Source organism: Sphingobium sp. S6 (genome assembly GCF_905120495.1).
In the GTDB taxonomy this organism is placed as follows: domain Bacteria; phylum Pseudomonadota; class Alphaproteobacteria; order Sphingomonadales; family Sphingomonadaceae; genus Sphingobium; species Sphingobium agri.
The window spans coordinates 56,962-114,632 of sequence record NZ_CAJHOG010000006.1 but is presented as its reverse complement, the minus strand read 5'-3'; the positions used below and the strand labels follow the sequence as shown (position 1 = coordinate 114,632).

The following is a 57,671-nucleotide window of genomic DNA, read 5'->3' as shown; positions in this document are numbered from 1 at the left end:
TCGGACGGCTTGCTGCAATTTGGCGAGATATTCGACCTGCGTTTGAATGCGGACATGGTCATCCTGTCGGCCTGCGACACGGCGGGTGCAGCGGGCGCCGAAACGACGCGTGCAGCGGGTCTTTCCGGCGGTGGCGGCGCGCTGGATGGATTGGTTCGCGCCTTTATCGGTGCGGGTAGCCGGTCCGTCATCGCCAGCCACTGGCCTGCTCCCGAAGAATATCGCGCGACCGAAAGGCTGATGGCCGGGCTGTTCGCCGCAGCCCCCGACGAACCGGTGGGCGAAGCGCTGCGCCACGCCCAGCTTCGCCTGATGGACGATGCCGAAACCTCCCACCCCTTCTACTGGTCGGGCTTTGCCATCATCGGGGATGGCGCGCGCCCCCTGATCGCCCGGCGCTGATCAGCATGGCGGCGCACGGCCTGTTGCACCGGGGTGCGCGCGTGATGAGGGATGCGGGGCGGGGGCGGCTTGCCGGAACCGCGCTGCTGCTGTTGCTCGCATTGTTCATCGCCGGGTGGGACTGGGACAAGCCGCTGGGTGGAGCCGGATCGCAGCGCGAAATCCCGACCGCCGATGCCGAACGCGGCCTGTACGACTGGCGCGCGGCTGCCTTCGCCCCCCGGGTCGAGCAGGACAAGCGCGTGCTGATGGTCGTCTATGACGACCAGACATTGATTGCGACGCGGAAACGATCGCCTTTGGATCGCGGCCTCCTCGCACGGGCACTTCGCAACCTGGACAGCATGGGCGCGAAATCGATCGGGATCGATATCCTGTTTGATCAGCCGCAGGATGAGGATGGACAGCTGCTTTCCGCCCTGCATGCCATGCGCACGCCGGTCTGGCTTGGTTACGCCAATTTCGGCGACAATCGCGAACAGATCATCTTCGAACAGCAACAATATCTCGACCGGTTCCTCGCTCAAGCGCGGACAGATCGGGTCAGGCCAGCCAGCATTCGCCTGGAAACGGACAGCGACAATGTCGCGCGCAGCTGGCCGGTCCCGGTGGCGGGACAGCCTCCTTTGCTGTCGCTGGCGATGCAGCCGTCCCGGGCCTTCGCCCGATATCGGGGCGCCATTCAATACCGGATGCCACGCGGCCAGGCGGACGGATCGGAAGAGCCGGTGATCCCCAGCCTTCAGATCGACCTCATCGCTGACCCCTCAATGGCGGCTGCGCTGGCGCCGATGGTGCGCGGTCGTCATGTGCTGATCGGCGGCGACATCGTCGATATTGACCAGTTTGAAACGCCGCTGTCCGGGCGGCAGGCGAAATCGACGATGATCGGCCTGGAAGTGCATGCAACCATGCTGGCGCAGTTGCTGGATGGCGCGCTGTTGCCCGCCGTGCCCGGCTGGGCCTTATGGCTTGCGGCGGCGCTGATCGTGCTGGCCGCAGCGCTGACCAGCCTTGCCGATCTGCGATGGTTCTGGCTGGTGCCCGCGCTTGGCTTTCAGGCTGGCGCGATAGCTGGCTTGCCGCTTTGGCTGCAGGCCAGCGGCTGGGATACCAAGGGTCTGCCCGCGGCGGGCTGGGCGCTCGGCTGGGTCATCGCGTTCGCGGCGGTGAGCGCCGCCGCAAGAGCGGTGAATTCGCAACAGCGCCGCTTCGCACAGGCGGCGCTTGGCAAATATCTTCCCCGCGACATTGCCGCGCAAATCCTGGCCGAGCCTGAAAAGCTGGCGCTGCATGGTGAAAAGCGGCCGATCTTCACCCTCTTCACGGACCTTGAGGGCTTTACCAAGCTCAGCCATGCGATCGCGCCGGAAATGGTCGCCCAGTTGCTCAACCGCTATCTTGATATGTTAAGCGACGTGGTGCTGGCCCATGGGGGTACGATCGACAAGTTCGTGGGCGATGCGGTCGTCGCCTTTTGGGGCGCGCCGATCGCGCGAGAAGATGACGGGCGCAATGCCGCGCTTGCGGCTTATGCCATGTGGCAGGCGGGGGAGCGGTTCCGGCAGGATTTGCCGCCCGGCGTTCCCCCGATCGGGCGAACCCGGGTGGGGCTGCATCATGGCGATGCGATCGTCGGCAATTTCGGCGGCGAAGGCCGCATCCAATATACGGCGCTGGGTGACAGCATGAACACGGCCGCACGGCTGGAAGCGGCGAACAAGCCGCTGGAAACGTCCGTACTGGTCTCGCGCGAGGCGGTGGAGCGATCGATCCTTGATTGGTGGCGTCCGATGGGCCGAGTCCGGCTGCGCGGGCGCGCGACGCCGGTCGACCTGTTCGAGCCGGTGCCGGACTTTCCGGTGGAAGATCGCGATCTGCTAAGGGTGGCGCTGGCCGCTTTCGATGACGAAGATGCGGACAAACGGGCGGAGGCGCTGGCGGGTCTGAAAGCGGTTGCGCAGAAATATCCGGATGATGCGGGACTCGCCAATCTCGTGTATCGCTATGAATATATTGGGGATGGAGGAATTTATGGTCTGGGCTAAGGGGGCGGTCGCGCTCGGCATGGCGGCGGCTCTGGGGGCGGCCCCCGCATGGGCCGACAGCCTGGTGGTACGGTCGTCTGGACCCTCTGCCAGAAGCTATGCGCCAGGTAAGAAGTTGCCCGATGGGGGATCGCTGCTGCTGAAGGCGGGGGACGTGGTGACCTTGCTCGACACGAAAGGTACGCGGACGTTGCGCGGGCCGGGCCGCTTCAGCGTGACAGCGGTGGCGGCGACTCCTGCCACCGATGTGACCATGGCCGCGCTGCTCGATACCAAACGCGTGCGGCGGGCGAGGACAGGGGCCGTGAGAGGCGCCGTAGGTGAAGCCCCGGCGGCGACGAAGCGGCCCAATTTGTGGCTGGTCGATGTCGCGCAGCCTGGCGCGCTGTGCGTCACTGATCCAGCAGCCGTGCGCTTGTGGCGGGCCGATGCTGCAAAGCCCGTGACCGTCCGCATCAGCGGCGGCGGAGCGCAGGCGTCCGCCGATTTCGCGGCCAATGAAGCGATTGCCGCCTGGCCCGCAGCGCTGCCCGTCAAGGATGGCGCGGCCTATCGCATCGATGCTGGCGGACGTTCGACGGATATTCGCTTGGCGCTGCTGGGGGCGGCCGATGCGGGGATCGAGGGCATGGCGTCGGCGCTGATCGCGAAAGGCTGCCAGGCGCAGCTCGACCTGCTGATCGACACGGCGGCGCGCTAAGGACTTGATAAGCGGGCGGGCGGCGGGCACAGCGTCTGCGCCCGGACGGTCGCAGCGGCAGGGATGACAGGCGATAAGGCCGCTTCCCTCCTACTTTGGGGGTTGATACGTCGATGGGGTTTCAGGGGGCAATATCCCGCACGAATGGGCGGGCGCAGTGGGGGCTTGCGCTGGCATTGACAGCGATGGTGCCGACCGCCGCGCTGGCCCAGGCGGCGCCGCGCGCGCCGACTCGCGAGGAGCTGTCTCCGGGGCAACAGGCTGCCGACGTGGCGGGCGAGGGAAGCCGCCTCCGCGTCGAGGGAGGGGTCGAGCGTGCGCCGTGCCCTTTGGCCGATCCCCGTTTCGCCAACGTCACCGTGAACTTCGCCGATGTGCAGTTCGACGGCCTGCGCGGCGTCGATGCGAGCATATTGAAGGATAGCTGGCGCGATCTGGCCGGGCGCGACATTCCGATCGCGAGCCTGTGCGAAGTGCGCGACCGGGCAGCGACGGCGCTCCGCCAACTGGGCTATCTTGCGGCCGTGCAGGTTCCGCCGCAGCGGATCGAAAAGGGCGGCACTGTCCGCTTCGACATATTGATGGCCCGGCTGGTCGCCATCGAAGTGCGGGGCGACGCCGGCAGGAGCGAGAAGCTGATCGCCGCGCATATGGAGGCGCTGAAGGGTCAGCCGCTGTTCAATGTGCATCAGGCGGAGCGGCACCTGCTGCTGGCGCGCGACTTGCCCGGCTATGATGTCCGCCTGGCATTGCGGCCAGCCGGGACAGCGCCGGGCGAGGTGGTCGGCGAGGTGCAGGTGATACGCCGCCGGGTCGAGCTGGACGTCAATGTCCAGAACCTTGGCAGCAATGCCGTCGGCCGCTTCGGCGGTCTGGCGCGGGTGCGCTTCAACGACCTGACCGGCATGGGCGATAGCACGGTACTCAGCATCTTCAACACCGTGCAGCCCGACGAGCAGACGGTATTGCAGGCGGGGCACAGCATGGCGCTGGGCAGCGACGGGCTGCGGCTGTCGGGCGACCTGACCTTTGCCTGGAGCAAGCCGGATATCGAGGGGCTCGACCTCAAGTCCGAAACCATGATCGCGACGGCGGCGCTGTCTTACCCGCTGGTGCGGCGGCAGGTGCATACCCTGCTGGCGAGCGGCGGGCTTGATGTCGTCAATCAGGATTTACGCGTCGGTTCCTTGCCCTTGTCCCGCGATCGGCTGCGGGTGGTATTCCTGCGGCTGGAAGGCGAAGCGATCGATGCTGACAGTCTGGTTAGCACGGCCGGCTATTCGGGCGTCGAACCCAAATGGCGGATCGGCGGAAATCTGGAGGTGCGTCAGGGCCTCGCCGGTCTGGGCGCGAGCGAGCCTTGTGGCGCGGCAGGGGCTTGTATCCCCACTGGCCAGCTGGACGGCGATGCTTCGGCCTTTCTGGTCAGGGCAGGCATGCAGGCGGAATATCGCCCCGCGCCCAAGCTGGCCTTCGCCCTCTCGCCCCGCGCCCAATATAGCCCAGACGCCCTGCTCTCCTACGAGCAGATGAGCGCGGGCAATTATACGGTCGGCCGCGGCTATGATCCAGGCACCCTGACGGGGGACAGCGGCATCGGCTTCGGCGCGGAAATCCGCTATGGACACATCCTGCCGCGCAGCCCGCGCGGCATCGCGCTTCAGCCCTTCCTGTTCTTCGACGGGGCCTGGATGTGGCGTCACAGCAGCGCCTTGGCCGGAAGTAATCCGCAGAAGCTCTTTTCGGCAGGTGGCGGCGTAAGGGCGACCTGGTCCAACCGTGCGCGGATCGACCTCACCTTGGCGACCCCCTTGCGCCGGGCAGGCGTTCAGACCGAGCGCGGCGACACCCGCCTGCTTCTATCTTTCACCACGCAAATCCTGCCGTGGAGGCGTTGATGTCCATGAAGCATAGCACATACTGGCTCTGGACCCTGCTGGGCCGCTCCAGCGCCGTTGCATTGGCGGTCGGTTGCGGGGCTGGCATCGCGCAGGTCAACAAGGCGTTTCAAGGCAGCTATACGGTGCGATCGGGCGATGCCTTCGTCTCGCAGGGCTCATCGCCGGATACAGATGTAATTTCGCTCAACTCCTCCGAAGCGATCATCGACTGGGCGCCTGACGATACCGGCGGAACGGGGGCGATCGACTTCCTGCCTCAAAACAGCACCGTCGAGTTCAGGGGCTTCAGCGACTTTACCGTTCTCAACCGCATCTTGCCGGTGAACGGCAGCGGCATGTCCGTTTCGCGGATCGTGGAACTGAACGGCACGGTGCAAAGCCAGGTTGGCAGCGGTACAGGTGGCAAAGTGTGGTTCTACGCCCCCGGCGGCATCGTCGCCGGTCCGGGAGCCGTGTTCAACGTCGGCTCTCTCGTGCTGACCAGCAACGATATCGATACGACAGGCGGGCTTTACGGAAGCAATGGCGAAATCCGCTTCCGGGGGCCGAGCAACGTCCTATCCTCGGTCGAGCTGAAGCCTGGCGCGCAGATCAACGCCTTGACCAGCGGCAGCTATGTTGCGCTCGTAGCGCCGCGCGTGGTGCAGGGCGGAACGGTCAGGGTCGATGGCGCCGCAGCCTATGTAGGCGCGGAAGCGGCGGACATCCGGATCAACGGCGGCTTGTTCGACATCAGCATCAGCGCTGGCACCACCGACGCCAATGGCGTGGTACACACGGGTAGCACCGAACGTCCGGACTCCACGGCAAGCACTGCCGCGCAAAAAGTCTTCATGGTTGCGGTTCCGAAAAACAACGCGCTTACCATGCTGCTGTCGGGCAATGTCGGCTACGAGGCGGCGGCAAGCGCGGTCCAGAGCGACAGCGGCGTTATCCTGTCGGCAGGTTCCGACGTCACAAGCGGTGCAATCGGCCCGCGCAATGTCACCGGCACGGGCGAGGCGAGCATCAGCATCGGCGGCGGGACCTGGCAGCCCGATGTAGCGGCGCAAGCGTCGGGCAACATCATCGTCCAGCCAAGCGCAGATGCGAACTTCGCAAACGTCAACCTGACGGCGGATCGGGCGATCACGCTGCAATCCGGTGCTGCGGGAGGTATAACGGCAAGCGGGGCCATCGATCTGAAAGCTGGCGAGGCGATCACCGTGCGCGCTGACCAGGGCGGCAGCGTCAGCGCGGACAGCATGAACCTCACTGCCGGGATCGGCGGCGTCGGCGGGGTGATCGACGTTCTGACCTATGGCGGCAGTGCGTCACCGGCTTCCAATGGTCAGATTGTCGTCACTGGCACGATGCGGCTGGACGCAGGCGCGGTTGGTCTTGGCGATTACAACCTTCCCGTGCTTAACGGCGGTGACGCGACGGGCGGCGACATCAATGTCATCGCTGCGGGCGGATCGATCCGCGCGGGCGATCTGTTCGCTTATGCCGACGCCAGGGCGGGGATGGGCAGCGAAAGCTCAGGCACCGCAACCGGCGGCACCATCACCGTCTCGGCGCAAACTGCCGCTGGGCCGAGTGGCTCCCTGGCAGGCGAGATCGATTTCGGCGGCATGATGCTGAGTACATCGGCGGGGACGGCAAGCTATTCTTCGCAACCTGTAACCGGCGGCAACGCAACCGGCGGGACGATCGATGTGTCGGCCAAGGGCGGCAACATCACCACCGCCTATCTGGACATATATGCCAATGCGTCGGGCGGCGATGCGAGCGGCGTCGCGGGAACAGGGCGCGGTGGCAGCATCACCCTGTCGGCCAGTGCGACAAGTGGCCTGCGTGGCAGCTTCACCGCTGACTGTAGTTTCTATTGCACGATCAGTGCGGATGGCCGTGGTGGCTATGGCGCGAATGGAGCGAACGGCACCGGTGGGTCGGTGCTCGTTCACGCCACTGACGCTGACTTCACAATGGGTAACAACCTGTATCTGCAAGCGAACGGCATTGGTGGCGGCACAGAATATAGCGACGGCGTCGCAGGTCGAGGCGGAGACGGCCTGGGCGGCAGCATAACGGTTGAGAGCCGCGCAGGCGCCGCCGGAAGCGCCGTGATGCGCTTTGGCAATGTCTCCGCTTCCGCCGACGGCGCGGCCACGGAAATGTCGGAAGTCTTCTTGGCAGCGTCGAGCCTTGGCGGATCGGACTTCAATCAGGGCGACGGCGGCAACGGCACCGGCGGAACAGTGAACTTCCTAGTCGCAGGCGGCAGCTTTGAAGCCACCACGCTCTCCGGCGGCGCCTATGGGCGTGGCGGATCGTCCTACGTCAATTGCCCGCAATGTGGTGATGGGGTCACGCAATTCCGGGCGGGGATTGGGCAAGGCGGTTCCGTTCAGTTCCTGATGACCGGCGGCAATGCAACCATCGCCACGCTGGAATTGGGAGCGGGCGGCACCGGCGGCGAAGCGATGGCGGCCAGTGCGGCGGACGAAGTGTCGAGCCTTGCAGGCGCAGGCATGGGCGGCACCGCTGTGCTGGAGTCGCGAGGCGGCGCGCTGAATGCGGACAGCATCATAGTCGAGGCCAACGGGGCGGGTGGCGGCGGCGACCCCTATTCCTACTATAATTATAACGGTCCTAACGGCGCGGATGGCGGCGCCGGCGTCGGCGGCACCGCCCGTCTGCTGATGGGAGCAGGCGGCACTGGCCAGATCATCGTGAGCGAAGACCTTAGCGTCATGGCGCAGGGCCATGGCGGTGCTGGCGGCGGCGCTGGGTCTGACGGGTCGGGCGGCTTTTACACAGCTGGCAAAGGCGGTAACGGAACGGGGGGCACGGCGGAACTGACGCTTGCAAGCGGCGCTCTAACTGCACCCTCATTGCTGGTGTCCGCGGCAGGCACAGGCGGCGCTGGCGGCAATAACAGTAGCGATGCAGCAGGCGGTGCGGCTGGTAACGGCACTGGCGGCACCGCGCGCGTCGCTTATCTGAACGAAGGCCATGCCATCGGCGCATTGACAGTCGCGGCCGCTGGCGAAGGCGGACAGGCGGGTATCAACGGTTACATCGACAGTTTCGACGAAGGCACCGGTGAGCCCATCTACGTCTACGGCGCGGGACAGGGCGGCGCGGGTGGATCGGGCCAGGGTGGCACGGCAGACATGCTGATCGACGTCGATCCCAGCTTCGCCAGCCTGATCGTCAGTGCGGACGGCATCGGCAGCACGGGCGCGACCAGCGGTAGCAGCGGAGCGGGCGGCAATGGCGCAGGCGGCATCGCGACACTCAATATCGGCTTCGGCGCCACCAGCGTCAGCGGTAAGTTGCGCGTGTCGGCATCGGGCTTTGGCGGTGCTGGGGGAACAGCATCGAACGGCGCGGCAGGCCGGGGCGGCGACGCCTTTGGCGGCACTGCGACGCTTGGCCTGACCGGCGCGTCGACGTCTCTTGATGCAGGCGACATCGGCCTGCTGGCGCAAGCCTTTGGCGGATCAGGCGGCGCTGGCGCTTCCCAGAGCGGCCTTGGCATTGCGGGCGCAAGTGGCGGCAACGCGGTTGGGGGGACGGCGCTGCTTGCCGTCGATGCGGGGGCCAGCCTGCTCACCGGCGCGCAATTGATGCTCGGCGGCGATGCGACGGGCGGCGCAGGATCGGCAGGGCTAAACGGCCCCGCAGGCGGCGCTGGTGGAGCGGGTGGCAACGCGGTGGCGGGCGCCGCCACATTGCGGATCAATGGCGGAAAATGGCGAGTAAACAGCAGTTTCTCGTTGCTGCCCGCCTACAGCATCACGGCTGTCGGCCAGGGCGGCGCAGGAGCCGATGGCGGCACGGCGAGCGATCCGGCTCTGACTAACGGCGCAGGCGGCAACGGGGGGACCGGTGCTGGCGGCGTTGCTTCATTCGAGGCGAGCGACGCGGATTTCCTGATTGGTCCCCTGTCCATCGTAGCGGATGGCGTCGCAGGGCTGGGCGGCGCGGGTGCGCTGGCCGGACTGACCAGCGGCGGCACGGCGCGTCTTACCAATGGCGGCGGTGCAGCGCTGGGCACGGGGGTGCAGCGGCAACTCGCATCGCTGATCATGACAGCCAATGGCGACACCGGCGGCCAGATCAGCTTCGCCGACAGCAGCACGGCAGCAGCGGGCGGTCTGGTCGTCAACGGACCCATGACGCTGCACGCTGCGGGAGCGGTGGTGCCGAGCTTTACCGGCATCAGCTTCGCAGCATCGGGCAATATCGTGCGGGTCGGCGGGGCAACCGATTTCCTGACACAGGGTCCGCTCTCCTTCGCCTTCACCGGCGGCGGTGGGCTGGCGACGGCGGGCGCGCTGACCGGCTATTCCGGAACAGGCATCGCGTTCAGCCATGGAGCGCGGGCACAGGGCGCCGACAGCCTTTCGGCGGCAAGCATCTACTTCAACACGGCCGGCGCCATCAGCGCGGCTGGAGCATCGCTGCGCTCAGTGGGGCTGCTGACGCTGCTGGCGCGCGGCGGCGACATCGCCCTGACCGGCGGCAGCGCTTTGACGGCGGGCGGCGATCTGCGCCTGTTCGCGCAGGGCAGCGTCGACGGCGCGGGCGGCGATGTCTTTTCCAGCGGGCGGGTAGCGATCGGCCTAGGCAGCAGCACGGGCAGCATCCGCCTCGGCAATTTGTCGTCGGCGGGGCTGCTCGACATGGCAGACGCGAGCGGTAGTGCGCTGGGCGGCTCGGGCATGGCAATCGGCGGCGACTTTGCAGTCGGCGGCACGTTGGCGATCGGCGCGGGAAGCGGCACCTTATCAGCTGCGCGCATCAACATCGGGACGCTCGCGGCTGGCAGCCAGACACTCAGTGCGGCAAGCGGCGTCCAGATCGGCAATGCGGTGACCAGCGGCGACCTGATCGTCAATGGCAGCCTTCAACTTGGTGGCAGCGACATCGGCGGCTTGCTGCAGCAACGCGGCGCAGTCGCCCAATTTGGCGGTCAGCTACTCGCCGGTGCGATCGACATCGACGCGGGCAGCATCAGCGCCAATGCCATGACCGCGCGAAATGGCGGCCTGTTGCTGCGATCAGCGGGTGCTTTGAACATCGCCGATGCGCAAGCGGCGGATGGCATTGTTATGACTGCTGCCGGTGCACTCATCCTCGGCAATGTCGCAGGTAACAGCCTGGCGCTAACCGGAGTGGGCATCAGCGCGCAATCGCTGGCTTCGGGTGGCGCGGCGTCGCTGGACGCTGGCACTGGTGACCTTGTGGTGAACGACCTGTTGGCGCAGGGCTCCATCGCCGCGCTGGGCCGGAACATCAGCCTTGGGTCGAGCGGGGGCATGACGATCGCCAATGCGGTCGCCAGTGGCGACCTGATGTTGAACGCCGCCGGATTGATAGCGGTCAACGGCCAGGCAAGCGGGCAGGCTGTAACGATCGGCTCTAGCGACATCGTCATTTCGGCGAACGGGCGGGTAAGCGCCACGGGGCTGTTGCGCTTCAACGCCCTGGGCGCTCAAGCAGCCATTGGCGGCGGTGACACCACGGCAGGTTACAGCCTGTCGGCGGCGGAACTGGCGCGTGTCGCGGCAGCCGACATCGCGATATTCGGCGCAGGCGATCTGGTTGTGCGCGATGTGACCATCGGCACCAACATCCTTCCGGGCAGCGGCCTTTTGAGCATCGGCGCGGCAGGCCTGCTGCGCGTGCAGGGAGCGGTCGCGATGACCGGGCGCACCGGCACGGGCGGGCTGACCCTGACGGCAGGAGACGCGCTTGAGGTCATAGCCGGGCTCGGGTCGATTGCGGTCAGCGATGGCAATGGCGGGCTAGGGGGCGTGCTGACGCTTGAGGCGCCGTCCATCTACGCTGCCACCGCAGAGGCGATTGCCGACGTGCGCGCGGCGGATTCGCTCGCGGCGCGTGAATTGCGGCTGGCGCAGAATGACGGCCTGGCACTGGAAGCGGGCATGTTGCAGGCCGGGACCATCCGGCTCGCGGCGGCCGACGGCATCTTCATTCAGAATAGCGGGCTTTCGACGAGCTTTGCGGACCGGCGCGGCTTCACCGTCAATAGCTTGATCATCAGCGGCGGAACTGGACGGCCGCAGATCGCGATCAACGGCCGACTGGCGATGAGCGACGGAACCTTTGCCACCGGCTTGGACGTCATCCCTCTGGTGACGGTGAACGGGCGCTTCGCCGTCGGATCGAAGATCAACGGCTGCTTCATCTTCGGCGCGTGCGCAACCGTGAACGTGGATGGCCGTGAGACATTCGAGGGCTTGCTTGACCCCACAGTGGCGGTGTCGCGCACCTTCCCGACCGCGTTGATCGAATTGCGCGACGTGGTGACGGAGGGCTATCCGCCGCTCATTGACGAACCGGTGACGGGCGCGGGCAATGAGGACTTGTGGGATCGTCCCTGCGGCGGCCCAGGGGAACCGGCCTGCGATGCGCAATAAGCGGAAAGAGCAAGCAAAACGGGATTGAAAGGGCGGGGCGGACGCGGCAAGAGCGATCGCGCGCAAGGGGGCGTGTAATGGGGGGCTTCATGGGCCATGGATGGAGCAGGCGCGCGGCCGGCATGATGCTGGGCGCGGTGATGCTGCTCGTCCTGCTGCTGTGCGTGTTGCCCGGTGGCGATCGTGGCGCGGCTGACGCTGCTCCGGCGGCGCGCAGCTTCACCGGCGTTGCGTCCTGTGCGGGCTCCATCTGCCATGGGCGGATGGAAGGCGACGGCAAGATCGTGCGTCAGGATGAACTGATGCGCTGGCAGGAGCCTTCAAGCCCAGGCGGGGCGCACGCCCGCGCCTTTGCCGTGCTGTCCGGCACGCGCGGGCGGCAAATCGCATCGACCTTGGGTCTGGGCGATCCTACAGCGGCGCCCGCTTGTCTCGGCTGCCATTCGACCCCGGCGGCGGCAACGGGCGCGCGGTTCCTGGCGAGCGATGGCGTCGGGTGCGAGGCGTGCCACGGCGCGGCAGGCGGTTGGATCGCGAGCCATTATGCCGTGGGCGCGACCCATGCGTCCAACGTCGCGGCGGGAATGATGCCGCTCGACCGGCCTCAGGCGCGGGCCGCCGTTTGTCTCGACTGCCATTTCGGCAGCGATCGGCCGGGCCAGTTTGTCGACCATCGCATGATGGCGGCGGGGCATCCGCGCGTATCGTTCGAGCTTGACCTTTTTTCCTCGATGCAGGCCCATCATGACGAGGATGCCGACTATGTCCGGCGCAAGGGGCGGACGGACAGCCTGAAGCTTTGGGCCGTAGGACAGGCGATGGCGGTGGAGCGGGCGCTCACCCTCTATGCCTCTGCCAAGGGAAGCGAAGGCGCGTTCCCCGAATTTTACTTCTTCGACTGCCAGAGCTGCCACCGCCGCATCTATGACCAGGCGGAGCGGAGCAAGACCTGGGAAGCGAACCCGGGACGGCCGATCCCCGCAGGCATGCCGCCCTTCAATGACGAGAATATGATCATGCTGTCAGCGGCGGCAAAGGTGATCGCGCCGGGAGCGGCGGGCCGGTTCGACGCGGACAGCAAGGCTTTTCATGCCGCAATCGCGCGGGATCGGGGAGCAGCTGTCGCCGCAGCGGGCAAGCTGGCCGCGAGCGCTGGGGCGCTTGCGAACGGATTTGCGGGCGCAAGGACGAGCGGCGACATGGCGTTCGCCATTGTCAGCGAGATCGCAGGCGGGGCGATCAGCCCGCGCTTCACCGATTATGAAGGGTCGGTGCAGGCGGTAATGGCCATCGACACGCTGCTCAACTCCATGGTGAAATCTGGGCGCGTGACGGTGGGCGCGGCCGCGGGCATCCGGGCGGACGTCAATCGCGCTTATGCAGCTGTCAAGGAGCCTAACAGCTATCAACCCGCCGCCTTCCGCAGCGCATTGGGCAGCGCGGCGCGCAGTATTGGAGCATTGCGGTGAGAGGCTTGCGGCACAGGTTGAGCGCGTTCGCGGCGCTGTCCGCATTGATGCTGGCATCTTGCGGCGGCGGCGGAAATGATGGCGCGAGCGGCGGGGGTAGCCCGACGCCGACGCCTACACCCACCGCCACACGCCTTTATGCCGATCCGGCACAGGAGGCGCTGACGGTCGCCGATGTAGAGACTGTCGTCGCCCACGCCGCAGCTGAGGCGCAGGCGCGCAGCCTGCCCGCGGTCATCGCGGTGACGGACCGGGTGGGCAATGTGCTGGCCGTGTTCCGCATGAATGGCGCGCGGGCGACCGCCACCACCAGCGCCGCGCCCAATGGGCAGAATATCGATGCGCAAAATCTGACGGTTCCGGCCGAGGCGGGCGCGATCAGCAAGGCTATCACCGGGGCCTATCTGTCGAGCGGCGGCAATGCCTTTTCGACCCGCACGGCGAGCATGATCGTGCAGGAGCATTTTCCGTCCGCGCCGGGCACGGTGGGCCTCGAAAGCGGACCGCTATTCGGCGTGCAGTTCAGCCAGCTCCCCTGTTCGGACCTTTCGGCGCGCTACATCTCGTCGGGCGCCATGGCGATGATCGGGCCCAAGCGGTCGCCGCTCGGGTTGGCGGCTGATCCGGGCGGCTTCCCGCTCTATAAGAATGGCGTCGTGGTCGGCGGCATCGGCGTCATGGCCGATGGGGTCTATGGCTCCGATCCCGATGTCACCGACACGGACAATGATCCGGAAGAATATATCGCATTGGCCGGAACGCTGGGCTTTGAAGCGCCCGACAGCATCCGCGCAAACCGCATCTTTGTCGACGGCACGTCGCTGCGCTATTCGGACGCGGCCTATGCGGGCCTGCTGCGGACGGGCGCGGTAAGCTTCGCCGCTATTAACGGCAGCGCGGGAAGCTTGCTAGCGGTGCGCGGCTATTATGGCGATCCCGCGCCGATGGTGCTGGCGGGCGTCGCCTATGGCAGCGAGCTTTCAGGCGTGCGGGCTTCGCGCGTGGCGGAGTTTTCCAATCGCGACGCCTTCGTGCTGACCGATGGGTCGGGGAATAACCGTTTCCCGATCCGAGCCGCGACCGACGCGGGGGATGTGACGCAGCCTCTGACCGCCGCCGAGGTGACGGCGGTGCTGGAGGAAGCCTTCACAATCATGAGCCGGGCGCGGGCGCAGATCAGGCAGCCGCTCGACAGCCGGGCGCAGGTGACGATCAGCGTGGTGGATACACGGGGCGCGGCTTTGGGCATCGTGCGATCGCCCGACGCGCCGATCTTCGGCACCGACGTCAGTTTGCAGAAGGCACGGACGGCGGCTTTCTTCTCCAGCAGCCACGCCGCGCCGGACCTGCTGGCGAGCAGCAGCGCTGACGTGGCGGCGTTTGTGGGCAAGGCGCAGGCCTTCCTCAACGATCCGGCGGCCTTGACCGGCACCCATGCCTTCACCGATCGTGCGAACGGCAATCTGTCACGCCCCTATTTTCCTGACGGCGAGGTGGGGCGGCCCAACGGGCCTTTCTCCCGCCCCATCGCGCAGTTCAATCCTTTCTCCACAGGCTTGCAATCCGCGCTGGTCGTGGGTGATCTGGCCGCCCATCTTGCCTATGTGACGGGCGCGAGTGCGACCGACACGCCGCAGCGCTGCTCTGCGGTGACCGGCGTCGGCGCCGGCAACCGCATCCAAAATGGCATCCAGATCTTCCCCGGTTCCGTCCCCATCTATCGCGGCAATGTGCTGGTTGGTGCGATCGGCGTTTCGGGTGACGGCATCGATCAGGATGACATGATCAGTTTCCTGGGCGCCCATAATGGCGGGCAACGCGGCGGCGGCATCGGCAATGCCCTTGCTGCCATCCGCGCGGACCGGATCGTTGTCGACCTGGGCAACGCGTCCGTGCGGCTGCGCTATGTAAGCTGTCCCTTTGCGCCCTTCCTCGACAGTTCGTCGCAAAATGTGTGTCAGGGCCTGTAGCGATGGGGCTTGCCGCCTTCCTGCCGCTCTTCGCGCTGGCGCAGCCGGGCGAGCCCGTGCCCCCGCCGCCGCCCGACAATTGGGAAGAGATATTGAATGCGCCGGAAGTTGGCGCGGACGATCAGTCGATAGAAGGCCGCCGCAGGCCGGGCTATGAAGCCCCGCTGCCCGAGGCGGTGACGCAGGACAATCCGGGCGCAGTGCGCGCGCCGCCACCCGAGGCTTTCCCCGTCGATCAGGTGCCGATCCCTGATCGCTGGCGGCTGATCGAATCTCTCGGCGTGGTCAAGGAACGCTGGTTCGATCCCTACGGACAGAATACGTTGAAGGGCGACCGGCCGATCAACCGTGAAAAGGTGAAGTGGCTGCCGATCAAGGGCGATGACTGGTTCTTCGTCGCCAATGCGGTGAGCGACACGGTGGTAGAGCCGCGTACCTTCCCCATTCCCGTCGGCGTGCAGACGACCGAGCGGCCCGGCAGCATCGATGTGTTCGGCAAGGACTCAAGCTATGTGTTGAGCCAGACCTTCATCGGCGGCGTCGCGCTGATCAAGGGCTCGACCGCCTTCAAGCCGCCGGAGATCGAATATCGGCTGACGCTGGCCTACAACATCAACCATGTGAATGTGCCCGAACGGCGGGTGTTGTTCGTCGAGCCGTCCAGGCCGTCGCACCGCACCGACCATTTCCTGGGCGTGCAGGAGCTGTTCGTCGATTATCACCTGGCGAACACATCGGATCGTTACGACTTCCGCTCGATCCGAGTGGGCATCCAGCCCTTTCAGTCGGACTTTCGCGGCTTCCTGTTCAACGACCAGCAGCTTGGCATCCGGCTGTTCGGCAATCGCGACAATAACCGCTTCCAGTTCAACGTCGCTGCCTTCTGGCGGTTGGAAAAGGACACGAACAGCGGCCTCAACAGCGTGGTGCAGTCCCCACGGCGCGATTGGGTGTTCCTGGCGAACCTCTATCGACAGGATTTCCTGATCCCCGGCCTCACCAGCCAGATCACCGCCGTTTACAATATGAACCGCGAGGCGGGGCGGATCGAGGTTGATGACAATGGCTTTCCGGTGCGGCCCGCCCTGCTGGGCGATCTACGCGGCCGGGATTATGATGTCGTCTATCTGGGTTACAACGCTGACGGGCGGATCGGGCGGATCAACCTGACGGCTTCGGTGTACGGGGCCTTGGGAGAGGATCGAAACAGCTTCTTCACGTCTGAGCCTGCGCAGATCAGGGCCTTTTTCGCCGCTGCCGAGGCGAGCATCGACAAGGACTGGATGCGCTTCCGTCTGTCGGGGCTCTATGCCAGCGGAGATGGCGATCCTTATGACGATCGCGAAAACGGCTTCGACGCGATTTTCGAGAACCCCATCTTTGCTGGCGCGGACACCAGCTATTGGATCAGGCAGACAATCCCTTTCGCCGGTGGCGGGCGGGCCATCGGCATCAACGGGCGCAACGGCATATTGAATTCGCTGCGATCCTCGAAGGAGCAGGGCCAGTCGAACTTCAACAATCCCGGCACGATGCTGCTGGGCGCGGGCGCGGATTTTGATGTTCTGCCTGAACTGCGGCTGTCAGCCAACGCCAACCATCTGTGGTTCCAGAATACGGCGACTCTACGGGCATTGCGCAACGAAGGGAGCATTCCCAAGTCGATCGGCTGGGACCTGTCCACCGCCGCGATTTGGCGACCGCACGCGACGCAGAACATCGTATTCCGCCTGTCGGGCGCGACCCTGCTGCCGGGCGCGGGCTTTCGCGACCTTTTCACCAATAGCGAGCGCAACCGGAACTATTATTCGGTGCTCGGCAACCTGATCCTGAGTTATTGATGGGCGGGTTGGTTTCTCTCCTTTTGGCGCCTCGTGTTCCTGCGAAGGCAGGAACCCAGCTCCAGCGTTTCAGCTGGGCTCCTGCCTTCGCAGGAGCACGGTGGAACATGGCATCGATAGGGCTCTTGTTGCTGGCTGCCCTACTTATTCCCGTGGCAATCCTCCACGCGTCCGACGCGGAAAAGCCGGTCGAACGGGTCTATCCCAGGACGCCCCCCGCGCCGATAAGCCAGACAGCCGATCAGGTCGCGGCCAAATCGGAAGGCTGCTACAGCTGCCATACCAAGACGGACGAACCCTCGATGCATGCCACCCCAGCGGTGATGCTGGGCTGCGTCGATTGCCATGGCGGCGATGCGACGGTGCGCGGCGATCCTGCCCATGGCTTCGACGATCCCGCCTATGTCGCGGCGCGGGACAAGGCGCATGTTCTGCCGCGCTATCCGGGCAGCTGGCACTATCCATCCTCGGCGAATCCCAAGCGGACTTACACGCTGCTGAACCGGGAAGCGCCGGAGTTCGTGCGCTTCGTCAATCCCAGCGACTATCGCGTGGCGCGCGAGGCTTGCGGGTCGTGCCACATGCAGACGATCGAGGCGGCAGAGCGTTCGCTGATGGCATCCGGCGCGATGCTGTGGGGCGGCGCGGCCTATAACAATGGCATCGTGCCGTACAAGAATTACATCTTCGGCGAGGCTTATACCAAGGATGGAAAGCCCGCGAAGATCATATCGCCGGGCTCCCCTCCTGGCACGCTGACGGCCGAGCAGAAAGCGCGCGGCGCACTGGCCGAACTCTATCCGCTGCCCAACTGGCAAGTGACGCCGCCTGGCGACGTGTTCCGCGTGTTCGAGCGCGGCGGGCGTAACATTGCGACGCAATTCCCTGAAATCGGCCTGCCCAACCCGACCGGCTCCATCCAGCGGCTGGAGGAGCCGGGGCGGCCGGACCTCAAGCAGTCGAGCCGTGGGCCGGGCACCGGCCTGCGAGTGGCGATCCCCGTGCTCAACCTGCACAAGACGCGCCTCAACGACCCCTATATGTGGTTCATGGGGACCAATGATCAGCCCGGCGACTATCGCCATTCGGGCTGCTCGGGATGCCATGTCGTCTATGCCAACGACCGGGAACCGCGTCACAGCCTGATCTACGCGCAATATGGCCGCGACGGGCAGACGGCGACCATCGATCCGACGATCGCGAACAAAATAGCGCATGCCGAGGACGCCGGGCATCAAAAGGGCGGACACGGTGCACTAAAAGGCGCGCACGGCGAAGAGGCGCCCGACCACCCCGTCGCGGCGGTCAAGGAAAGCGGACACCCGATCCGCCACACCTTCACCCGCGCCATCCCGACCGCGCAGTGCATGAACTGCCACATGCACCAGCCCAATATCTTCCTGAATAGCTATCTCGGCTACACCATGTGGGACTATGAGTCCGACGCAGGCCTGATGTGGCCGGAACAGCAGAAATACCCGACGGCTGCCGAAACGCACCAGACGCTGGAGCGCAATCCCGAAGGCGCGGGCCCGCGCGGCAAATGGTCGGACCTCGACTTCCTGCGCAACGTCTATGACCTCAATGACAAGGCGAAGGATACGCAGTTCGCCGATTATCACGGCCATGGCTGGAACTTCCGTGGCGTCTTCAAGCGCGATCGGGAGGGTAATCTGCTCGACGCCGACGGAAAGATCGTGCCGAACGACGATCCGGAAAAGTGGCGGAAGAAAGGCGAGGGCAAGTTCGTCCAGCCCGGCGTCAATCCGGGCAAGTCGGTCCACCTCATGGACATCCATGCCGAAAAGGGCCTGCAATGCGCCGACTGCCATTTCGCGCAGGACAGCCATGGCAATGGCTTCATCTATGGCGAGGTTGCGAACGCGATCGAGATCGGCTGCAAGGATTGCCACGGCACCGCCGACGCCTATCCGACGCTGCTGACATCCGGACCGGCCGCGCCGCCCAAGGGCACCAACCTGGCGCTGCTGCGCAATCCGGACGGCAAGCGCCGGTTCGAATGGTATTATGACGCGAGCGGGCGGCGCAAGTTGATCCAGCGGTCGATCGTCGATCCTGCCCTGGAATGGGAAGTGTCGCTGGTGAAGGACAGCGTCGATTCCACCAATCCGCATTTCAATGCCAAGGCGGCGCGCGCCAAGCTGATGAGCCGATCGGGCGCGGAAGATGGCAGCTTCGCCTTCGGCCCGGGCGTGGCGAAGGCGGACCGGGCGCATGGCGATGACTCCATGGCCTGCTTCACCTGTCACTTGAGCTGGACCACCAGTTGCGGCGGCTGCCACTTGCCGATCGAGGCGAACTGGAAGACCTCGCTCCACCATTATGATGGGGAGGAGACGCGCAACTTCGCCACCTATAATCCCCAAGTGGCGCGCGACGAGATGTTCCAGCTTGGCAAGCATATGACGACCAAGGGGAATGCGACCGCGCCGGTGCGTTCGACATCCGCGCTGGTGCTGTCATCGACCAACATCAACCGCGAACGCATCTATATCCAGCAGCCGCCCGTGTCCGGCATCGGCTTTTCAAGCCAGGCCTTCGCCCCGCATTTCCCCCACACGGTGCGCAAGACGGAGACGAAGACCTGTTCCGACTGCCACCTGTCGGCGAAGGACGACAACAACGCGATCATGTCGCAGCTGTTGTTGCTGGGCACGAACTTCGTGAACTTCGTTGGCCTCAATGCCTGGACGGGTCTGGAAGGCGGGTTCGAAGCGATCCGCGTCACCGAATGGGATGAGCCGCAGGCGGTGATCGGCAGTTATCTTCAGAAATATGCCTATCCCGATTATTGGAAGCTGCATGTCGAGCAGAATGGGCGCGAGCTGAAGAACTGGGTTCGCGGCAAGTTCTTCGACAAGAAGGCTTCCGGCGAGAGCCAAGCCGTCGAGGAATTCCGCAATGTCGTGAAGGGCACGCGCGATCGCGTCGGGTGCCTGCAATTGCGCGGCGAATATATGTATGTTGCGGAGGGCAAGGGCGGCTTCCGCGTCTATGACGTCGCATCGATCGCCAACAAGGGCTTTTCCGAACCGATCCTCAGCGGCCCCTTCTCGAAGCTCGGCCATAATACAGGCGTGGCGTCGAAGAACGCGACCTGCATGGCACTGCCCACGAACCAACCCATAAACCCGCTGCGCAGCACCAAGGAATTGCGCGAGATCAATCAGGAACAGCCGTTCCTTCCGATCTACAGCTATGCGGCCGTGACCGACAGCATCGAAGGGCTCATCATGGTCAATATCGAGACCATGGCCGACGGCGAATTCCGCAACAATTTCCTGAAACGCGCCGTCACCTGGAACCCCGATGGCGTGCTGAACGGGGCGCGGCATATCCAGCTGGCGGGGCAGATCGCCTATATCACGGCGGATGCGGGGCTGGTGGTGGTGGACCTTGCCGATCCGCTGCATCCGCGCCTTGCTGCCGTCCGGCCGATGAAGGATGCGCGCGCGAGCGCCATTCAGTTCCGCTACCTGTGGGTGACGGATGCCGATGGACTGAAGCTGTTCGACGTGACGAAGCTGACGGACCCCGTGGCGGTGCCATCTGCCACCGTGCCGCTGAAGGACGCGCGCCGCATCTATCTGGCGCGCACCTATGCCTATGTCGCGGCGAAGGCCGAAGGGCTGGCCATCGTCAACATCACCAATCCGCTCCGGCCGAGCGTCTATGCCAAGGAGACCTTCGGCGGGCAGATGACGGACGTGGAGGATGTGATCGTCGCCACCACCAATGCCTCCCTCTTCGCCTATGTCGCGGACGGGCGGAACGGCATGAAGGTGATCCAGCTGACCAGCCCGGCAAGCCAGCCCAATTTCTACGGATTCTCCCCCGCGCCCAAGCCCGAACTGATCGCCTGGGCACGGACACCAACGCCCGCCGTCGCGCTATCCAAGGGCCTTGACCGCGACCGTGCGGTAGACGAAACCGGCGGACAGATCGCGGTGTTCGGGCGGCTGGGCTCGCGGCCTTTCACCCGCAGCGAAATGGAACGGCTGTTCCTGACCTCGAAGGGCATACCCTACAAGGTCAGCGACGATGTCGATATGAAGGCGTGGCGGCCGCCATTGTTGCGGTGAGGGACGTTTTCCGCTGATCTTGGTGGGACGGTTGCACGGAGCATTTCATGACCGAGGCCATTTTCCACGGCACTGTGCATGAAGCAGGTGAAGATTTGCAGGCGGCGTTACGGGCGGAGCCGGAGGTGCTGGCATTGTGGCAGGCGCTGACGCCGCTGGGCCGCAACGAGTTCATCTGCTGGATCGAAGACGCCAAACAGGCAAAGACGCGCGCGCGGCGTATTGATCGGACGCGCGAGGAATTGCTGGAAGGAAAGAAGCGGCCCTGTTGCTGGGCGGGCTGCGTCCATCGGACCGACAAGGCGCCCGGTAAATGGCAGCAGGCGGTACTTATCGACAAGAAGAAGGGATAAGCCCGCCTTAAGCGGGCCGCTCATCCATCAGGATCCGCACTAGCGGCTGCATCTTTTCATCAAACTTCGCCAGCGTCGCGCGTTCGCCAGCCGTTTCGAAATGGGTGACGATGCCAGCGCCCGTCCATAGGTGGAGGGCATAGGCGGGAGCATCGGCGACGATCATGGGGCGATCGTCAGGCTGCCCGGTGTCCATGGGGCGCAGGTCCAGCGCGAGTTGCGGCGCGGTCGAGGAGCAGATGGCGACGGTCGTGCCCTGCCATGGCGCGGCGATGGTGCGGTGGAGATGCCCGCAGAGGATGGCGGCGATGTTGGGGCGGCCCGCGATGGTTGCGGCGAAGCGCTGCACCCATGGCTCGTCGGGATGGGTGTTCATCCAATCGATGCCTGCCTCAATCGGCGGGTGGTGCATGACGATCAGGGTGGGGGTGTGTGCGTCTTCGTCGAGCCGGGCGGCCAGCCAGGTAGCGCGGACTTCGCAGAAAGCGCCACCATGGCGGCCGGGTTCGAGCGTGTCGAGAATGATGATGCGGCGGCCCTCGCTTGCCACCACATAATGGACGAAGCCTTCTTCTTGCGGGACATTCGGGAAATGCCGGGCGAAATTGGCGCGGTCGTCATGATTGCCCATCGCCGGCCACACGGGGAAGGGGCACTGACTGAACGCTTCCGCCAGGCGGCGATAGCTGTCGGCATCGCCATATTCGGTAAGGTCGCCGGTGGCGAGCAGCAGGTCGGGGCGGTTGGGGCCGTCGATGAGCGCACGAAGCACCTGGTCAAGCCGCTGGCGATTGAATTCGCCCGGATTGTCGCGGTCGAAACCCAGATGGATGTCGGTAACCTGCGCGATCAGCATGGCTAGTCCTTCTCCCTCTTGGCCCGATCTTCCTTGATTGTGGCCCGGACAGGCGTCCATGGCGCGCCATCGCCGACATGATAGCTGTGGCACATGGCGCAACTCGATGGCACGGGCGCTTGCGACTTCTCCCCGCCATGGCAGGTGCGGCAACTGTCGATGCCTGGCAGAAGCAGCTGGCGCGCGTCGTTGCTCTTCGCCGCGGCGTGGCAGCTTTCGCAGGTCTCGGTGCTGTGGGCTTTATGATCGAACCAGCCGTTCATCATATAGCGCATCGGCTGATTGACCGGCGTGACGCTCCAGCTGGTACTGCCGTTCGCGCCGGGCGGGGTGACGATATGGCAGTCATAGCAGGCGCCGCCCTTTGAAAAGACGGCGCGGATCGCAGCGTCCGCGCGGGAGGGGCGCGCCGCCTGAGCGCCGAAATAGGCATGATACACACGGCCCTGTGCATAGTCGCCGGGACGGCGGCGAGCCACGCCGCTCAAGCCGATCGGCTGGGTGGGCGCGGTCGAGCGGTAATAGGCGCGCAGATCCGCGATCACCTGATCGGGCTGCCCGTGGCGCAGAGTCCGCACCGTGCCCCCGATCTTTTCGAAGGCCAGGCTGTGGCAGGATTGGCAATCGCGCTCCATGTCCACGGGCAGGAAGCGGACGCCGTCTGCGGTGGGGCGATGGCAATCCTTGCAGGCGAGCGCATCGCCATAGCCGCCCAGCGTGCGCGCCATGCGAGCGACGCCGCCGGTCTGCGACAGGTGAATGTCGTGCGGGAATTTGAGGCCGCTATCGTCCATCGGTTTGGCGTCGAGTGAGGCGCGGGTGAAGCTCGGCTGCTTGCCGGGATTATATTGGACCAGCGCCGTGAATTGCGGATGTGCGGTCCCGAAATCCCCTGCATCGGCGAGCTTCGTGTCCTTCAGCCGATCCTTCAGACTGCCATGGCAATCCGTGCAGAAAGCCTGGGGCGTCGGCTGCATGGGGCCAGCGCCTTCATGCTCGCGGTGACAATCGACGCAGGCACCCTCCGGGGGTTTGCCGAAGGTCGAGGCGACGAGGTTCAGGAACTTGCCGCCGATGCCGGGTTCCGTGCGCGCCATGGCGATGCGGGCGGCCGGAGCATGGTCATGCACAGATGTGTGGCATGTCTGACAGGCGGAATCGCGGACGGAAACGAACGCCTTTTGATGGCAGGTCTCGCATTTGCCTTCCAGCGCGTGGTGCGCCTGGCTCAACGGGCCGGAGGACCAGGCCCCATCCCCCTTAATATTGTCGCCCCTCACGCTGTAGATGTTGCGCGTGTCGTCGGCGGGCCGGGTGGCATAGCTGTAGATCGGAACGGCGAGGAAGCCGATCAGGATGGCGAGGACGAGGCCCCATGCGGTCAGCCGCTTCGGCGGGGCAAGCCGCGCGAGGGAGAAGACGCGAGCCTCCTCCTTTTCCTCTGAGGCTTCCGAAACGGCATCGACGCGGCGGATGGTGAGGACGGTTGCGCCATCTTCCTGTGACACAGTGATGCGATGCCCGCCGAAGCGCAATTCCGCGCCTTTGCCGATGTCGATGTCGGTGCTTCGGGTAGTGCGGCCCTCTACCTCGAAGCCGAGCGTGCCGGTCGCGCGCACTCGGATCGTGCGGGCGTCCAACTGTTCGATGCGCGCGTGATCGGGCTCCAGCGCGAGGTCGGGGAGGTGGATGTCGCTCGTCGATGCGCGGCCGAGCACGAGCTGCGGCTTGTCGAGCGTTGCGCTGCGGACGATCTCGCGCCCGTCTGCGGTCAGGCTGATCTGGCGGACTGTGAAGCTCATCTGCGCGCTCACCAGTAGAAGAAGACGCTGACGATATGCGCGGTCAGCGCGGCGAGCAGGGCGAAGGTCGCCGGGACATGGACATAGAGCCAGACCTCCAGCAACGCCTTCAGCCGTAGGTGTCGGCGGAGACGCGCGAGCATCGCCTGCTTGCGTTCGAGCAGTGCGTCGATCCTTTCCAAAGGCTCCTCGCCGGTATCCGGATGATCGCCGGTCCAATGGCGCAATGCCGCCTGCGCGGCGGCAGTAGCGCAGCGCGGGTAGCGGCCGGAAAGCCGCGCGATCAGGCTGCCGCCGAACGGATCGTCATCCAGCGACAGGCGGACCAGACTGGCATGGGCCTGGGGCAGCGGTTGCGCGGCATCGTGCAGCTGCCGGTCGATGGCGCGGATCGCTTCGAGCATCTGCACCTGCGTCATTTCCGCGCGGTTGTTGCTGAGGGCGGTGGGGAGCGTCGCATAGACGATGATGCCGAACAGGCCTGACAGGATCACCAGCATCATCAGGGCATAGGCCAGCGTATGGACGTTCCAGCCCAGCTGAAAGCCGGTGTGCAGCGTGCCGATGACGATGAGGCTGAGGCCGAGATAAACATGAGCGCTGGTCCATGCCTTCAGCGACCAGCGGCCGCGCGTCATGGCCCTCTTGCGCAGGCCGAGCAGCGTCAGCCACAGGATCAGGCCGACGCCAATCGTCCCCAGCATGTAGCCGTACCAGCTCCCGCCATTATGGCGCGGCGTGATGTCGATCATCAGATAGCTGGCGATGACGAGCAGGCAGAGAAGGCCAGCGATCTTCAGCCAGCGGAAATTGGCGTGGCGCAGGAAGCCGTCATGCAGGACTTCGCCCTTGGCGCGGCGCGGTTGGGAGGAAGCGCGGGTGGCCATCAGTTCGCTTGCCCATCAAGGCGGGCGACAGTGAGAAAATCCTCTGGCGACACGCGAATGGCGGCGCCAGTGGGGCAGGCGCGGACGCAGGCGGGACCGCCGTCAATGCCGGAGCACATGTCGCACTTGATCGCTTTCTTGGGCTTTTCGACACCGGGCTTGGCATGTTTGTAGCGCCATTTCTTCGACGGCTCGCCGGGCCCGGGCCCGGCGCCGAAGAACATCCAGCTGAGCAAGCCTGGCTTCTTGGGCGGCACGCTGTCCATGCGGATCACGCCATAGGGGCAGTTGCGCTGGCAATTGCCGCAGCCGATGCAGGTCTCGTCGATGAAGACTTCGCCGTCCGGGCCGCGATGGATGGCGTTGGGCGGGCAATCGGCCATGCAATGCGGATGCTCGCAATGGCGGCAGCTCGTCGGCACATGGAGATGGGCGTAGGTGCGCCCGGCTTCCCGGTCGAGGCGGGACAGGCCCTCATGGCTGTCGGCGCACGCCTTTTCGCAATTGTCGCAGCCCACGCACAGATGCTCGTCGAGCAACAGCACGTCGGTCGCTTCGCCAATGCCGTTATCGACCAGGAATTTGGCCGTCTCCGAATACATGTCGACGACAGTGGAGAAGCTGTCCTTACGGCTTTCGATGAAGGCGTTGACGTCCTGCCGCGCAGCCATGTCCTTGCGGGCGCGCTCCAGCAGTGCGGGCTTGGCGGCCATCAGCCGGGCGAAGGCGTCGCCGTTCAGCTTGATGACTTCGGACTTGACCGTGGCCTTGACCGTGGCGGTGCGGGGCCCGCCCGCGATCAGTGCCATTTCGCCGACATAGGACCCAGCGGGAAGGTAGGAGAGGAAGACTTGTCTGCCGCCGATCTTCTTCTCCACGATCATGGAGCCGACGCGGATCACATAGATGTCGTTGCCCAGGTCGCCTTCGGTCAGGATCGCCTCGCCCGCCTTCACCGTCTGGATTTCGGCCGTGTCGAGCACTTCGGCGAGATCAGCGGGTGTCAGGCCAGCACCGAACATCTGGAGCAGCTGCCGCTCGGTCGAGATGCGGGTGATGGCGCGCTTGGCGGGCGGGTTGGAGGACATGAGCTTCAGCGCTGCCGTCCGTGACACCTCCACCATGATCGAATCCGTGCCCGCGCGCACGGTGGAACCGCGGCGGCGGCCGGAAATCAGGCCGACTTCGCCGAAGATTGATCCCGCCTCGATCGGCACGTTGGTGCCGGGAGCGACCTCCACCAGCGCCTGACCCCCCGCGATGCCGAAAAGCGATGAGCCGGGGTCATGCTTTTCGAAGATCACTTCGCCTGCGCGGTAGGCGCGGACTTCGCTGTCCAGCATGAACTCGCGCATCTGGAGCGGCGACAAGCCTTCGAGGATGGACACGTTGGTGCGCAGAAACTCCAGCCATTCCGCGACCGAGCGCTTTTCCGGCAACCCGGCGAATTTCGCGGCGAGAATGGGTTCGTCGGCAGGCTTCAGGTCACGATTGCCGTTGATATATTCGACAACGTCATAGCCCTGGTTCATGCAGTGCTTGATCAGCGGATAGCCCGCCAGAGCGCCGATGACGAAGATGCCGGGCGCGGTGCTTTCGAACACCGGCGAGAGTTTGGGAAAAGCCAAGCGGTCGCTGCTGGCAAATTCGACGCCGCAGCTTTCCACGAACGCGCGCGGCGGGGCGGAGCCCATGCGGGCGATGATGCGGTCGCATGGCACCTTCACTTCGCCGTCGCGGCTGTCGAGCGTGATGAAGCCGGGCTCGATCTTCGCCGTGGTCGATTCCGTCATGATCGAAAGGCGTCCGGCTTCGGCGGCCGCCATCAGCGCCTTGACGTTGGCGGGCTTCGCGCTGGCGAACTCCGTTCCCCTGTTGAGGATGGTGACGACATTCCCCTGCGCTTCGTCGGCGGCGAGGCCCATGGCGTTTTCGATGCCCGCGTCCCCGGTGCCGACGACGAAAATATGTTCGTCATTATAATCGGCGGGATCGTCCAGCTGATATTGCACATGCGGCAGGTCGGCGCCCGGAACCCGCATCAAATTGGGATTGCCCTGGGTGCCGATCGCCATGATCACCGCATCGGCGATGATTTCGCGCCCGTCCGTCAGCGTCAGCCGGTAGGGTGGGGCGAGGCGCTGGATTTCCTTCGTGTCGGTCGTGCCGTCGCGCTTGCGCTCCACGATCTTCTGCACGCTGCCCGGGATCAGATCGCCGGTGCCGGTGATCGCCTTCACCTCGGCATTATAGGCGACGTTGATACCCTGCGCGGCGGCCTGCTCGTTCCAGCGACCCAGTATCGCCTCGCGCTTGCCAGCGTCGAAATCGAAATCGGAACGCAGCACGAGCTGGCTGGGCGTCGCCATCACATGCTTGCCCTTCTGATATTTGAAGATCGTGTCGGACAGATGGTCCGTCTTTTCGATCAGAAGATGCGGGATACCCAGCTGCGCCGCGCGCGCGGCCGCGCTCATCCCCGCCGGTCCCGACCCGACGATCGCGATACGCACGCGGTCAGTCACTTATGTCCCCCCTCTTGCGAGATCACCCGCAGCCCCGGCCATGCCCCTGCCGGTTTATGATGCGCGGATCAAGTCTTTGGGCACTCTATCAATTCCGCTGCGTCACGCTAGAGAGCAGTTGGTGATTATCGGGGGTGGTTGAGTGGCGAAGCTGAGCGTGGGGCGAGTGGCTCTGATCGGGGCGGCCGGGCTGGCGATCGTGTCGGTCGGCTATAATGTCTGGCGCGACAGGCCGGAAAAGGCGGAGACGGCCTCCGCAGCCGCACCTTTCGCGTCGGCCGGGCAGCAGCCCTCCGATCCGGAAAGCGTCATCCGTGGTCTTCAGGAGCGCGTTGGCGCCAATCCCAACGATGCGGAAGGCTGGCAGATGCTCGGCTGGGCCTATTTCGAGAGCAGCCGCCATGCCGACGCGGCGCGGGCTTATCGCCGTGCGGTGAAGCTGGCCCCGGACAATGCGACATTCTGGTCATCGCTCGGTGAAGCGCTGGTGATGGCGAGCGAACATGACCCGATGCCACGGGAAGCAGCGGACGCCTTCGGCAAGGCGGTGAAGCTCGATCCCAAGGAGCCGCGCGCCCGCTATTTCCTCGCTGTCCGCAAGGACCTTGCCAAGGATCATGAAGGCGCAATCCGCGACTGGCTGGCACTGCTTGCCGACACCCCGCCCGGCGCGCCGTGGGAAGCGGACTTGCGGCGGACGATCGAGCAGGTCGGCAAGATCAATGGCATCGACGTCAAGGACCGTCTGGCAGCGGTAAAGCCCACTGCGCCGCATCCGCCCATCGGATCAGTCGCCACGGCCGCGATCCCCGGGCCAAGCCGCGAGCAGATGCAGGCCGCCGCGCAACTCCCCAAGGGGCAACAGGACGCGATGGTCGAAAACATGGTGTCGGGGCTGGAAGCCAAGCTCAAGGCCAATCCCGCCAATGTCGATGGCTGGATCATGCTGATGCGCAGCCGCATGACGCTGGGCGAAACGGCAAAGGCACAGGCGGCCTATCAGGCCGCGCGGAAGGCCAATCCCACGCAGGCCGGAAGGCTGCGCGACGAGGCGCGGCTGCTGGCGGTGCCGGGGGTTTGAGGAGGGATAACTCCCTCTCCCGCAAGCGGGAGGGGGCCGGGGGGTGGGCTAGCGCTAGGCCGCTTTTAAAGGCTTAGGCAGGAGTTCGCTTGGCTCACACCCACCCCTGACCCCTTCCGCCTGCGGGAGGGGAACTGTTTCAAATGCTAACCGGGATCATCCCGCCTCCTGTCGCGGAACACTCGCCCCCTTCGCCCGTTGCCTTCCTGAAATGACAGCAGACCCAGCGATCTTCGATCCCCCGCCCGATTCAGTGGCCTTCTACACCGAAAGCCTCCAGCATCTGGTGGAATCCGGCATCCCCTTCATGCTTTCGGGCACCTATGCCTTGGGCTGCCACACCGGAATCGTGCGGCCGACAAAGGATCTCGACGTCTTTTGCAAGGCAGGCGACGCTCCGCGCATCCTCTCCTATTTCAAGCACCTGGGACATGAAGTCGAGTTCGAGGATGAGCGCTGGATCGGCAAAGTCTGGCGCGGCAACAACTTCTTCGACGTAATCTACAATATCTCTTCCGCCAGTGTTCCGGTGACGGAGGAATGGTTTCGCGCCGAAGATCATGCCGAAGTTTATGGCACCACCGTCCGCATCACCCCGCCGACCGAGTTCATCCTGTCGAAAATCTTCATTCAGGACCGCTATCGCTATGACGGCGCCGATGTCGTCCATGTCATCCTGCGCCAGCATGAGCGGATCAACTGGCAATGGCTGCTCGACACGATGGAGCTGCACTGGGAATTGCTGCTGATCCATCTGCTCAACTTCCGCTTCATCTATCCTACTGAGCGGCATTGCATCCCGCTATGGCTGTTCGAGGAACTGTTGGGCCGCTTGCAGACGCGGGCGGAATTGCCGGTGCCCAATATCCGCGTATGCCGCGGGCGGCTTCTGTCCCCGCGCGACTATCTGATCGACATCACCGAATGGGGCTTCGCCGATGTGGTCGGCAAAGGCCTTGAGGAGAGCCATGACCGCAACAAATGAACCCGCCCGTCATGAAGGACTGACACTCGCCGCGATCGGCGACCTGCATGTCACCGACACGTCAGAGCATCGCTACCGCGCGATGTTCGAGGAGATTTCGGAAAAGGCCGACATATTGGCGCTCTGCGGCGACCTCACCAATTTCGGCAAGACGCGCGAGGCGGAAATATTGGCCGAGGATCTGCGCGCCTGCACCATCCCTACCGTCGCCGTTCTCGGCAATCACGATTATGAATGCGGCCAGCCCGAAGAAGTCGCGCGCATCCTGCACGGCGCGGGCGTCACCGTGCTCGATGACCAGGCGGTGGAGATAAAGGGCGTCGGCTTTGCCGGGGTGAAAGGCTTTGTCGGCGGCTTTGGCCGTGGCGAACTGGGCGCGTTCGGGGAAAAGGGCATCAAGACCTTTGTCGAGGAAGCGATCAACGAAGCGCGCAAGCTCGAAAATGCCCTGCGCTCGCTGCGGACCGACCGCTGCGTGGCGGTTCTCCACTATGCGCCGGTCGTCGATACGGTGGAGGGAGAGCCCCCCGAAATCTTCCCTTTCCTCGGCTCTTCGCGGCTGGCGGAGGCGATCGACCGTTTCGACAATGTCCGTTTCGCCGTGCACGGCCACGCGCATCGCGGCGCGTTCGAAGGGCGCACCCCACGCGGCGTCCCGGTTTACAATTGCGCGCAATTTGTCGTGTCGGAGCGTTTCGACCGCCCCTACGCCCTGATCGCCCTCTGAACGCCGCCATGATCGCGCCGATCCGGTCGCAATTGACGCTTGCACCGGTCTGGAATGGGCAAGAATGCACCAAATCGGTCATGGTTTGGGAGCAATTCGCAACGACATTGCCCTAGGCCTGACGCCTGACAAGTGCCGTCATCCACGGCGCAGGGCGGCGTGGGGCGAATGGATTTCAAAGGGGCTTTGGCTGGGCTGAAGGCGATCGCGGCGGCGGCAACGCTGCTCACGGCCTGCTTTCCCGCCGCCGCGCAGATGGCCGGCGTGGGGGACGGCGCGTCCGCTCCGCTGATCGACCGGGATCGGCAGGATCGCGTTCAGCCCAGCATCGCGCCCGCGCCTCCGGTCACGCTCGCCCCACCTGCCCCTGCCGCTGCGCCCGCCGCCAGCCCGGCCAGCAGCATCAAGCTGACACGCGTCCATTATATGGGCGCATCGCTCCCCGTGCCGCATCTCGACAAGGCAGTCGCTCCCCTGATCGGGCGGCCGCTGACCCGGGAAACGCTTCAGGCCGTGGCGAAGGCGGTGGGTGACGCCTATGCGCGCAGCGGCATCGCCTTTTATTCCGTGTCCATCCCGGCACAGGTGCCCGCGGGCGGCCAACTGATCGTGAAGATCGTCGAGGGGCGGGTAAAGGAATATCGGCTGGCGGGCATGTCCCCCAGCATGCCGGTCCGCTTGATCGAAGCCCAGATGCGGCGGGTGAAGCGCGACGCGCCGCTGCGCAAAGCCACCTTGGAACGCGCCCTGGGACTGCTGCGCGACATTCCCGGCCAGACCGTCGAAGCACGCGTCCGCCAGGGTGCGGGCGAGGGCGACCTGATCCTCGACCTCATCATCAAGCGCAAGCAGCTCGAAATCGGCGTCCTGATCGACAACAGCGCGGTCAACAATGTCATCGAGGGCGTTCAGGCGCAGTTGACCCTGACCGCCAACGGCATTCTGCGCGAAGGGGACAGCACGCGCATCTCGGGCTACATGCCCTTCTATCCCGAACGCTATCAATTTTATTCGCTGAGCCACGTAACCCCGATCGGCAGCAACGGCACCACCCTGTCGGCCAATATCGCCCATATGAAAAGCCGCGTCCGCGACCGGCCGATCGAAGGCGAAGCGACGCTGGCAGGCGTCACGATCAGCCATGCGCTGGTCCGCTCCAACAAGACGAATCTCACCATCAATGCCTCGATCGACGGGATCGACAGCAGCAATTATTTCCTCGACGTCCGCTTTGGCGATTACCGTTCCCGCTCGGTGCGGCTCGGCGCATCCTGGTCGCATTCCGATCAGACGCAGGGGCAGGCGCTGTCCGCCGTCGCCAGCCGTGGCATCGGCCTGTTGGGCGCACGCGCCTTCACTGGCTTTTCGGAAAAAATCTTCACCAAGGTCAATGTGCAGGCCGTCGCCGTGCGCAGTCTGTCCAAGCGCGTTGCCGTCAAACTCAACGCGAGGGCGCAATATTCCCGCGACCAGCTGCCCTCGACCGAACGCTTTTCTTTGGGCGGCACCGGCGCGGGCATGGCCTTCCCGATCGGCATCCGCGCGGCTGAAAAGGCGGTGGCGGGTTCCGCCGAGCTAAGCTGGATGCCCGTGCGCGCGGGGATTTTGCAGAAGACGGCGCTTTTCGCCTATGCCGATGGCGCGGTGGCGCACGCGGTCGCGCGGCCCTTTTACCGTCTTCCTGCCGAAAATTTCTCGCTCGCATCCGCTGGCGGCGGAGTTCGGATCGGCATCGGCAATCAATGGCGGGCGAGCGTGGAAATGGCTGTGCCGGTAAAGCGCATCGACAGCGCGGATTCCCGCCGCGCGCGCGTCTTCTTCGGGATCGGCCGCGCCTTCTGATCCCTTTTTGCGTGTACGCAAAGGAAAGATGAAAACATGAACAATGTGTGGGAAGTGTGGCCGTCCGCGCTGACGGCCGCGGAGTGCGACGCCATCGTCAAACGGGCGGACTTCTATGCCGACCAATCCGCCACTGTGGGTTTCGAGGACAGCAGCCGCAGCGATCACGCCTATCGCTCCTCCATCATCCGCTGGTTCGATCCATTGCGGGAAAAGGACATTGTCGATCGGCTGATGCAATTTGTCGGCGCATCCAACCGCACCAATTTCGGTGTCGACATCGTCGCTCCCTATGAAGTGCAGTTCACCGAATATCACGCCACCCAGCAGGGCAAATATGACTGGCATCAGGATGTGTGGCTGGAATCTTCCCGCCCCTTCGACCGCAAATTGTCGGTGGTGGTGCAGCTGTCCGATCCAGAAGATTATGAAGGTGGAGCGTTCGAATTCTTCTGCGTGGCGCAACCCGCCGCCACCTTCGCCCCGCGCGGCAGCATGCTGATCTTTCCATCCTTCCTGCAACATCGCGTGCTGCCCGTGACGGCAGGGCTGCGCCGGAGCCTCGTGACTTGGGTAGAGGGTCCGCGCTGGCGTTAGTGCCGATTGGTATCGCCACGCACCCCGGTCGACGGAAAATCCCCTCTCCCCTTCAGGGGTCGGCCAGAGGCACGTGACTCTGGCCAAGGTGCCGAGCGCAGCGAAGGCGGGAGAGGGGACCGTAACAAGCCGCCGTCGCTCCCCTCTCCCCAACCCTCTCCCCTAAAGGGGAGAGGGAGAAGGTCCCCTAAAAGCCCATTATTTCTAGCCCCAAGTCCGAACACAAATCGAACCATAATGGACAAACCCCAAAAACACCCCGACCTCGCCATCTTGCGTATCAGAACACAGCCCAACCCCAATTTCCCCAACCTAATCAGCCGATCCCGACGCACAGACCGCAATCGCAAGCCCTTTGCGTATTCCTTCCCATGCTTCCCTGGCCGCTCCTTCGCACCTCCCCCCACCCAAAGCCCGATGTCACCAGATCGGTGATTTTAGAAGAAGCCGTAAGGGAATGCCGTGCTTAGCCTTGTGGCCTTGCGATGATGTTCGCATTGAACAGGGAGGTTCTAGCATGTCTTTGGTTGGGCCAGCGCGGTCAGGGCGGCGTTTGCTGCTTTGCGCCACGGCGATTCCGCTTTTCCTACTCGGCGCCTGCTCCGATGGCGTGGGCTTCAGCGTCCGTACGGCAGGAGGCAAGACGCCCTCCGGCCCGTCGGGTCCGACCAGCCCCAGCGGGCCCACTGGTCCAAGCGGCCCAGGTGGTCCGAGTGGTCCAAGTGGCCCTGATGGTCCTATCGGTCCTGGTGGCCCGAGCGGACCAGGCGGTCCCGCTGGCCCGAATGGCCCCACTGGCCCGGGCGGCCCCGGCGGTCCAGATGGACCATCCGGCCCGAACGGACCCACCGGACCGGGCGGCCCTACCGGCCCGACAGGCCCCAACGGCCCTAACGGCCCCACAGGTCCCGGCGGTCCTTCAGGGCCCGGAGGCCCAACCGGCCCAACTGGCCCCACTGGCCCCGGCGGCCCGACCGGAACCAGCGATGGCGCACTGATCGGCGTCAATCTGGGCGGCCAGCTGGTCGCCGGTCCCACCGGCCCCGGATCTCTCGTCGGCGTGAATGTGCTGACCGATCAGCCGAACGCCACCGGCAACCTCGCGACGGTCGGCCTGCTGAATGGCGATGGTACGGTCGTGGACGTGGCCCTGCCCACCACGGTCGGCGGCGTTCAGCAGGGGCTGGCGCCCGTCGGCACGCTTGCCGGAACGCTGCTTGGTGATCAGGTGGGCGGCACCGTCACTCAAGTGACCGACGGTCTTGCTCCGGTGGTGGCGACGGTCACGTCCGCCGCTACTCAGGTGACGGCGCCGTTGCTCGACACGGTGAACGGCGCGCTGGCGCCGGTCACGGGGGCGCTCGTCGGCGATGGCGGTGCGCTCGCTCCCGTAACCGGCCTGGTCGAAACGGTCGCAGGCGGGCTGACGGGCGTGTTGGGGGGAGCAGGCGGAACGCCGGGCGGCCTGCTCGGCGGACCCCTGCTCGGGGCAAATGTCGGGGGTCAGGCGGTGCCCGGCCCGACCACCAGTGACACGCTGGTCGGCGTCAATCTGCTGCCGTCCGCGACCGCTCCGGCGCAGGGGCAGCTGCTGACCGCCGAAGTCCTGACGCAGGGGACGATCGTCGATGTGGCAGTGCCGACCACCGCCGCAGGGGTGGAGGCCGGACTTGCGCCGGTCGGCAATCTCGTCGGCGGCGTGCTGGGCGCTGAAGCGGGCGCCACGGTCGATCAGGTCGTGACCGCTGCCGCGCCGGTCGTCGCCACCGTCACCTCGACCGTCGACAGCGTCGTCTCGCCAGTGCTCGACGCCGTCAACGGCCTTGCCCCGGCACTCCCCACCGGCAGCGGCAGCACGGGCGGCGGATCACTGCTTGCGCCAGTGACAGGCCTGCTCGGCGGCGTGGCCGCGCCGTCCACGGGCGGTCAGGGCCCCGCCGCTCCGGTAACGGGCCTGCTCGGCGGTCTGCTCGGCCGCTGACCGTTTGCCTCCCCCGCGCACCCACCGGCACGGGGGAGGGGGGTGAGGAGGCGGCAGGCCCGCCGCCTCCTCATCTTATCCTGTCTGGCACTTTGCAAGCTGGTCCCGCGAAAGGATTCGCCCTTGATGAAGCTCCATCAGGCCGAGCATCTGCTCATCATCTGCCTCAACAATTTTCATGCCATCGAAGCCGCCTATGGCCCGGATGCCGCAAGCGCCGCGCTCGATCATCTTTGCCATCGAGCCCGCCAGCACCTGGGCCGCATCGGCCTGCGCAGCGCCGACGGCAGCCGGATCATGCTGACCGCGCGCTATCCGCTCATGCAGAGCCTGCCCGTCGAGCGGCTGGTTGAGAAGCTGTGCGAAGCGATCGATGGCGAACCCTTCCGGTACAATGGTTGCGACATATTGCTTTCGGTGTCGGCCGGGCAGGCCTTTGTCGGCGAACATCTGGGCCGTGCACAGGAAATGGAGGCGAGCGCCCGGCTCGCCGCCTCCACATTGCGGCAATTGCAGATCGTCGTCCGCCGGGGGGAAGGCGTCGCCCTCTACCGGCGCGATATGGAGCAGGCGGCCGCACTCCTGCGCTGGGTGCAGGATGGGGAGGCCGTCCTGAGCTGGCGCCCGGTATCCCGCCCGCGCGATGGCAGCACCATCCTCTATTATGAAGCGATGCTGCGCCGCGTCGGCGAAAATGGCGAGCAGATGGATTGCGCCGCCAACTACGCGGCGCTCGAACGCCTCGGCCTCCCCCATCTGCTCGATCGCTTGCTGGTACGCGACGTGATCCGTGAACTGGAGGCGGACCCGGCTGCCTGCTTGTCGGTCGCCGTCTCCCCGCACAGCCTGTCGAGCAACCTGCATGGCCAGGGTGCAGGCTGGACGGACCTGATCGACCGTTTGAGACGGGAGCCCAGCCTTGCACGCCGCTTGGTGATCGAGATTGGCGACAATAGCGGCATCGCCTGTTTTCGCGACGCGCTCGCCTTCGTCCGGACCTTGCGCGGTCTTGGCGTGCGGATTTCGGTCGCCCGCTTCGGCTCCGGCCAAGCTTCCATCGGGCAGCTGATGGCCCTGTCGCCCGATGTCGTGAAGCTGGACAGCCCCTTCATGCGCACCGCCTATGAATCGGAACGCAACCGGCTGCGCGTCGGCCATCTTCTCGGCCTGGCCCGCACCATGAGTTCCACCGTGATCGTCGATGGCGTGGACTCGCCATGGCACCTCCATATCGCCGCTGAAGAAGGGGCGGAGTGGGTGACGGGCTCGCACCTCGGCCGCCCAAGCGCACGGCGCGGCTGGACGAAGGGCGACCGCGTCATGTCGCTAAGCACGTTCACCAGCGCCCTGCATCATCGCCAGTTCAGCGAAAAACCGGCGCGCCACGTGGCACAGAGTCTTCTTTGCGTGCACGCAACGCGCGCCACTTCCACCATTTCGGATTCGGTCTGATGAGCCAGGCAGCCGAAACGCCGCTAGACAATCGCCAGCAATGGAGGAAAGGCCGCATGGCGGGATTGATACGCGACATCATGGCGACGCTGTCCCGCGACAATGGCGCAGCCCGCCCGGCCGCCGAACTGGAAGCGCTCAGCCGCCTCGATGATCGCTTGACCAGCTTTGCCGGGGACAGGATAGACAGCCGCGCACCGATGCTCATCCGCCCCGCCGACTGCGTGGTATGGGACGGCAACCCCCGGGATCAGCCGGGCCTCAACCCCGACAGTTGCCGGTCGCTGATAGAATCCATCGCGGCCGAAGGCGGCAACCGCATCCCTGTGCTCGTGCGGCTGAACCCGCAGGCGTCGGAACAACCCTATCAGCTGCTGGTCGGCAGCAGGCGGCGCTTCGCCATCGATTGGCTGAACCATAACGGCCGTCCGGAACTGCGCCTCAACGCGCTGGTCGTCGAATTGTCGGACGAGGAAGCCTTCCGTCTCGCCGACATAGAAAATCGGGAACGCGCCGATATTTGCGAACTGGACCGGGCGCGCAGCTATCAGCAGGCGGTCGATCGCTTCTATGGCGGTGTCCAGTCGCGCATGGCCGAGGCGCTGGGCCTGTCGAACAGCCAGCTCAGCCGCCTTCTTGCCCTTGCCCAACTGCCCGAAGAGGTGATCCAGGCCTTCGCCACGAAGGAGGAGCTGAAGGTCCGCTATTCCGAACTGCTGACGCCGCTCTTGCGCAGGCATGAGCAAAGGGCCGACCTGATCGCCGAAGCGCGGATCATCGCGCAGGAGCAGCAGGCGCGCGCGGCCGGTAACGGGTCGATGCTCGCGTCCGCCACGGTCCTGTCCCGGCTGCGTCAGGCGGCGGCGCGGCGGCCCAGGGAAAGCAGCGACATGGAGATCATGGCCGACGGCGATCGCATAGGCCGGGCACGCGTAACCAAGGGCGGCGTCGTGCTGGATCTCACCATCGCCAGCGACGCCGATCTCGACCTCTTGTTCGCGCATGTGCGAGAAGCCATATTGGCCGCGCGTGCCCTGGCATGACCAGGCGCCCGTCGGAGATTTGCGTGCACGCAAATCCCGGACGTGGACGCGCATGGGCTTGTTCATTGCGCAGCATTAAGGGCTGGTTCAAGCTTATTGGCGATAAGTAACTTGCACGGCCGAACGGCTTTGCGTAAATTATATGGCATCAGTTAAATCGGCTGGGCTGATCGCCATATGGTTCATATGGGCGACCGGCCCGTCCTGCTACGCCAGGTAGCGAGTGAGAGGATCAAGCAATGGCGACATCGTCGGACTATCGTCTGGGAGAATTCACCTTTCCACGTGGCTGGTTCATGGTGGGTGAAAGCGCCGAGGCGACGAGCAGCCCCAAGGCGATGCGCTATCTTGGCCAGGACATGGTGATGTACCGTGGCGAGAGCGGGCAGGTCTATGTGACGGAGGCTTATTGCCCGCACATGGGCGCGCATCTGGCGAAGAACACGACCAGCTACATCGTGCGCGACGGCGAGCAGGTGGTGGGCGATTCGATCCGCTGCCCCTTCCATGGCTGGCAGTTCGGCCCGGACGGCGCGTGCAAGAACATTCCCTATTCCGACTTCGTGCCCAAGGCGGCCAAGCTCAAGACCTTTCCGGTGGTGGAACGCGCAGGCACGATCTGGATCTGGCACGATCCCGAAGCGCTCGAACCCAATTTCGACCTGCCCGATTTCGGCGGCCATTATGATGCGCCGGGCTGGGTCAACTGGAAGATCGACTTCATGGGCGATCTCGACATCCACCCGATCGAGGTCGTGGACAACATGGCCGACTTCGGCCACTTCATCCCGATCCATGGCGCGAAGGACTTCGTCTACTTCGCCAATGAGTTCAAGGATCATATCGTCCATCAATATTATGCCGCCGGTCACCGCACGCTGGTGCAGAATCCGGAGGACGTGCTGACGCTCGACACCTGGTATACCGGCCCCTCGATCCTCCAGTCGGAGATGGAAGGGACGTTCGACAGCTTCATCCTCATCACCCACACGCCGATCGAGGATGGCAAGATCCGCGTCTGGCATGGCCTGATGGTGCAGGTGAATGACGGCTCCGCGCCCGTCACCGACGAGTTGCGCGCAGCCGCGCTCGAATATCAGGAAGGCAGCCGCCTTGCCTTTGCCCAGGACGTCGAGATCTGGCAGAACAAGAAGGCCTGCCTCAATCCGCTCGTCATCCCCAATGACGGCCCCTATGGCAAGGTCCGCACCTGGTACAAGCAGTTCTACAATCCCCGCGACAAGACCCCCGACCTGCACAAGCGCACCAACGGCATGCACGTCACGCTCGACAAGCGCAGTTCCACGCAGGCGGCATAAGGTCGAAATATCCAGCGCCGCCGGAAAGGCTGGCCTATGGTCGGGCCGTTGATCATAACGGCCCGGTCCTTTTGATTTTACCGGGATAGCGGTTGCGCCAAGCGACCGGAGCAGGAGGCATGAACATGGCGACTTTGGCAGTAGATGCTCAGGATTACATGCGGTCGATGGGGCATGTCGCCCTATTCTATCCCAATAGCGAAGACGGCCCGGCAGCGGCCAAGCTGCTGAAGCTGGCAGGGTTCGTCGAAACGCAGATGCTGCCTTTCCCCCAGGGCAATTTCTATCGCTTCGTGGTCCATGACAGCAACCGCAGCCGGGGCGACGGCATCGTGTATCTTTCCGCTCTTCCCGCGGCGCAGGCGGCGGTGAACAAGGCTGCGCGCGAAGCGCTCGGCTATGGCACGGACAAGGAGCATGAGGCGGTCAAGGCCCTGCGCGCTGCTGTCGAGGCTGATCCTGAATATACGTTCCACGTCGGGACGCTGGTGGACTCGTTCGAAGCGATCGAGAAGATGACGCTCGACTTCATGGATGCGAACGAAAATGATCCCGACCTGAAGGGCCGCCTGAAGGTCACCGTCAACCGTCCGCGCCAGGGCAATGAGCAGATCGACGCGCTTCTGGACGCGTCCCCCGCCTTCGGCAACGTCACCCGTTACGCCTATGGCCGCAACGGCCTGCAACTGTTCGTCGAAACCGACCTGTTGTCGAGCGGTCAGATCGGCGACACGCTGATCCTCGAATTCGACTATGTGTGGCCCGGTTATGACAGCCACATCCTGTCGGTCGTCGAACTCTGACATAGCTTAAGGGGAGCAGGCCGCGCTTCGTCGCGGGCTGCTCCCTCCAGAGCGTGATCGTCTTACACGAACGCATCGCAGAGGCTCCTTTCCGTCACCCCGGGCTTGACCCGGGGTCCCGCTGTTTCAGCAGCCTCAGGTAAGAAGCGAGACCCCGGATCAGGTCCGGGTGACGATCAATCAAACCTCGTCGTGCCTTATCCCACCATGATCAGCGTCAGATTGTCGCGGCCGCCGGATTCAAGCGCGGCGGCTATGATCACGTTCATGATCTCGCCCCGCTCTTCGCCCATATATCCGGCGATCTGCGCATCATCGAGCTCCGCCGTGATGCCATCGGAACAGAGCAGGAAGCGGTCGTCCTCGGCAAGGTCCACAGTGCAGAAATCGATCTCGACCTGATGATCGACGCCCAGCGCGCGGGTGATCACATTGGCCTGCGGATGATGCGCCGCTTGGTTTGAGCTCAGCACGCCTGCGTCCAGCAACTGCTGCACCACGCTATGATCGTGGCTCAGCCGCTGGAGTTGCTGCGCACGGAAACGATAAACCCGGCTGTCGCCCGCCCAGAAGACATGGGCTTGATCCTGATCGAGCCACAGCCCCGCGACAGTACATCCGCCCCGCTGTCCTCGCTCGGTCAAATGCGCATGGATCGCCCCGTTGGCCGCCTGCAATGTCCGGGCGATGGCAGGGGCGTCGATCGGTGCCGCATCCTCGCACAGGGCCGCGAGCGCGCGCACGGTCATGGTCGCCGCCACATCACCGGCATCATGCCCGCCCATGCCGTCCGCCACTGCCCAGAGCCCATGTTCGGGCGCTTCCAGATAGCGGTCTTCGTTCAGCAACCGGACCTTGCCGACATGCGTACGGGCGGCGGACCGATGGGGCGTGCCATCCGCCGGATCATCGCAAGCGATGCGCAGCGCGCTCATCGGCCTTCCTCTTCCTGCTGGGCGCTGACCTCGCCATAGGCCGTAACGAAGGCGTCGTTGAGCGTCCCTGCCTCGCCCTCCAGCTCCGCTGCCAGCGCCGCGTGGCGCCTGGACGCTTCCTCCCAACAGACCGCCGCCCGGCTCTTGAGCAGCGATCCCTGCCCCTCCGTAGCGGCGGCGATCGCTTGTGGATCGAAGCTGTCGACGGCAGCGGCCAGGCTCTGTTGAAAGCCGTGGAATGTCGCCACCAGATGCTTCTTTATGTCCCGGAACGACGCGTTCAGAGCGTCCGGACCGGACAGGAAGCTCCCTTCGCTCGCCAGCAGCAGGTCGATGGCGAGCCGCTGGGTCGGCGCCCATTTGAATGGGTTATTGTCCGCGCTGGTGATGATCGTCTGAGCCAGCTGATACTGACCCCGCACGCGGTCCCGCTCGGCCAGAAGGTCGCCGACGCCAAGAACCATCTGGCGATAGACCGCGCCTGCGCGCCGCAGGATTTCCGCCGGGTCCTCCGCACCGAACTGCGCCGCGTCGATCCCCGCCCCTTCGCAAAAGGCGTCGAACATCGTGCCGGCGGTGATCGGCGGGACGCTGGGTCCATCCGTCCAGTCGCTCGGCACATCGATACGGTGGCCAAGCGGCGGCATCATGAGCAGCGTGCCATTTTCCGGCGATCCGCCCGCCGACGCCTGTGGCGCATGATCGGCGGCCAGGCGGTAGCGGCCAAGCAGGATGGATTGGGGAAGGTTCAGCGCAATATCCTCGCCGATCGGCAGCCGTTCCTCCGTCGCCGCGTCGAAAACTCCGTTTGCGCCGGTACAATGGAGCAGCAACTGGCCATTTTCGACCCGCATGCTGAGGTGCGACCGGGAAATCTCCCGATCCGGATCGATCATCACCCAATCCGACGCAGGATCGCGTCCCACGGTCAGCACCCCCTCCGCCAGGAAGCGGGCATCGACCGGCGTCAACGCATCAACCTTGTTGAACAGGCGGAATATGTACATCAGGCGGCTCCCTTGCGTGGCGCTGCATCGGCCGACGCCGCAGGATCGATCCGCGTCATCAACATCGCGCGTTCCGCGTCCGCCAGAGCCGTAGCGACATATTCCTGCCGGTCGGCCATGGATGCGACCATGCGGTTCATGGTGTCGAACAGGTCGCCTATCTCATCCTTGCGCCGGTGCGAAATGCGGAAGGAAAGGTTGCCTGCCGTCACGTCCTCCATCGCCCGTTTCAGGCGGCGGAGCGGGCGGCTCCATATGCGCACGCTCGCGGCGGTGCATAGGCCAAGTACCAATGTCACGAAGATCGCGAACCCCGCGAAGAGCAGGCTGGCGGTGCGTTGCGCCCGGTCCAGCTGCCCGCGCTCCATCACCACATCGACCTTGCCGAACGGCACGCCTGCATAGCGAACCGGCTGCACGAAACGCATGCCGCCGTCTGTCAGCGTCACCGCCGATCCTGCGGTTCGGGGGAGGGGCGTTTCGTCCGCCGCTGCTCCCGGCCGGTATCGGGTGCCGAGCAGCCGCGGGTTGCTGGCCGCGCGGATGATGTCATGCTCGTCCGCGATGACGAGCTTGCGCAGGCTCGGATCACTCGCGGCGGCGACTGCAAAGGCTTGCAACGGCGCCCAATCCTGTTCGGTCGCCGGGCGGCCCGCATTCTCCGCCACATGCAGCGCCGCATTGCGGGCGACGAAGGATGCGATGGAAGAACCGGAAGCCAGCGCCAAGTCCTGCATGACCGCTTTTTCCCGCTGCACCACGAAGTTGATCCCGCTGCCGAGCGCCAGCAGCACCGATGCGGCCAGCAGCAACGGCATCCGGTAGCGCTGGACCCATCCTTCCTGCCGCTGGTCCATCTCGCCTGTCGCCGCGTCATATTCGCGGCGCAGGGCGTCTGCGACCTCTCCGGCATCGGCGAAGCGCTGGTCGGGCTTCTTCGCCAGCAATTTGGTGATGAGGAACCGCAGCCCCTTCGGGCAATCGGGCACGTGCCGCGCGATTTCCAGCGGCTGTTCCTGCGCGATCTGGATGGCGAGCGTGGCAAGCCCTGCGCCCGTGAAGGCGACCTTGCCAGTCACCATTTCATACAGGACGACGCCTAGCGAAAACAGGTCGGATCGCGCGTCGACCGGCATTCCCAGCGCCTGCTCCGGGCTCATGTAGCGCGGCGTGCCCAGCACGGCCCCCGCCTGGGTGCGCGCGGCCTGCCTTTGCGCCGACGATGTGTCGCGGCCGTCGATCCGGGCGATGCCGAAGTCTAGCAGCTTGGCGGTTCGGCCATTGCCGCAGATCAGGATATTGGACGGCTTGATGTCGCGATGAACCACGCCCTGGGCATGGGCATAGGCAAGCGCGCTCGCGATCTGCGCGCCAAGCAGGGCGGCCTTGTCCGCCGTCATCCGCCCCTGCGCGGCGAGCATTTCATCAAGCGGGCAGCCGTCGATATATTCCATCGCGATATAGGGCGTGCCATCGGCTTCGCCCACATCGTAGATGGTGACGATATTGGCGTGGCTCAGCATCCCGGCGGCGCGGGATTCGCTCAGGAACCGGCGCGTAATCTCGCTGTCGGCGCGAAATTCCGGCTTCAACAGCTTGATCGCGATGGGCCGGTCGATACTCGGGTCATGCGCGCGATGGACATGCGCCATCGCTCCCTCGCCGATCAGCTCATCGATCCGGTAGCGTCCCACCCAGGTCATCGCCGTGCCTTTACCGTTGCCTGCAGCCGCCGCGCGCGATCCAGGTCACGCTTGATCAGCGCATTGCCGGGGTCCAGGCGCAGCGCCTGGTTCAGCAATCCGACTGCCGTGCCGATCTGCCCCTTGTTGAGCGCGGTGAGCCCTGCCGATCGCAGCTGGGCGGCGCGGCGCGGGTCGGCGGTGCGCGGCGTAGCGGCAGGCGCCGGCGGAGCGGGCGCGGCCTTGGCGGCAGGGGCTGGCGCGGCACGCGGACGGGCGGGCGCCGGGGCAGGCGCTTCCTTCGGCCGTATCCCCGGCACCCTGATCATCTGACCCGGCTTCAGCGAAGCGGGCACCGCCAGATCGTTGTAGCGGCTGAGCAGGTAGAATTTCCTGGCGTCGCCCAGGAACCGCTGCGCAATGCCCTGCATCGTGTCGCCAGCCTCGACGCGGTAGGAGAATGCGGTGCTGCCCAATGCCGCGACCGGATCGGCCGTGATGCTTTCCATCAGCCTGGCGGAGGCCGTGTCCGCAGGATCGCGCTTCAGCATGGCGTCCAGCTTCTTGCGCGCGGCTTTCTCATCGCCATTGTTCAGCAAGGACACGACGTCCTCCACCTCCTGCGCGTTGCTGACCTGCTGCACCATGGGCGCGCGCACGCTCTCGCCGCCCGGCTTCGCGGCGCATCCGGCAAGGCCGGCCGCCACGATGGCAAGCAGCAATTTAGGCGCATTAATCCTCATTCAGGCGGTCCTTGCGTAGCTATTGGGTTCGGCCGGGGAGGGCCGGGCGTGGGTGGTGAACAGGCTTGTGATGGTCTGGCCGCTGCGCGCGAAGGCCAGGAAATCGGCCTCCGGCATGGGCCGCGCGAAGTAGAAGCCCTGGAACAGGTTGCAGCCATGACGGCGCAGCCAAAGCATCTCCTCCGGCCGTTCTACGCCCTCGGCAAGCACGCTGATGCCAAGCCCGCGTGCCAGTGCGATGATCGACTGGCAGATCGCCTGGCAATCGCGGCGGCTGTCGACGTCCGTCACGAACTCGCGGTCGATCTTCAGCTTGTCGAACGCCAGCTTCTTCAAAGAGCTGAGGCTGGAAAAGCCGGTGCCGAAATCGTCGATCGAAATCGCAGCCCCCGACGCGCGAATGCGTTCGAACAGCTGGGCAGCCGTGCGGGAATCCGCCATGGCGATACTCTCTGTCAGCTCCAGTTCCAGCAGGCGGGCGGACAGGCCATGACGGCCCAGCGTGCGCTCCACCAGATTGTCGAAGCCCTCGCGTTCCAGCTGATGGCCCGACACGTTGACGGCGACCTTGACGCCCGGCAGCCCCATCGCGGTCCAGTTCCCCGCCGCGCGGCAGGCAGCGTCCAGCACCCATGTGCCAAGCTCCGCCGCCAGACCCGCAGCTTCGGCCAAGGGGATGAACTCGGCCGGGCCAACCAGCCCCCGAACCGGGTGCCGCCAGCGGATCAGCGCCTCGGCGCCGCAAACCGATTGGGTCCGCGCGTCCAGGAAGGGCTGGAACCATGTTTCGAATTCGCCAGCCGTGATGGCGCGGCGCAGATCCTGTTCCAGCGCGAAATCGCAGCTGACGGCCTTCGATGCCTGATCGACAGGACCAGACGCCATGCCATGGCGGCTCGCCAGAAGGGAAAAAGCGCGGGAAATCAACTTCGCCGCTGGAGCGATGTCCGGATCGCATGCCACATGGCCCAGGCGAATGACCGGCAGCAGCTCCTCGCCATCGATCAGCATCCGGTCCTGCAACGCGTAGGCGATCGCCTGCAACGCCGGGGCCGCCTCGTCTTCGCTGCTGCCCGCGAACCAGAGCGCGAAATGCGCCCGGTCCACATGGGCGGCCATGCGGGACGGTCCGGCCATGCGGCTGATGCGCCTCGCGATTTCCGCAAGAACATGGTCCGCCTTTTCCGGGTCGATGGCGCTCAGCCGGTCGAAGTCGGCAAATTCGATCATGCCCAGCACGCCCGGCCCCTCGGCCATCGCCTGGATCAGCTTTTCGCGGGTGGGAAGGCCCGATACGCCATGACGCTGCACGAAACGCTGCGCCATGGAACGGTTTGCCTCGATGAGCTTCAGCGCTTCTGCATATATGCCGCGGGCAAGCGGATAGCTGCCCTTGATGCCGAACGCCTTGCGCAGGCGCATCAGCCAATATGTCTCCGCGCTCGCATGCAGCAGCGTGATGGCGAGCAGCAGCGGAAGAAGAAGGGCGGCTGCGGCTGGATGGATCAGGATGCCCACGCCGATCGCGATGGATGCGCCGACCAACAGCCATAACCATGGCCGTCCCTTTCCACCCAGCATCCTGTGACCAATGCGCGGCATGCTCACCCTTTCGGGTCGAGGATTTAAGGCAAATTGTGAAACAGATGATTAAGGGAAGGGCGCGAATTCCGGCCGCTTGCCTAACCTGCATTAGTCTTCAAAGGTTAAGGACTTATCTATCGGCGGATGGCTGCTCGTCTTCTTCCACCCGGTAGGACAGCCATCGCAGCCCCATTCCCGCGATAGACGTCGCCATGCCGATGATCAGGCATAGCGACAGCAGCGGGTCTCGGCTGGCGCTGCGCCATGATACAAAGCCCAGCAGAAGGACGCTGATGGTAGATATCGCATATCCGGCGGCTTTTATCGCAGCGCTTTTGATCATTTCGCCTGGTTGAATGTTTCTAATTGTTACTGGTTCCCAACGACCAGAGGCAACAGTGTAGAGAAACATATGGACCGCATCTTCACCGCCTTGGCGACCCGGATCGCCTCCGCCGCCGGACAGCCGCTCAGCTTCGTCCTCGCCTTTGGACTTATCCTGGTCTGGGGCGTGTCGGGGCCGCTGTTCGGCTATTCCGATACCTGGCAACTGGTGATCAACACCGGCACGACCATCGTAACCTTCCTCATGGTCTTCCTGATCCAGAACAGCCAGAACCGCGACGCCGCCGCCATGCAGGCGAAGCTCGATGAAGTGATCCGCGCCCTCGATTCCGCGCGCGAACAATTTATCGGCATAGAGCATCGCAGCGCGGGGGAAGTGGAACAGATCCGCGCTGCGCTGGAAAAGGAAGTCGGCTGCGACGAAGGCAAGGCCGGAACGGCCGACGACAGCGTCGAGCATGTCCTGCGGCGGACCTAAGTCAGGACATTCTCTTCACCCGTTCGGGCTGAGCTTGTCGAAGCCCTCCATTTTTCTAAGAGAAATAGAGCGGTTGGCTTCGCCGCTCCGATCGTCCCCTATCCGAACTGCTTGATAAGTGAAGAAGTGGCGCTGTCGCTATTGGCATCCGCAACGATGGCATAAGCAGCGCGCGCGATGACTTCTGCCTGGCTGAGAGCAGCGGGCATGGCGCTGGCGGCGACCTGCTCGACGGCGGCACTGCCGGACCTGTCCGCCGCTGCGCTGCGCGAAAAGAAGCCCGCATCCGACAGCAGGCTATCCAGCGATCGTGAAGATACAGGCGCCTGGCCGATCTCGGTACGCGCAGGTGGCGAATAGACTAAAGCTGGCTCAACCGATGCCGTTATGATCGGTGCAGGCGATGACGGCGCTACGCTGCTGCTGGCCGGCTCGCTCGGCGCCGGAGTTGCAGACGGCTCCGTAGCGGTTGTCGAGCCTGAACTGCTCGTCATGCCGGTGGAATTCTTGCTGTTCCAGTTGGCAATGGCGTTGCTGTTTGAATTGATGCTGACCACGCAAAAATCTCCGATGTCCCATCCTGCGGCTATCGGATCATCTCTTCCAGACCATGAAGGGGCATCGTCAGCGGGGCGTTAAGCATGATGGCGCCCGTTCCGCTTGGCCTCATATCGTCACCACCCCCCCTGGAACCGTTCGCCCTGAGCTTGTCTGCCCGAAAAACGGCGAAGCCAACGGCTCTACTTCGCATTCTCTGGTAGATTGAAGGTGCAGCCCGAACGGGCCGCGATCCAGACCTAAGCGTAGCCGGATCGGAGGAGAGACCGGAAAGCCTCTCCCCCTCCAATCGCGTCAGACCCCAAAACCGCCCGACACCGATATCACCTGACCCGTCACATAACGGGCCCGTTCGGACGCGAAGAATACCGCTGCCTGGCCAATATCCTCCGACTGGCCCCAACGCTTCAGGCACAGCAGCTTCTTGGTTTCGGCTACCCAATAATCATCGAACACGCCCTGCGCGGTGAGTTCATGGAACATCCCCGCGTCGATGACGCCCACCAGCACCGAATTGGCGCGGATCTCATGCTTGCCTTCTTCCTTGGCGATGCCCTTGATCAGCGCTTCGTTGGCTGCCTTGGGCGCGACCGACAGGCCGTCGAGCTTCGGCCACCAGTCATGTCCCGCCGATCCCAGATGGACGAACGATCCGCCGCCCTTTTCGCGCATGTGCGGGATGAAGGAACGGGCCGCGTTGTAGAAGCCGAACACCTCGACCTCCATCGCCTGGCGAAACTGTTCGTCGCTCCATTCGGCGATTGCGACCTGCGGCACCAGCGGACCCGCGCCCCAGACGACGCTATGCACGCGGCCATGCGCGGCAGTCGCCGAAGCGACGACCGCGTCCACCGAAGCGCGATCCCGCACATCGACCTGATGCAGGCTGGCCTTGACGCCCAGCGCCTCGATGGCCTGCGCCGTCGCCTCTGCCACGTCCTTCTTGCTGCGATAGCAGATGGCGACGTCCGTGCCGGACTTGGCGAACTCGACCGCCACGCCCTTGCCGATCCCGCCGCTGCCGCCAAAGATGATCGCTGCGCCTTCCGGGAAATCCCTGTTCATTCCTGTTCTATCCTCTTCTGTTTGAATGTCATTCGGCCGCTGCGGCCGTGGGCGCCTGGTCCAGCCCCTTGGTGGCATGGTCGCCATTGGCGCGGCCCTGATGGTCCGCCGCCTGCGCGCGCGGATTGTAGAATTGCCGATACCATGCGCGATTGCGGTGGAACGGCCCATCGGTCGGCAGGCGCAATATCTGTAACGCAGGCGCCTTCGTCCGCCAAATCTCGAAATCCTGCGAGAATGCGGAAAGGCCCAGCTGCTGATATTGGCGATGCAGTTCGACATCCTCTGCGGATGGCGGCACCTGCCGTCCCCGCGTGATGATGCCATGCCACACATGGGTCACGCCATCCTCGACCGGCGTATGCAGCACGATCTGCACCGCGTCCGTCTCGCCCGAAAAGCGCGCGATCAGGATGCCGGGCCCGGTATAATAGGCATCGACGTCCAGTACGCCGCCCTCGCTGGTCATCGTCTCATGACCGCCGCCGGACAGTTGCCGTCCGGTGACGCCCTCGAAGCGCGAGTTGAAATAGGCCAGCCGCTGCCCATGCACCGGGCCGAAATGCCGCGCATCGACCAGATTGTCGATAATCTCCTGCGGATGGACCGGGATCTGCCCCAGATCGTCATAGATGCACCGTACCCAGGCGGCATCCTCCCATTCCGGCAAGTCCGGCACGGGATAGTCGGGCTCCATCTGCTCGGGATCATGCCAGGCGAACAGGCATCCGAACCGCTCCTCCACCGGAAAGGCGCGCACTCGCGCCGCCGGGGGCAGCGGTCCGTCGAAATAGGGCACATTGTTGCAGATGCCGTCCGGCCCAAAGCGCCATGCATGATAGGGGCAGCGGATCGAGTCCCCTTCGATACGCCGCGCGCCCGCGCCTGAACTTTGCTCGGCGGCCAGATGCGCGCCCATATGCGGGCAGTAGGCATCCAGCAGCGCCGCCCGGCCACTCTCTCCGCGATACAGCACCAGGTCGCGCCCGAACATCCGCAGCGCCTTGGGCGCTGATACCGCATCTTCCGCCCGCGCGATCATGAACCAGCCACGGGGAAAAGTGAATTCGCCGAGGCCATAGTCGGCCGTGGTCGCCATCCGTCCATCCTCTCTCTTGTTCTGCACGCATAGTGAAATAAGGACGCCCCCGGATCAATTCGCACTTGCGATATCCGATCATATTGTAATCTTCGACGATCATTAAATGATCGGGACCGATATATGCCTCAAAAGGAAAGCCCCGGCGTCGCCGCCATATTGGCGCAGCTCCGCCACGAACTGCGTGTGCAGGGCATAAGGGTAGCGGACCTCGCTGCCCGCTTGGAAATCGCGGAGCCGACCCTGTGGCGCTGGCTGCGGGGTAGGGGGCTGACGCTCGACAATCTCGACCGTCTCTGCCTCGCCATCGGCATCGACGTGCGCGACCTGCTCGCCCGGTCGGCGGATGGCGGCGCGGACCGCTTCACGCTGGCGCAGGAACGGGTACTGGCCGCCGACCGCAGCCTGGCGCTGCTCTTCTTCCTGGTGCTGAACGGCGCGCAGCGGGCGGAGTGCCAGGCAACGCTCGGCATCGATGAAGCGGCCCTGGACGAAGCAATCGAGCGGCTCCGGCGGCTGGGCCTCGTCGACAGCCTGCCCGGCGGCCGCCTGCGCCCGCTCACCAGCCGCGCCGTCCGCTGGCGACCCGACGGCCCGCTCGACCAGGCCTTCAACCGGGTGGTGAAGCATTTCTTCCTCGGCCCCTCGCTGCTGGAAGGGGACGCGCGCTATGTCTCCGACATGCTCTGGCTCGGCCCCAACGGCCGCGATCGGGTGCAGGCCCTGTTCGAGCGGCTGCGCGACGACGTCTATCTGATCGCCCGGCAGGAGCGCGAAGCGGCGGCGGACACAGGCGATTGGTGCGCCCTCTTCCTGCTCGTCCGCCCGCTGCAAATGGCGCGCGTCACCGAAGACTTGTAAAGGCTCAAGCCCCCAGCCACCACAATATTCCAATCAGCGTGATCGACGCCATCGTCGTCGTCAGCATGACCGCCCAAGCGCTCAATTCCATCGCCCATCGCCCAGCCTTGCCCGCCAGCACGAAGCTCGACGCGCCGCACGGCATCGCCGCCATCAGGATCGCGACCTTAGCCCAAAGCGGCGGGATCGGCGGCAGCATCCACAGCAGCCCGGCCGTGATCAGTGGCTGGGCCAGCAGCTTCAGCGCAACCACGCGGCCGATCGGTCCGGGCGTCGCGCTTTGCCGGGGCAGCGCGATGAAAATGCCGATCGCCGTCAGCGCACAGGGCGCTGTCGCCTGCGCCAGCGTCTGCATCAATATGTCGGCTGGCCCGGTCAGCGGCAGGCGCAGGACCGACCAGACGCACCCCAGCACCGCCATAAAGATCAACGGATTGCGCACCGTCGACCGCGCCGCCAGCTTCAATCCGGTGCCCACCCCATGGCCATGGCTCGCGGTTACTTCGCTCATGACCAGCCCGACGGTGAACACGATCGCCGAATAGATCAGCATCGTCACGGACACCGGCGCCACCGCTTCCGGCCCCCAGGCCAGCGTCGCCACCGGCAGGCCGATGAAGCCCGTATTGCTGAAACAGGCGCACAAAGCCGCGATATTCGCGTTCGCCCCCGACCGCCCGAACCGCCGGGCAATGGCAAAGGCCAGCGCATAGGTGATCAGCGCGCCCAGCGTGACCGCGATGAACATGCCCGGCACCGCCAGGTTGCGCGGATCCATATGCGCGATCGAACGAAAGGTGAGAATAGGCAGGGTGATGGCGATGACGAAGCGGTTCAGCACCTCGAACGCGCGGTCGCCCAATATGTCATAGCGCCCGCACACATAGCCGATCAGGATCAGCCCGAAGACCGGGACCAGAGCGCCCAAGATCGTCACAGCCATGAAAAGCGCCACCTCATGCTCGACGGCTTCGTCCCGTCGCCATCCGCCTCCTATGACAGGGCGGATGCAACGGAAATGCCTTTCTGTGCAATCGTGGATGCGCGCAGAACAATCAGCGGCTAGAACTGCGCCGCGCTGCTCTCGAAACTGCGCAGGGCGGCTTGGCGCAGCGGTAGCTGGCGGAAATCGTCCGACAGGATTTCCACGCCATAGGGCCCATAATAGCCTGCCCGGCTCATCGCGCGGATGAAGCCCGGCACGTCGAACTCGCCCTCGCCGCACAGCTTGCGATGGCGCATCGTGTCTTCGGTGATCTCGCCCTGCATCGCAGTCATCGCGTCGCACAGTTCAGCCGCGATGACGAAGCGTGGCGGAAGCTGCGCTACCTCTTCCATCGTGCCGCCCGACCGCATCACATGCCAGATATCGACCAGCAGCCCGCCATTGCGCGCATCCGCCGCGGCGACCATCTCCAGCGCGGAGCCGAGGTTTGGCAGCATTGAAAAGGGCAGCATCTCCAGCCCGATCAGCAGCCCATGTTCCGCCGCCTGCGCACAGAGCGCGGCGAACTCGCCCGCCAGATCATCCCCCGCCGGATCGCCCGGCAGGAAGGGCGGCATGACCTTGATATGACGCGCGCCCAAAGCATCGGCGGCGCGGAACAGCTCCGCCCGTGCCGCATCCGACCGGCTCCGCCGCTCCCCTGTCGCGAACCAGTCGGCCAGAAACTCCAGCTCGACGATCCGCTGCCCCGCATCGTCCAGCAGGCGCCTCAGCGAGCCATAATCCCGCCCACTCTCTTCCCAGGCGATAAGGTCGCCCAGCCAGAACCCTGTTCCCGCATAGCCCGCGCGCGCCGCCGCCTCGATCCGCTGATCCAGCGGAAAACGGCCCAGATTGTCCGGCCGGTCGGGCCGGACATCGCCTGCCGTCGTCCAGCAGGTGGCGATCAGTTGCGGCGCGCCCATGGCTTGCCGGGTCAATCCATGCGTGGGGTTTCAACGCCTGCATTGCGGCAGGCATAGTCGAGCAGTGCCGAATAGTCCTTGCTCGCATAATCCGTCGCCCGAGCGCCGCCGAACGCCGCATGCGCCGCCGCGCCCATGGGCAGGCCGACGCGGTTTTCCGCCGCCGCGTTCATCGCCAGCGTCAGGTCCTTGAAGGCCAGGTCGATGGTGAAGCCGGGCTCCATGTCACCCTTCAGCACCTTGTTCGCCATCAGCACATGCAATGATCCGTTGCGGGCAGTGGTGCCGCCGGTCACGTCATGGATCGTCTGGATGTCGAGGCCGAGCTTGGTGCCGAGCGCGATGCATTCCGCATCGATCTGTGCGGTCGACAGCAGCATCAGGTTGTTGATGATCTTCATGCGGGTGCCCATGCCGGGCTTGCCGCAGCGGAAGATATCCGTGCCCATCGCGTTCAGCGCTGGTTCGACGCGTGCGAAGTCCGCATCTTCCGCGCCGACCATGAACAGCGACTCCCCGCGTTCGGCGTGGAAGGACAGGCGGCCGATCGGCGAATCGATGAAGGCGATACCCTTGTCACGGCAGGCCGCGATGACGCGATCGGTGCCCTTGGTGTCGATCGTGGACAGATCGACCAGCAGCGTGCCTGCATCGATATGCGCCAGCACGCCATCTTCGCCCAGCACCACCGCCTCGACATGCTGGGTCGCGGGCAGAACGGTGAAGACGATATCCTGCCCCCGCACCGCTTCGGCAATGCTCGCGGCCTTGGCGGCGCCGAGCGCGGCAACCTTGTCCATCTTGTCCGCATCGATGTCGAACACCGTGACGGCAAAGCCCTTGCGCTGAAGGTTCGATGACATGGGCAGGCCCATGGCGCCCAGTCCGATGAAGCCGATCTTGGTGGTCATTCTATCTTCCTCTCAACATTTGGCCCTTGGCTTGGCCATGATGAATCTAGATTTTATTCACGCGGAGACGCAGAGACGCTGAGGGATGATAAAGGCGCCGCAGGCGCTCTCAATCTTCGGCATCAGGGGGGAAGCCTGCCTGATATAAGCTTCGCTTCCTCGATTTCCCCTCCGCGTCTCCGCGCCTCCGCGTGAAAAACTTAATGCAGCTTTTCGGCGATAACCCCCGCTTCCACAAGCGCCGCGATCTGCCCTTCGGACAATCCCAGCACATCGCTCAGCACATCGCGCGTGTCCTCGCCCGAACGGGGCGGGGCGCGGCGGTAATCGGCGGGCGTCTTTGAAAACTGGCCCGGATAGCCCAGCACCTTGACCGGCGTGCCGTCCGACCGAACCATGTCCTTGATGACGCCACGCGCGGCGATATGCTCGTCCGCCAATATGTCGGGGATTTCGTTGACGCGCCCGCCGGGCAGCTTGGCGGCTTCCATCGCGGCGATCAGGTCGTCCGATTTCCACTTGGCGATGGCCGGTCCCATCTCATCCTGCAATGCCTTGCGATTGGGCGACCGGTTGCCATTGTCGACGAAGCGGGGATCATCAGGCAGGTCCGGGCGGCCGATCAGTTCGCAGAAGCTGCGGAACTGCCGGTCATTGCCCAGCGCAACCAATATGTCCCCGTCGGAGCAGGAGAAATCCTGATAAGGCACGGTATTGGGATGCTCATTGCCCAGCCGCCGGGGGATCATCCCCCCGTTCATATAGTTGGACGCCTGATTGGCGAGCAGCGCCACCTGCGTGTCGAGCAGCGCCATGTCGATATGCTGCCCTTCGCCCGTACGGTCGCGATGGGCGAGCGCGGCGAGGATCGAGATCGCTGAATAAAGGCCGGTCACAAGGTCGCTGATCGGGATGCCGACCTTCATCGGCCCGCCGCCTGCCTCGTCATCGGGACGGCCGGTGATCGACATCAGGCCGCTCATCCCCTGGATCAGGAAGTCGTAACCGCCGCGATCCTTATATGGTCCGTCCTGACCAAATCCGGTGATCGAACAATAGATGAGCTTCGGGTTGATGGCCGACAGCGACGCATAATCCAGCCCATATTTGGTGAGCCCGCCGACGCGGAAATTCTCGACGACGATGTCGGCGCCCAGCGCGATCTGCCGGATCAGGTCCGCGCCGCGCGGATCGGCCAGGTTGATGGCGACCGACTGCTTGTTGCGGTTCGCGCACAGATAATAGGCCGCGTCCTTCGATCCATCGTCCAGGAATGGAGGGCCCCAGCGCCTTGTATCGTCACCCTGGCCAGGTTGTTCGATCTTGATCACGTCCGCGCCCAGATCGCCCAATATCTGCGTGGTCCAGGGCCCCGCCAGCACGCGCGAAAGGTCCAGGACCTTCATCCCCGCCAAGGGGCCAGTGGCTGTCTTTTGCTCGGTCACTTGTTCTTGAACTCCGGCGCGCGCTTGCCAAGGAAGGCGGCGATCGCTTCATGATGGTCTTCGGTATAGTGGGCGAGCGACTGATAGCCCGCCGCCATTTCCAGCAGCGTCGGCAGCTTCATGTCCGCGCCTTCGCGCATCAGCCGCTTTGCCATGCGCGTCGCATGACCCGGATTGGCGGCGATCTTGCCCGCCAGTTCCAGCGCGCGATCCATCAACTTGTCGGCGGGCAGGACTTCGGCGACCAGCCCATATTCCAGCGCCGTTGCCGCATTGATCGCGTCGCCGGTCAGCGTCATCAGGTTGGCGCGCTGCGGCCCGATCAGGCGCGGCAACAGCCAGCCGCCGCCGCCGCCCGGAATGATGCCCAGCTTCACATAGCTTTCCGCCACCACGGCGCTGTCGGCCATCAGGCGAATGTCGCACATGCACGCCATGTCGAGGCCCAGGCCGATTGCGGGCCCGTTGATCGCCGCGATGATAGGCACTTCCAGCTCATGGATCGCCGGTCCGATCATCTGCACGCTGGTGCGATAGGCGTTGCGGATTTCATAAGGAGTGCCGCCGAACATGCCGGATCGCTCGGCCATATATTTGACATTGCCGCCCGCGCTGAACGCCTTGCCATTGCCGGTAAGGACGATCGCGCGCACTGACGTGTCGCGCACCATGCTGCGGCAGAAATCGACGATCTCCTCGCTCTGCTCGACCTCGGTGATCGTGTTGCGCTCATCGGGGCGGTTGAAGCGGGCGACGACCACGGGGCCGTCGCGCTCGACGAGAAGGAACGGATCCAAGCGGGACTCTCCCAATCCAGATATGAAAAGTTCGCGGCGACGCTAGGCGCTCGCTTACTCTCAAGCTAATATTGATTTTCGACTGTTCGATATATGAAAGCTATCATGGAACTGCGCCAGCTCCGCTATTTCGTCATGCTTGCCGAAACCGGCAATTTTCACCGCGCGGCGGAGCGGCTCAACATGTCGCAGCCGCCGCTGACCGTCGCCATCCGCAAGCTGGAGGAGGAATTGGGCGCGGCCCTGTTCGTGCGCAGCGCGCGTGGCGTTTCCTTGACGGCGGCGGGCCGCGCCTCGCTCGACATGGCGCGCGCGACGCTGGCGCAGGCGGATCGTTTCCGGGAGGCGGCACGTGAAGGCGCGGCCGGGGAGCGGGGGCGGTTGCGCGTCGGCTTCGTCGGGTCGGCGACCTTCGAACTGCTCCCCCGCCTCATCGCCGAATATCGCCGCCGCTATCCCGCCGTCGAACTGGTTCTGGAGGAAGCGACCAGCGCCGAAATCGCGCGAAAGCTCGCCGCCGCCGAGCTGGACGTCGGCCTTGTGCGCTTGCCGCTGCTTCAGATCGCGGCTGTCGACACGCAGGTCATCGACCCCGACGAACTGCACGCCGCCTTGCCGGAGGGCAGTCCCTTTGCCGGTGCGGACAGCGTGGCGCTAGGCGATCTGGCGCAGCAGCCCTTCATCCTGCAAAGCCGCATCAGCGTGCTGCATTCGATCACGCTCACCGCCTGTCAAAAGGCCGGTTTCATGCCGATCGTCGCCCAGGAAGCCGCGCAATTGAGCGCCGTCCTCGCCCTCGTCCGCTCCGGCCTTGGCGTCGCGCTGGTCCCGTCGCGCGCCGCGGGTTCGGTCCCGCAAGGCGTCCGCCTCGTCCGCCTGGCGACAAAGGTGCCTGTCCTCACCGGCGTTGCTCTCCCCCGCGATGCAGCTAGCCCGCTTGCCAAAAATTTCGCCGCGATTGCGTCCGATAGTCATTGAATATCGAATAACCCCAATTCGATATTGGACTATCATTTCACAAAACGCGATTTAATCGCCAATTCCTTCACGGTTTCAAGAGGCCGGCTTGTTCGAAACACTGACCCTTTCCGCCCTCCCGCCCGAGGATGAGGCAATCCGCCCAGCCCTCCGCGCGCTCATTCAGGAAGCGATCGCCGAACTGCCGGTTCACCGCCGCGCCCGATCCTGGCAGGGTTTCGACGCCGCCTTCAGCCGCAAGCTGGGGCAGGCGGGTTATCTCGGTCTTTCGCTGCCCAAGGAATATGGCGGCGTCGGCCGCGGTCCCTTCACCCGCTTCGTCGTCGTCGAGGAACTGCTCTCCGCAGGCGCCCCGGTCGCCGGGCACTGGATCGCCGACCGCCAGAGCGGCCCGCTGATCCTGCACTATGGCACGGAGGAGCAGCGCCGCTTCTACCTCCCCCGCATCTCGAAGGGTGAAGCGCTTTTCTGCATCGGGATGAGCGAACCGGGCTCGGGCTCCGACCTCGCCAGCGTCCGCAGCCGCGCCGAGCAGCAGGCGGACGGCGGCTGGCTGCTCAATGGCCAGAAAATCTGGACCACGAACGCGATGCACAGCGATTACATGATCGCTCTGGTCCGCACATCGGGCACCAGCGCTGACCGGCAGCAGGGCCTGTCGCAGCTGATCGTCGATCTGAAGGCGCCGGGCGTCAGCATCCGTCCGATCGTCGATCTCACCGGCGACGCCCATTTCGCCGAAGTCTTCTTCGAGGACGTTCGCCTCGCTCCCGACGCGCTGATCGGCGCGGAAGGGCAGGGGTGGAAGCAGGTCACCGCCGAACTCGCCTTCGAACGCAGCGGGCCAGAGCGCATCTATTCATCGGTCGTGCTGATCGACGCCTGGGTCCGTCATCTCGAAGCGGTCGGTCGCAAGGACAGCGCTACGCTGCGCCTCGTCGGCTCGCTGATGGCGCAGCAGGCGGTTCTCCGTGAAATGTCGCTGGCCGTGACTGCGCGGCTGGTCGCGGGCGAAAGCCCGGTGGTCGAAGCGTCGCTGATGAAGGATCTCGGCACCAGCTTCGAACAGGCCGTACCGCAGCTGATCGGCGATGATCTGGCGGCCAACCCCGACGAGCCGGTCGATCCCGAACTCTACCGCACTTTGCTTTACGTCACCCATATCGCGCCCAGTTTCTCGCTGCGCGGTGGCACGCGCGAAATTCTGCGCGGCATCATCGCCCGCGGCCTTGGCCTGCGCTGAAGGGAGCCACTTCATGGACATGCCCGAACTGATTGATCCCTTCGCCCGCCTGATCGAGGATGTCTGCACTCCTGCCGCGATCCGTGAGATCGAGCAGGGCGGCGACAGCAGCGCGATGTGGAATGCCTTTGTCGAATCCGGCTTTCTCGACGCGCTCGTCGCCGAAGAGTTTGGCGGGGCAGGGCTCTCCTTGGAAGACGCCGCGCCCTTGATCGCCCTGCTTGGCCGTCATGCCGTGCCGTTGCCGGTCGGCGATACCATGATCGCCCGCGCGCTGCTCGCCACCGCTGGCGTTGAAGCGCCCGAAGGTCCGATCGCGATCGCTACCGGTGCGGGGGCAGTCCCCTTTGCCGCCGTCGCCTCGCACATCCTTTCCGGCACAGCAGACGCGCCGGTGCTCACCGCGGCAAAGATCGAAGCGACTGGCGTCCCCCATGACGTCGACGCTCATGTGGCCGGGCTCAACGGCGCGGCATTGCGTCCCATCGCGGCGGTGCTGCGGGCGCAGCTCATATCCGGCGCCGCTGGCCGGGTCATGGAAATGACCGTCGCCTATGCCAATGAGCGGGTGCAGTTTGGCAAGCCAATCGGCAAGCAGCAGGCGGTGCAGCAGCAACTGTCCGTTCTGGCCGAACAGGCCGTCGCCGCCCGCATCGCCGCCGCGATCGGCGCGCGCTCGGGACTTCAGCCGAAGCTTGCCGACGCCGCGATCGCCAAGCATGGCGCCAGCCTGGCAGCGGGGCAGGTTGCCGCAATTGCGCATGCCGTTCATGGCGCAATCGGCATCAGCGAGGAATATGACTTGCAACTGCTCACCCGCCGCCTGCATGGCTGGCGTCTGGCTGACGGGTCGGAAAGCTATTGGGCGGGCCTGTTGGGTGAATTGCGGCTGGCTGCCGCCGCATCGC

44 protein-coding genes (2 of these 44 only partly in view) are annotated in these 57,671 nt (G+C 64.9%); 27 read left to right on the top strand and 17 right to left on the bottom strand.

Going from position 1 to position 57,671, the window contains the following annotated elements; all coding sequences use genetic code 11:
* From SPHS8_RS15685 to SPHS8_RS15640, 10 genes are all read left to right on the top strand, one after another.
* Positions 1-402: the 3' end of a CHAT domain-containing protein gene (locus SPHS8_RS15685; protein WP_443018593.1), read on the top strand. 2,532 nt of this gene lie to the left of the window's left edge; the window shows 402 of its 2,934 coding nt (coding positions 2,533-2,934); its start codon lies off the left edge, out of view; the stop codon is at positions 400-402.
* Between the two features lie 5 nt (positions 403-407).
* Positions 408-2,450, top strand: a complete 2,043-nt coding sequence (locus tag SPHS8_RS15680; RefSeq protein ID WP_201516358.1) for an adenylate/guanylate cyclase domain-containing protein — start codon at positions 408-410, stop codon at positions 2,448-2,450.
* Complete coding sequence (locus tag SPHS8_RS15675) at positions 2,437-3,150, top strand: hypothetical protein (protein ID WP_201516357.1); 714 nt, start codon at positions 2,437-2,439, stop codon at positions 3,148-3,150. The genes SPHS8_RS15680 and SPHS8_RS15675 overlap by 14 nt, the downstream gene beginning before the upstream one ends.
* A 185-nt stretch (positions 3,151-3,335) precedes the next feature.
* The gene (locus SPHS8_RS15670; RefSeq protein WP_236575213.1) at positions 3,336-5,048 is read left to right on the top strand and encodes a ShlB/FhaC/HecB family hemolysin secretion/activation protein; all 1,713 of its coding nucleotides are present in this window, start codon (positions 3,336-3,338) and stop codon (positions 5,046-5,048) included.
* A 5-nt stretch (positions 5,049-5,053) separates the two neighbouring features.
* On the top strand, positions 5,054-11,485 hold the full coding sequence (locus tag SPHS8_RS15665) for a histidine kinase (RefSeq protein WP_236575206.1): 6,432 nt from the start codon (positions 5,054-5,056) through the stop codon (positions 11,483-11,485).
* Positions 11,486-11,562: 77 nt separating this feature from the next.
* Entirely contained in the window at positions 11,563-12,954 is a 1,392-nt protein-coding gene (locus SPHS8_RS15660) for a multiheme c-type cytochrome (protein ID WP_443018591.1), read from the top strand.
* A 47-nt stretch (positions 12,955-13,001) separates the two neighbouring features.
* A complete protein-coding gene (locus tag SPHS8_RS15655; RefSeq protein ID WP_201516388.1) occupies positions 13,002-14,924 on the top strand; it encodes a heme-binding protein in 1,923 nt (640 codons plus the stop codon).
* Positions 14,925-14,926: 2 nt separating this feature from the next.
* Positions 14,927-16,765, top strand: coding sequence for a hypothetical protein (locus SPHS8_RS15650; protein WP_201516354.1), 1,839 nt, complete (start codon positions 14,927-14,929; stop codon positions 16,763-16,765).
* A 107-nt stretch (positions 16,766-16,872) separates the two neighbouring features.
* Positions 16,873-20,868 (top strand): LVIVD repeat-containing protein, encoded by a 3,996-nt coding sequence (locus SPHS8_RS15645; protein WP_201516353.1) that lies wholly within the window; start codon positions 16,873-16,875, stop codon positions 20,866-20,868.
* 47 nt (positions 20,869-20,915) lie between these two features.
* Entirely contained in the window at positions 20,916-21,221 is a 306-nt protein-coding gene (locus SPHS8_RS15640) for a YdeI/OmpD-associated family protein (RefSeq protein ID WP_201516352.1), read from the top strand.
* A gap of 7 nt (positions 21,222-21,228) precedes the next feature.
* Here SPHS8_RS15640 and SPHS8_RS15635 read toward each other — a convergent pair whose 3' ends face one another.
* The 4 genes from SPHS8_RS15635 to SPHS8_RS15620 are packed head-to-tail and all read right to left on the bottom strand — an operon-like array spanning position 21,229 to position 27,243.
* Entirely contained in the window at positions 21,229-22,077 is an 849-nt protein-coding gene (locus SPHS8_RS15635) for a metallophosphoesterase (RefSeq protein ID WP_201516351.1), read from the bottom strand.
* Positions 22,078-22,079: 2 nt separating this feature from the next.
* Positions 22,080-23,879, bottom strand: coding sequence for a cytochrome c3 family protein (locus SPHS8_RS15630; protein WP_201516350.1), 1,800 nt, complete (start codon positions 23,877-23,879; stop codon positions 22,080-22,082).
* 8 nt (positions 23,880-23,887) lie between these two features.
* A complete protein-coding gene (locus SPHS8_RS15625; protein ID WP_201516349.1) occupies positions 23,888-24,766 on the bottom strand; it encodes a hypothetical protein in 879 nt (292 codons plus the stop codon).
* Positions 24,766-27,243: a cyclic nucleotide-binding domain-containing protein gene (locus SPHS8_RS15620; RefSeq protein WP_236575212.1), complete on the bottom strand. Its 2,478-nt coding sequence runs from the start codon at positions 27,241-27,243 to the stop codon at positions 24,766-24,768. Before SPHS8_RS15620 ends, SPHS8_RS15625 begins: the two co-directional genes overlap by 1 nt.
* Before the next feature lie 190 nt (positions 27,244-27,433).
* Between SPHS8_RS15620 and SPHS8_RS15615 the strand changes: the two genes are divergently transcribed.
* The 10 genes from SPHS8_RS15615 (at position 27,434) to SPHS8_RS15565 (ending at position 39,121) form a co-directional block, all read left to right on the top strand.
* Positions 27,434-28,372, top strand: coding sequence for a tetratricopeptide repeat protein (locus SPHS8_RS15615; protein ID WP_443018592.1), 939 nt, complete (start codon positions 27,434-27,436; stop codon positions 28,370-28,372).
* Positions 28,373-28,583: 211 nt separating this feature from the next.
* Positions 28,584-29,357, top strand: a complete 774-nt coding sequence (locus SPHS8_RS15610) for a hypothetical protein (RefSeq protein ID WP_097093006.1) — start codon at positions 28,584-28,586, stop codon at positions 29,355-29,357.
* Positions 29,341-30,084: a metallophosphoesterase family protein gene (locus tag SPHS8_RS15605; RefSeq protein WP_201516348.1), complete on the top strand. Its 744-nt coding sequence runs from the start codon at positions 29,341-29,343 to the stop codon at positions 30,082-30,084. The genes SPHS8_RS15610 and SPHS8_RS15605 overlap by 17 nt, the downstream gene beginning before the upstream one ends.
* 132 nt (positions 30,085-30,216) lie before the next feature.
* Positions 30,217-31,926: a ShlB/FhaC/HecB family hemolysin secretion/activation protein gene (locus SPHS8_RS15600; protein ID WP_236575204.1), complete on the top strand. Its 1,710-nt coding sequence runs from the start codon at positions 30,217-30,219 to the stop codon at positions 31,924-31,926.
* A 36-nt stretch (positions 31,927-31,962) separates the two neighbouring features.
* Positions 31,963-32,523 carry a 2OG-Fe(II) oxygenase gene (locus tag SPHS8_RS15595; protein ID WP_201516346.1) on the top strand — a complete coding sequence of 187 codons (561 nt, stop codon included), beginning with the start codon at positions 31,963-31,965 and terminating at the stop codon, positions 32,521-32,523.
* Between the two features lie 517 nt (positions 32,524-33,040).
* Positions 33,041-34,504: a hypothetical protein gene (locus tag SPHS8_RS20485; RefSeq protein WP_236575203.1), complete on the top strand. Its 1,464-nt coding sequence runs from the start codon at positions 33,041-33,043 to the stop codon at positions 34,502-34,504.
* 126 nt (positions 34,505-34,630) lie between these two features.
* Positions 34,631-35,956 (top strand): bifunctional diguanylate cyclase/phosphodiesterase, encoded by a 1,326-nt coding sequence (locus tag SPHS8_RS15580; protein ID WP_236575211.1) that lies wholly within the window; start codon positions 34,631-34,633, stop codon positions 35,954-35,956.
* Positions 35,956-36,999 carry a ParB/RepB/Spo0J family partition protein gene (locus tag SPHS8_RS15575; RefSeq protein ID WP_236575202.1) on the top strand — a complete coding sequence of 348 codons (1,044 nt, stop codon included), beginning with the start codon at positions 35,956-35,958 and terminating at the stop codon, positions 36,997-36,999. Before SPHS8_RS15580 ends, SPHS8_RS15575 begins: the two co-directional genes overlap by 1 nt.
* A gap of 239 nt (positions 37,000-37,238) precedes the next feature.
* Positions 37,239-38,318, top strand: coding sequence for a Rieske 2Fe-2S domain-containing protein (locus SPHS8_RS15570; protein WP_201516315.1), 1,080 nt, complete (start codon positions 37,239-37,241; stop codon positions 38,316-38,318).
* A gap of 125 nt (positions 38,319-38,443) precedes the next feature.
* The gene (locus SPHS8_RS15565; protein ID WP_236575201.1) at positions 38,444-39,121 is read left to right on the top strand and encodes a hypothetical protein; all 678 of its coding nucleotides are present in this window, start codon (positions 38,444-38,446) and stop codon (positions 39,119-39,121) included.
* A gap of 197 nt (positions 39,122-39,318) precedes the next feature.
* Here the strand turns inward: SPHS8_RS15565 and SPHS8_RS15560 are convergent, their stop codons facing one another.
* The 6 genes from SPHS8_RS15560 to SPHS8_RS15535 form a co-directional block, all read right to left on the bottom strand.
* A complete protein-coding gene (locus SPHS8_RS15560; RefSeq protein WP_201516341.1) occupies positions 39,319-40,056 on the bottom strand; it encodes a PP2C family protein-serine/threonine phosphatase in 738 nt (245 codons plus the stop codon).
* Positions 40,053-41,063, bottom strand: a complete 1,011-nt coding sequence (locus SPHS8_RS15555; RefSeq protein ID WP_201516340.1) for a type VI secretion system-associated FHA domain protein — start codon at positions 41,061-41,063, stop codon at positions 40,053-40,055. Before SPHS8_RS15555 ends, SPHS8_RS15560 begins: the two co-directional genes overlap by 4 nt.
* Positions 41,063-42,766 carry a protein kinase domain-containing protein gene (locus SPHS8_RS15550; RefSeq protein ID WP_201516339.1) on the bottom strand — a complete coding sequence of 568 codons (1,704 nt, stop codon included), beginning with the start codon at positions 42,764-42,766 and terminating at the stop codon, positions 41,063-41,065. The genes SPHS8_RS15555 and SPHS8_RS15550 overlap by 1 nt, the downstream gene beginning before the upstream one ends.
* Entirely contained in the window at positions 42,763-43,488 is a 726-nt protein-coding gene (locus SPHS8_RS15545) for a LysM peptidoglycan-binding domain-containing protein (RefSeq protein WP_201516338.1), read from the bottom strand. Before SPHS8_RS15545 ends, SPHS8_RS15550 begins: the two co-directional genes overlap by 4 nt.
* The gene (locus SPHS8_RS15540) at positions 43,489-45,090 is read right to left on the bottom strand and encodes a putative bifunctional diguanylate cyclase/phosphodiesterase (RefSeq protein WP_201516337.1); all 1,602 of its coding nucleotides are present in this window, start codon (positions 45,088-45,090) and stop codon (positions 43,489-43,491) included.
* A 112-nt stretch (positions 45,091-45,202) separates the two neighbouring features.
* Entirely contained in the window at positions 45,203-45,484 is a 282-nt protein-coding gene (locus SPHS8_RS15535) for a hypothetical protein (RefSeq protein WP_201516336.1), read from the bottom strand.
* Here SPHS8_RS15535 and SPHS8_RS15530 point away from each other — a divergent pair, their 5' ends adjacent.
* The 3 genes from SPHS8_RS15530 to SPHS8_RS15520 all read left to right on the top strand — a co-directional run bounded on the left by SPHS8_RS15530 (position 45,485) and on the right by SPHS8_RS15520 (position 46,534).
* Positions 45,485-45,895: a low affinity iron permease family protein gene (locus SPHS8_RS15530; protein ID WP_097092994.1), complete on the top strand. Its 411-nt coding sequence runs from the start codon at positions 45,485-45,487 to the stop codon at positions 45,893-45,895.
* Positions 45,896-46,072: 177 nt separating this feature from the next.
* Positions 46,073-46,255 (top strand): hypothetical protein, encoded by a 183-nt coding sequence (locus SPHS8_RS15525; protein WP_201516335.1) that lies wholly within the window; start codon positions 46,073-46,075, stop codon positions 46,253-46,255.
* Positions 46,256-46,282: 27 nt separating this feature from the next.
* On the top strand, positions 46,283-46,534 hold the full coding sequence (locus tag SPHS8_RS15520; RefSeq protein WP_201516334.1) for a hypothetical protein: 252 nt from the start codon (positions 46,283-46,285) through the stop codon (positions 46,532-46,534).
* Between the two features lie 213 nt (positions 46,535-46,747).
* On the opposite strand, the gene SPHS8_RS15515 is transcribed toward SPHS8_RS15520, so the two are convergent.
* Positions 46,748-47,518, bottom strand: a complete 771-nt coding sequence (locus tag SPHS8_RS15515; RefSeq protein ID WP_097092991.1) for an SDR family NAD(P)-dependent oxidoreductase — start codon at positions 47,516-47,518, stop codon at positions 46,748-46,750.
* Between the two features lie 28 nt (positions 47,519-47,546).
* Complete coding sequence (locus SPHS8_RS15510) at positions 47,547-48,617, bottom strand: Rieske 2Fe-2S domain-containing protein (RefSeq protein WP_201516333.1); 1,071 nt, start codon at positions 48,615-48,617, stop codon at positions 47,547-47,549.
* Positions 48,618-48,740: 123 nt separating this feature from the next.
* Here SPHS8_RS15510 and SPHS8_RS15505 point away from each other — a divergent pair, with 123 nt between their 5' ends.
* A complete protein-coding gene (locus tag SPHS8_RS15505) occupies positions 48,741-49,478 on the top strand; it encodes a helix-turn-helix domain-containing protein (protein ID WP_201516332.1) in 738 nt (245 codons plus the stop codon).
* A 4-nt stretch (positions 49,479-49,482) separates the two neighbouring features.
* Here SPHS8_RS15505 and SPHS8_RS15500 read toward each other — a convergent pair whose 3' ends face one another.
* The 5 genes from SPHS8_RS15500 to SPHS8_RS15480 all read right to left on the bottom strand — a co-directional run bounded on the left by SPHS8_RS15500 (position 49,483) and on the right by SPHS8_RS15480 (position 54,542).
* Positions 49,483-50,421 carry an AEC family transporter gene (locus SPHS8_RS15500; RefSeq protein WP_201516331.1) on the bottom strand — a complete coding sequence of 313 codons (939 nt, stop codon included), beginning with the start codon at positions 50,419-50,421 and terminating at the stop codon, positions 49,483-49,485.
* A 119-nt stretch (positions 50,422-50,540) separates the two neighbouring features.
* Complete coding sequence (locus tag SPHS8_RS15495; protein WP_201516330.1) at positions 50,541-51,389, bottom strand: sugar phosphate isomerase/epimerase family protein; 849 nt, start codon at positions 51,387-51,389, stop codon at positions 50,541-50,543.
* An 11-nt stretch (positions 51,390-51,400) separates the two neighbouring features.
* The gene (locus tag SPHS8_RS15490) at positions 51,401-52,300 is read right to left on the bottom strand and encodes an NAD(P)-dependent oxidoreductase (protein WP_201516329.1); all 900 of its coding nucleotides are present in this window, start codon (positions 52,298-52,300) and stop codon (positions 51,401-51,403) included.
* Between the two features lie 200 nt (positions 52,301-52,500).
* A complete protein-coding gene (locus tag SPHS8_RS15485; protein WP_201516384.1) occupies positions 52,501-53,706 on the bottom strand; it encodes a CaiB/BaiF CoA transferase family protein in 1,206 nt (401 codons plus the stop codon).
* Between the two features lie 35 nt (positions 53,707-53,741).
* Positions 53,742-54,542, bottom strand: a complete 801-nt coding sequence (locus SPHS8_RS15480; protein WP_097092985.1) for a crotonase/enoyl-CoA hydratase family protein — start codon at positions 54,540-54,542, stop codon at positions 53,742-53,744.
* A 93-nt stretch (positions 54,543-54,635) separates the two neighbouring features.
* Between SPHS8_RS15480 and SPHS8_RS15475 the strand changes: the two genes are divergently transcribed.
* The 3 genes from SPHS8_RS15475 to SPHS8_RS15465 all read left to right on the top strand — a co-directional run.
* Entirely contained in the window at positions 54,636-55,520 is an 885-nt protein-coding gene (locus tag SPHS8_RS15475; protein ID WP_236575200.1) for a LysR family transcriptional regulator, read from the top strand.
* An 88-nt stretch (positions 55,521-55,608) separates the two neighbouring features.
* A complete protein-coding gene (locus tag SPHS8_RS15470; RefSeq protein ID WP_201516327.1) occupies positions 55,609-56,763 on the top strand; it encodes an acyl-CoA dehydrogenase family protein in 1,155 nt (384 codons plus the stop codon).
* A gap of 13 nt (positions 56,764-56,776) precedes the next feature.
* Positions 56,777-57,671: the 5' portion of an acyl-CoA dehydrogenase family protein gene (locus SPHS8_RS15465; RefSeq protein ID WP_201516326.1), read on the top strand. It continues 29 nt past the right edge of the window; the window shows 895 of its 924 coding nt (coding positions 1-895); the start codon lies at positions 56,777-56,779; the stop codon falls past the right edge of the window.

What these genes read in the sequence shown, in the direction of transcription:
- SPHS8_RS15680 (WP_201516358.1), top strand. Translation starts at nt 408, where the DNA reads ATGGCGGCGCACGGCCTGTTGCACCGGGGTGCGCGCGTGATGAGGGAT.
- SPHS8_RS15675 (WP_201516357.1), top strand. Translation starts at nt 2,437, where the DNA reads ATGGTCTGGGCTAAGGGGGCGGTCGCGCTCGGCATGGCGGCGGCTCTG.
- SPHS8_RS15670 (WP_236575213.1), top strand. Translation starts at nt 3,336, where the DNA reads ATGGTGCCGACCGCCGCGCTGGCCCAGGCGGCGCCGCGCGCGCCGACT.
- SPHS8_RS15665 (WP_236575206.1), top strand. Translation starts at nt 5,054, where the DNA reads ATGAAGCATAGCACATACTGGCTCTGGACCCTGCTGGGCCGCTCCAGC.
- SPHS8_RS15660 (WP_443018591.1), top strand. Translation starts at nt 11,563, where the DNA reads ATGGGGGGCTTCATGGGCCATGGATGGAGCAGGCGCGCGGCCGGCATG.
- SPHS8_RS15655 (WP_201516388.1), top strand. Translation starts at nt 13,002, where the DNA reads ATGCTGGCATCTTGCGGCGGCGGCGGAAATGATGGCGCGAGCGGCGGG.
- SPHS8_RS15650 (WP_201516354.1), top strand. Translation starts at nt 14,927, where the DNA reads ATGGGGCTTGCCGCCTTCCTGCCGCTCTTCGCGCTGGCGCAGCCGGGC.
- SPHS8_RS15645 (WP_201516353.1), top strand. Translation starts at nt 16,873, where the DNA reads ATGGCATCGATAGGGCTCTTGTTGCTGGCTGCCCTACTTATTCCCGTG.
- SPHS8_RS15640 (WP_201516352.1), top strand. Translation starts at nt 20,916, where the DNA reads ATGACCGAGGCCATTTTCCACGGCACTGTGCATGAAGCAGGTGAAGAT.
- SPHS8_RS15635 (WP_201516351.1), bottom strand. Translation starts at nt 22,077, where the DNA reads ATGCTGATCGCGCAGGTTACCGACATCCATCTGGGTTTCGACCGCGAC.
- SPHS8_RS15630 (WP_201516350.1), bottom strand. Translation starts at nt 23,879, where the DNA reads ATGAGCTTCACAGTCCGCCAGATCAGCCTGACCGCAGACGGGCGCGAG.
- SPHS8_RS15625 (WP_201516349.1), bottom strand. Translation starts at nt 24,766, where the DNA reads ATGGCCACCCGCGCTTCCTCCCAACCGCGCCGCGCCAAGGGCGAAGTC.
- SPHS8_RS15620 (WP_236575212.1), bottom strand. Translation starts at nt 27,243, where the DNA reads ATGAGCGCGGCCGCGCGCGCGGCGCAGCTGGGTATCCCGCATCTTCTG.
- SPHS8_RS15610 (WP_097093006.1), top strand. Translation starts at nt 28,584, where the DNA reads ATGACAGCAGACCCAGCGATCTTCGATCCCCCGCCCGATTCAGTGGCC.
- SPHS8_RS15605 (WP_201516348.1), top strand. Translation starts at nt 29,341, where the DNA reads ATGACCGCAACAAATGAACCCGCCCGTCATGAAGGACTGACACTCGCC.
- SPHS8_RS15595 (WP_201516346.1), top strand. Translation starts at nt 31,963, where the DNA reads ATGAACAATGTGTGGGAAGTGTGGCCGTCCGCGCTGACGGCCGCGGAG.
- SPHS8_RS20485 (WP_236575203.1), top strand. Translation starts at nt 33,041, where the DNA reads ATGTCTTTGGTTGGGCCAGCGCGGTCAGGGCGGCGTTTGCTGCTTTGC.
- SPHS8_RS15580 (WP_236575211.1), top strand. Translation starts at nt 34,631, where the DNA reads ATGAAGCTCCATCAGGCCGAGCATCTGCTCATCATCTGCCTCAACAAT.
- SPHS8_RS15575 (WP_236575202.1), top strand. Translation starts at nt 35,956, where the DNA reads ATGAGCCAGGCAGCCGAAACGCCGCTAGACAATCGCCAGCAATGGAGG.
- SPHS8_RS15570 (WP_201516315.1), top strand. Translation starts at nt 37,239, where the DNA reads ATGGCGACATCGTCGGACTATCGTCTGGGAGAATTCACCTTTCCACGT.
- SPHS8_RS15565 (WP_236575201.1), top strand. Translation starts at nt 38,444, where the DNA reads ATGGCGACTTTGGCAGTAGATGCTCAGGATTACATGCGGTCGATGGGG.
- SPHS8_RS15560 (WP_201516341.1), bottom strand. Translation starts at nt 40,056, where the DNA reads ATGAGCGCGCTGCGCATCGCTTGCGATGATCCGGCGGATGGCACGCCC.
- SPHS8_RS15555 (WP_201516340.1), bottom strand. Translation starts at nt 41,063, where the DNA reads ATGTACATATTCCGCCTGTTCAACAAGGTTGATGCGTTGACGCCGGTC.
- SPHS8_RS15550 (WP_201516339.1), bottom strand. Translation starts at nt 42,766, where the DNA reads ATGACCTGGGTGGGACGCTACCGGATCGATGAGCTGATCGGCGAGGGA.
- SPHS8_RS15545 (WP_201516338.1), bottom strand. Translation starts at nt 43,488, where the DNA reads ATGAGGATTAATGCGCCTAAATTGCTGCTTGCCATCGTGGCGGCCGGC.
- SPHS8_RS15540 (WP_201516337.1), bottom strand. Translation starts at nt 45,090, where the DNA reads ATGCCGCGCATTGGTCACAGGATGCTGGGTGGAAAGGGACGGCCATGG.
- SPHS8_RS15535 (WP_201516336.1), bottom strand. Translation starts at nt 45,484, where the DNA reads ATGTTTCTCTACACTGTTGCCTCTGGTCGTTGGGAACCAGTAACAATT.
- SPHS8_RS15530 (WP_097092994.1), top strand. Translation starts at nt 45,485, where the DNA reads ATGGACCGCATCTTCACCGCCTTGGCGACCCGGATCGCCTCCGCCGCC.
- SPHS8_RS15525 (WP_201516335.1), top strand. Translation starts at nt 46,073, where the DNA reads ATGACTTCTGCCTGGCTGAGAGCAGCGGGCATGGCGCTGGCGGCGACC.
- SPHS8_RS15520 (WP_201516334.1), top strand. Translation starts at nt 46,283, where the DNA reads ATGATCGGTGCAGGCGATGACGGCGCTACGCTGCTGCTGGCCGGCTCG.
- SPHS8_RS15515 (WP_097092991.1), bottom strand. Translation starts at nt 47,518, where the DNA reads ATGAACAGGGATTTCCCGGAAGGCGCAGCGATCATCTTTGGCGGCAGC.
- SPHS8_RS15510 (WP_201516333.1), bottom strand. Translation starts at nt 48,617, where the DNA reads ATGGCGACCACGGCCGACTATGGCCTCGGCGAATTCACTTTTCCCCGT.
- SPHS8_RS15505 (WP_201516332.1), top strand. Translation starts at nt 48,741, where the DNA reads ATGCCTCAAAAGGAAAGCCCCGGCGTCGCCGCCATATTGGCGCAGCTC.
- SPHS8_RS15500 (WP_201516331.1), bottom strand. Translation starts at nt 50,421, where the DNA reads ATGGCTGTGACGATCTTGGGCGCTCTGGTCCCGGTCTTCGGGCTGATC.
- SPHS8_RS15495 (WP_201516330.1), bottom strand. Translation starts at nt 51,389, where the DNA reads ATGGGCGCGCCGCAACTGATCGCCACCTGCTGGACGACGGCAGGCGAT.
- SPHS8_RS15490 (WP_201516329.1), bottom strand. Translation starts at nt 52,300, where the DNA reads ATGACCACCAAGATCGGCTTCATCGGACTGGGCGCCATGGGCCTGCCC.
- SPHS8_RS15485 (WP_201516384.1), bottom strand. Translation starts at nt 53,706, where the DNA reads ATGAAGGTCCTGGACCTTTCGCGCGTGCTGGCGGGGCCCTGGACCACG.
- SPHS8_RS15475 (WP_236575200.1), top strand. Translation starts at nt 54,636, where the DNA reads ATGAAAGCTATCATGGAACTGCGCCAGCTCCGCTATTTCGTCATGCTT.